This window comes from Myxococcus sp. CA005, assembly GCF_006518205.1.
In the GTDB taxonomy this organism is placed as follows: domain Bacteria; phylum Myxococcota; class Myxococcia; order Myxococcales; family Myxococcaceae; genus Myxococcus; species Myxococcus xanthus.
Map to the genome: position 1 here is coordinate 1 of NZ_SRLV01000010.1, position 52,862 is coordinate 52,862.

At 69.4% G+C, this 52,862-nt stretch carries 59 protein-coding genes and 1 pseudogene (1 of these 60 running past the window's edge); 31 read left to right on the forward strand and 29 right to left on the reverse strand.

Features of this window, described 5'->3' with window-relative positions:
• The coding region (locus FMQ63_RS06200; protein WP_141276569.1) for a hypothetical protein at window positions 1–398 on the forward strand (398 nt) is incomplete at its 5' end.
• 30 nt (window positions 399–428) lie between these two features.
• Here the strand turns inward: FMQ63_RS06200 and FMQ63_RS37300 are convergent.
• Window positions 429–578 (reverse strand): hypothetical protein, encoded by a 150-nt coding sequence (locus FMQ63_RS37300; RefSeq protein WP_011557018.1) that lies wholly within the window; start codon window positions 576–578, stop codon window positions 429–431.
• A 47-nt stretch (window positions 579–625) separates the two neighbouring features.
• A complete protein-coding gene (locus FMQ63_RS06205) occupies window positions 626–1,018 on the reverse strand; it encodes a hypothetical protein (protein ID WP_011557017.1) in 393 nt (130 codons plus the stop codon).
• Between the two features lie 163 nt (window positions 1,019–1,181).
• On the opposite strand from FMQ63_RS06205, the gene FMQ63_RS06210 reads away from it, so the two are divergent.
• Window positions 1,182–1,841: a hypothetical protein gene (locus FMQ63_RS06210; protein ID WP_225909622.1), complete on the forward strand. Its 660-nt coding sequence runs from the start codon at window positions 1,182–1,184 to the stop codon at window positions 1,839–1,841.
• A 60-nt stretch (window positions 1,842–1,901) separates the two neighbouring features.
• On the opposite strand, the gene FMQ63_RS06215 is transcribed toward FMQ63_RS06210, so the two are convergent.
• Window positions 1,902–2,201, reverse strand: coding sequence for a hypothetical protein (locus FMQ63_RS06215; RefSeq protein ID WP_225909621.1), 300 nt, complete (start codon window positions 2,199–2,201; stop codon window positions 1,902–1,904).
• Window positions 2,202–2,407: 206 nt separating this feature from the next.
• Here FMQ63_RS06215 and frmR point away from each other — a divergent pair, with 206 nt between their 5' ends.
• From frmR to fghA, 3 genes are all read left to right on the forward strand, one after another.
• Window positions 2,408–2,683: a formaldehyde-responsive transcriptional repressor FrmR gene (gene frmR / locus FMQ63_RS06220; protein WP_011557014.1), complete on the forward strand. Its 276-nt coding sequence runs from the start codon at window positions 2,408–2,410 to the stop codon at window positions 2,681–2,683.
• A gap of 43 nt (window positions 2,684–2,726) precedes the next feature.
• Window positions 2,727–3,836: an S-(hydroxymethyl)glutathione dehydrogenase/class III alcohol dehydrogenase gene (locus tag FMQ63_RS06225; protein WP_011557013.1), complete on the forward strand. Its 1,110-nt coding sequence runs from the start codon at window positions 2,727–2,729 to the stop codon at window positions 3,834–3,836.
• Window positions 3,837–3,931: 95 nt separating this feature from the next.
• Window positions 3,932–4,783, forward strand: coding sequence for an S-formylglutathione hydrolase (gene fghA, locus FMQ63_RS06230; protein ID WP_011557012.1), 852 nt, complete (start codon window positions 3,932–3,934; stop codon window positions 4,781–4,783).
• A 61-nt stretch (window positions 4,784–4,844) separates the two neighbouring features.
• On the opposite strand, the gene FMQ63_RS06235 is transcribed toward fghA, so the two are convergent.
• From FMQ63_RS06235 to FMQ63_RS06245, 3 genes are all read right to left on the reverse strand, one after another.
• Window positions 4,845–5,342 (reverse strand): hypothetical protein, encoded by a 498-nt coding sequence (locus FMQ63_RS06235; protein WP_011557011.1) that lies wholly within the window; start codon window positions 5,340–5,342, stop codon window positions 4,845–4,847.
• A 149-nt stretch (window positions 5,343–5,491) separates the two neighbouring features.
• A complete protein-coding gene (locus FMQ63_RS06240) occupies window positions 5,492–7,000 on the reverse strand; it encodes an HAD-IG family 5'-nucleotidase (protein ID WP_011557010.1) in 1,509 nt (502 codons plus the stop codon).
• 95 nt (window positions 7,001–7,095) lie between these two features.
• A complete protein-coding gene (locus FMQ63_RS06245; protein ID WP_011557009.1) occupies window positions 7,096–7,647 on the reverse strand; it encodes a glutathione peroxidase in 552 nt (183 codons plus the stop codon).
• A 133-nt stretch (window positions 7,648–7,780) separates the two neighbouring features.
• On the opposite strand from FMQ63_RS06245, the gene FMQ63_RS06250 reads away from it, so the two are divergent.
• The 9 genes from FMQ63_RS06250 (at window position 7,781) to FMQ63_RS06290 (ending at window position 16,067) form a co-directional block, all read left to right on the forward strand.
• Window positions 7,781–8,401, forward strand: coding sequence for a hypothetical protein (locus tag FMQ63_RS06250; protein ID WP_011557008.1), 621 nt, complete (start codon window positions 7,781–7,783; stop codon window positions 8,399–8,401).
• Window positions 8,398–8,637, forward strand: a complete 240-nt coding sequence (locus tag FMQ63_RS06255) for a hypothetical protein (RefSeq protein ID WP_011557007.1) — start codon at window positions 8,398–8,400, stop codon at window positions 8,635–8,637. Before FMQ63_RS06250 ends, FMQ63_RS06255 begins: the two co-directional genes overlap by 4 nt.
• 157 nt (window positions 8,638–8,794) lie before the next feature.
• A complete protein-coding gene (locus tag FMQ63_RS06260; protein WP_225909620.1) occupies window positions 8,795–9,442 on the forward strand; it encodes an START domain-containing protein in 648 nt (215 codons plus the stop codon).
• 122 nt (window positions 9,443–9,564) lie between these two features.
• A complete protein-coding gene (locus tag FMQ63_RS06265) occupies window positions 9,565–9,870 on the forward strand; it encodes a TraR/DksA C4-type zinc finger protein (protein WP_011557005.1) in 306 nt (101 codons plus the stop codon).
• A gap of 120 nt (window positions 9,871–9,990) precedes the next feature.
• On the forward strand, window positions 9,991–10,212 hold the full coding sequence (locus tag FMQ63_RS06270) for a hypothetical protein (protein WP_171410092.1): 222 nt from the start codon (window positions 9,991–9,993) through the stop codon (window positions 10,210–10,212).
• Window positions 10,209–11,204 (forward strand): type I methionyl aminopeptidase, encoded by a 996-nt coding sequence (map, locus tag FMQ63_RS06275; RefSeq protein ID WP_043612629.1) that lies wholly within the window; start codon window positions 10,209–10,211, stop codon window positions 11,202–11,204. The genes FMQ63_RS06270 and map overlap by 4 nt, the downstream gene beginning before the upstream one ends.
• 201 nt (window positions 11,205–11,405) lie before the next feature.
• A complete protein-coding gene (locus FMQ63_RS06280; protein WP_026114093.1) occupies window positions 11,406–12,311 on the forward strand; it encodes a transcriptional regulator in 906 nt (301 codons plus the stop codon).
• On the forward strand, window positions 12,308–15,373 hold the full coding sequence (locus FMQ63_RS06285) for a tetratricopeptide repeat protein (RefSeq protein WP_011557001.1): 3,066 nt from the start codon (window positions 12,308–12,310) through the stop codon (window positions 15,371–15,373). Before FMQ63_RS06280 ends, FMQ63_RS06285 begins: the two co-directional genes overlap by 4 nt.
• An 85-nt stretch (window positions 15,374–15,458) precedes the next feature.
• Window positions 15,459–16,067, forward strand: a complete 609-nt coding sequence (locus FMQ63_RS06290) for a hypothetical protein (protein ID WP_011557000.1) — start codon at window positions 15,459–15,461, stop codon at window positions 16,065–16,067.
• A 102-nt stretch (window positions 16,068–16,169) separates the two neighbouring features.
• Here FMQ63_RS06290 and FMQ63_RS06295 read toward each other — a convergent pair whose 3' ends face one another.
• The gene (locus tag FMQ63_RS06295) at window positions 16,170–16,886 is read right to left on the reverse strand and encodes a class I SAM-dependent methyltransferase (protein WP_026114092.1); all 717 of its coding nucleotides are present in this window, start codon (window positions 16,884–16,886) and stop codon (window positions 16,170–16,172) included.
• A gap of 226 nt (window positions 16,887–17,112) precedes the next feature.
• On the opposite strand from FMQ63_RS06295, the gene FMQ63_RS06300 reads away from it, so the two are divergent.
• Window positions 17,113–17,568, forward strand: coding sequence for a hypothetical protein (locus FMQ63_RS06300; protein WP_228556371.1), 456 nt, complete (start codon window positions 17,113–17,115; stop codon window positions 17,566–17,568).
• A 46-nt stretch (window positions 17,569–17,614) separates the two neighbouring features.
• Here FMQ63_RS06300 and FMQ63_RS06305 read toward each other — a convergent pair whose 3' ends face one another.
• The gene (locus FMQ63_RS06305) at window positions 17,615–18,490 is read right to left on the reverse strand and encodes an AraC family transcriptional regulator (RefSeq protein ID WP_011556997.1); all 876 of its coding nucleotides are present in this window, start codon (window positions 18,488–18,490) and stop codon (window positions 17,615–17,617) included.
• A gap of 57 nt (window positions 18,491–18,547) precedes the next feature.
• Between FMQ63_RS06305 and FMQ63_RS06310 the strand changes: the two genes are divergently transcribed.
• From FMQ63_RS06310 to FMQ63_RS06320, 3 genes are all read left to right on the forward strand, one after another.
• Window positions 18,548–19,537, forward strand: a complete 990-nt coding sequence (locus FMQ63_RS06310; RefSeq protein ID WP_011556996.1) for a PD40 domain-containing protein — start codon at window positions 18,548–18,550, stop codon at window positions 19,535–19,537.
• 102 nt (window positions 19,538–19,639) lie between these two features.
• On the forward strand, window positions 19,640–19,966 hold the full coding sequence (locus FMQ63_RS06315; RefSeq protein WP_020478079.1) for a hypothetical protein: 327 nt from the start codon (window positions 19,640–19,642) through the stop codon (window positions 19,964–19,966).
• The gene (locus tag FMQ63_RS06320) at window positions 19,963–20,409 is read left to right on the forward strand and encodes a hypothetical protein (protein WP_011556994.1); all 447 of its coding nucleotides are present in this window, start codon (window positions 19,963–19,965) and stop codon (window positions 20,407–20,409) included. Before FMQ63_RS06315 ends, FMQ63_RS06320 begins: the two co-directional genes overlap by 4 nt.
• Window positions 20,410–20,440: 31 nt before the next feature.
• Here FMQ63_RS06320 and FMQ63_RS06325 read toward each other — a convergent pair whose 3' ends face one another.
• Both FMQ63_RS06325 and FMQ63_RS06330 read right to left on the reverse strand, forming a co-directional pair.
• Complete coding sequence (locus FMQ63_RS06325) at window positions 20,441–21,040, reverse strand: hypothetical protein (protein WP_228556368.1); 600 nt, start codon at window positions 21,038–21,040, stop codon at window positions 20,441–20,443.
• Between the two features lie 212 nt (window positions 21,041–21,252).
• On the reverse strand, window positions 21,253–21,594 hold the full coding sequence (locus tag FMQ63_RS06330; protein ID WP_216608628.1) for a DUF2917 domain-containing protein: 342 nt from the start codon (window positions 21,592–21,594) through the stop codon (window positions 21,253–21,255).
• Window positions 21,595–21,790: 196 nt separating this feature from the next.
• On the opposite strand from FMQ63_RS06330, the gene FMQ63_RS06335 reads away from it, so the two are divergent.
• A complete protein-coding gene (locus FMQ63_RS06335; protein WP_026114091.1) occupies window positions 21,791–23,227 on the forward strand; it encodes a PLP-dependent aminotransferase family protein in 1,437 nt (478 codons plus the stop codon).
• Window positions 23,228–23,235: 8 nt separating this feature from the next.
• Here the strand turns inward: FMQ63_RS06335 and FMQ63_RS06340 are convergent, their stop codons facing one another.
• Window positions 23,236–23,952 carry a hypothetical protein gene (locus FMQ63_RS06340; RefSeq protein WP_011556990.1) on the reverse strand — a complete coding sequence of 239 codons (717 nt, stop codon included), beginning with the start codon at window positions 23,950–23,952 and terminating at the stop codon, window positions 23,236–23,238.
• A gap of 133 nt (window positions 23,953–24,085) precedes the next feature.
• Window positions 24,086–25,921, reverse strand: a complete 1,836-nt coding sequence (locus FMQ63_RS06345; RefSeq protein ID WP_011556989.1) for a metallophosphoesterase — start codon at window positions 25,919–25,921, stop codon at window positions 24,086–24,088.
• Between the two features lie 86 nt (window positions 25,922–26,007).
• Between FMQ63_RS06345 and FMQ63_RS06350 the strand changes: the two genes are divergently transcribed.
• Together FMQ63_RS06350 and FMQ63_RS06355 are read left to right on the forward strand one after the other, a co-directional pair.
• Window positions 26,008–26,571: a thioesterase family protein gene (locus FMQ63_RS06350; RefSeq protein WP_020478080.1), complete on the forward strand. Its 564-nt coding sequence runs from the start codon at window positions 26,008–26,010 to the stop codon at window positions 26,569–26,571.
• Window positions 26,572–26,603: 32 nt separating this feature from the next.
• Window positions 26,604–27,374 carry a bifunctional 2-polyprenyl-6-hydroxyphenol methylase/3-demethylubiquinol 3-O-methyltransferase UbiG gene (locus FMQ63_RS06355; protein ID WP_026114090.1) on the forward strand — a complete coding sequence of 257 codons (771 nt, stop codon included), beginning with the start codon at window positions 26,604–26,606 and terminating at the stop codon, window positions 27,372–27,374.
• Window positions 27,375–27,395: 21 nt separating this feature from the next.
• Here the strand turns inward: FMQ63_RS06355 and FMQ63_RS06360 are convergent, their stop codons facing one another.
• Window positions 27,396–27,998 (reverse strand): malonic semialdehyde reductase, encoded by a 603-nt coding sequence (locus FMQ63_RS06360; protein WP_011556986.1) that lies wholly within the window; start codon window positions 27,996–27,998, stop codon window positions 27,396–27,398.
• 171 nt (window positions 27,999–28,169) lie between these two features.
• Here FMQ63_RS06360 and FMQ63_RS06365 point away from each other — a divergent pair, with 171 nt between their 5' ends.
• Window positions 28,170–28,520 carry a helix-turn-helix domain-containing protein gene (locus FMQ63_RS06365; RefSeq protein WP_011556985.1) on the forward strand — a complete coding sequence of 117 codons (351 nt, stop codon included), beginning with the start codon at window positions 28,170–28,172 and terminating at the stop codon, window positions 28,518–28,520.
• 3 nt (window positions 28,521–28,523) lie between these two features.
• Here the strand turns inward: FMQ63_RS06365 and FMQ63_RS06370 are convergent, their stop codons facing one another.
• Entirely contained in the window at window positions 28,524–29,681 is a 1,158-nt protein-coding gene (locus FMQ63_RS06370; RefSeq protein WP_225909616.1) for a hypothetical protein, read from the reverse strand.
• Between the two features lie 181 nt (window positions 29,682–29,862).
• Between FMQ63_RS06370 and FMQ63_RS06375 the strand changes: the two genes are divergently transcribed.
• A complete protein-coding gene (locus FMQ63_RS06375) occupies window positions 29,863–30,246 on the forward strand; it encodes a DUF962 domain-containing protein (protein WP_011556983.1) in 384 nt (127 codons plus the stop codon).
• Here the strand turns inward: FMQ63_RS06375 and FMQ63_RS06380 are convergent.
• A complete protein-coding gene (locus FMQ63_RS06380; RefSeq protein ID WP_011556982.1) occupies window positions 30,243–30,575 on the reverse strand; it encodes a DUF4265 domain-containing protein in 333 nt (110 codons plus the stop codon). The two genes, FMQ63_RS06375 and FMQ63_RS06380, sit on opposite strands and share 4 nt — an antisense overlap.
• 112 nt (window positions 30,576–30,687) lie before the next feature.
• Window positions 30,688–30,804: pseudogene (locus FMQ63_RS38660) on the reverse strand (HNH endonuclease); the annotation flags it as partial.
• A 246-nt stretch (window positions 30,805–31,050) separates the two neighbouring features.
• On the opposite strand from FMQ63_RS38660, the gene FMQ63_RS06390 reads away from it, so the two are divergent.
• Window positions 31,051–31,773: a YebC/PmpR family DNA-binding transcriptional regulator gene (locus FMQ63_RS06390; RefSeq protein WP_011556981.1), complete on the forward strand. Its 723-nt coding sequence runs from the start codon at window positions 31,051–31,053 to the stop codon at window positions 31,771–31,773.
• Window positions 31,774–31,824: 51 nt separating this feature from the next.
• Here the strand turns inward: FMQ63_RS06390 and FMQ63_RS06395 are convergent, their stop codons facing one another.
• The 3 genes from FMQ63_RS06395 to FMQ63_RS06405 form a co-directional block, all read right to left on the reverse strand.
• Entirely contained in the window at window positions 31,825–32,628 is an 804-nt protein-coding gene (locus FMQ63_RS06395) for a hemagglutinin (RefSeq protein ID WP_011556980.1), read from the reverse strand.
• Window positions 32,629–32,997: 369 nt separating this feature from the next.
• A complete protein-coding gene (gene msrA / locus FMQ63_RS06400; protein ID WP_011556979.1) occupies window positions 32,998–33,654 on the reverse strand; it encodes a peptide-methionine (S)-S-oxide reductase MsrA in 657 nt (218 codons plus the stop codon).
• A 95-nt stretch (window positions 33,655–33,749) separates the two neighbouring features.
• A complete protein-coding gene (locus FMQ63_RS06405) occupies window positions 33,750–35,795 on the reverse strand; it encodes an ATP-binding protein (protein ID WP_216608629.1) in 2,046 nt (681 codons plus the stop codon).
• A gap of 232 nt (window positions 35,796–36,027) precedes the next feature.
• On the opposite strand from FMQ63_RS06405, the gene FMQ63_RS06410 reads away from it, so the two are divergent.
• Both FMQ63_RS06410 and FMQ63_RS06415 read left to right on the forward strand, forming a co-directional pair.
• Window positions 36,028–36,990, forward strand: a complete 963-nt coding sequence (locus tag FMQ63_RS06410; protein WP_011556977.1) for an ornithine cyclodeaminase family protein — start codon at window positions 36,028–36,030, stop codon at window positions 36,988–36,990.
• Window positions 36,987–38,375: an MFS transporter gene (locus FMQ63_RS06415; protein ID WP_216608630.1), complete on the forward strand. Its 1,389-nt coding sequence runs from the start codon at window positions 36,987–36,989 to the stop codon at window positions 38,373–38,375. Before FMQ63_RS06410 ends, FMQ63_RS06415 begins: the two co-directional genes overlap by 4 nt.
• A 4-nt stretch (window positions 38,376–38,379) precedes the next feature.
• Here FMQ63_RS06415 and FMQ63_RS06420 read toward each other — a convergent pair whose 3' ends face one another.
• Window positions 38,380–38,622, reverse strand: a complete 243-nt coding sequence (locus tag FMQ63_RS06420) for a DUF2171 domain-containing protein (protein ID WP_011556975.1) — start codon at window positions 38,620–38,622, stop codon at window positions 38,380–38,382.
• Between the two features lie 243 nt (window positions 38,623–38,865).
• On the opposite strand from FMQ63_RS06420, the gene FMQ63_RS06425 reads away from it, so the two are divergent.
• Window positions 38,866–39,159, forward strand: coding sequence for a DUF2892 domain-containing protein (locus tag FMQ63_RS06425; RefSeq protein WP_225909615.1), 294 nt, complete (start codon window positions 38,866–38,868; stop codon window positions 39,157–39,159).
• 30 nt (window positions 39,160–39,189) lie between these two features.
• On the opposite strand, the gene FMQ63_RS06430 is transcribed toward FMQ63_RS06425, so the two are convergent.
• Window positions 39,190–40,110: an NmrA/HSCARG family protein gene (locus FMQ63_RS06430; RefSeq protein ID WP_011556972.1), complete on the reverse strand. Its 921-nt coding sequence runs from the start codon at window positions 40,108–40,110 to the stop codon at window positions 39,190–39,192.
• Window positions 40,111–40,339: 229 nt separating this feature from the next.
• On the opposite strand from FMQ63_RS06430, the gene FMQ63_RS06435 reads away from it, so the two are divergent.
• Window positions 40,340–40,954, forward strand: coding sequence for a hypothetical protein (locus tag FMQ63_RS06435; protein WP_026114088.1), 615 nt, complete (start codon window positions 40,340–40,342; stop codon window positions 40,952–40,954).
• Here the strand turns inward: FMQ63_RS06435 and FMQ63_RS06440 are convergent.
• From FMQ63_RS06440 to FMQ63_RS06480, 8 genes are all read right to left on the reverse strand, one after another.
• On the reverse strand, window positions 40,947–41,423 hold the full coding sequence (locus FMQ63_RS06440; protein WP_011556970.1) for a DUF2203 domain-containing protein: 477 nt from the start codon (window positions 41,421–41,423) through the stop codon (window positions 40,947–40,949). The two genes, FMQ63_RS06435 and FMQ63_RS06440, sit on opposite strands and share 8 nt — an antisense overlap.
• 1,198 nt (window positions 41,424–42,621) lie before the next feature.
• Complete coding sequence (locus FMQ63_RS06450) at window positions 42,622–43,638, reverse strand: hypothetical protein (RefSeq protein ID WP_011556969.1); 1,017 nt, start codon at window positions 43,636–43,638, stop codon at window positions 42,622–42,624.
• Between the two features lie 118 nt (window positions 43,639–43,756).
• Window positions 43,757–44,251, reverse strand: coding sequence for an endonuclease V (locus FMQ63_RS06455; protein WP_011556968.1), 495 nt, complete (start codon window positions 44,249–44,251; stop codon window positions 43,757–43,759).
• A gap of 17 nt (window positions 44,252–44,268) precedes the next feature.
• Window positions 44,269–45,489: a DUF1444 family protein gene (locus FMQ63_RS06460; RefSeq protein WP_225909614.1), complete on the reverse strand. Its 1,221-nt coding sequence runs from the start codon at window positions 45,487–45,489 to the stop codon at window positions 44,269–44,271.
• A 157-nt stretch (window positions 45,490–45,646) separates the two neighbouring features.
• A complete protein-coding gene (locus FMQ63_RS06465) occupies window positions 45,647–46,366 on the reverse strand; it encodes a c-type cytochrome (protein WP_011556966.1) in 720 nt (239 codons plus the stop codon).
• Window positions 46,363–47,616 carry a YncE family protein gene (locus FMQ63_RS06470; RefSeq protein ID WP_011556965.1) on the reverse strand — a complete coding sequence of 418 codons (1,254 nt, stop codon included), beginning with the start codon at window positions 47,614–47,616 and terminating at the stop codon, window positions 46,363–46,365. The genes FMQ63_RS06465 and FMQ63_RS06470 overlap by 4 nt, the downstream gene beginning before the upstream one ends.
• Window positions 47,613–48,221, reverse strand: a complete 609-nt coding sequence (locus FMQ63_RS06475) for a hypothetical protein (protein WP_044277310.1) — start codon at window positions 48,219–48,221, stop codon at window positions 47,613–47,615. Before FMQ63_RS06475 ends, FMQ63_RS06470 begins: the two co-directional genes overlap by 4 nt.
• A gap of 7 nt (window positions 48,222–48,228) precedes the next feature.
• A complete protein-coding gene (locus tag FMQ63_RS06480; RefSeq protein ID WP_011556963.1) occupies window positions 48,229–49,563 on the reverse strand; it encodes a sialidase family protein in 1,335 nt (444 codons plus the stop codon).
• A gap of 142 nt (window positions 49,564–49,705) precedes the next feature.
• Here FMQ63_RS06480 and FMQ63_RS06485 point away from each other — a divergent pair, with 142 nt between their 5' ends.
• The 3 genes in view from FMQ63_RS06485 to FMQ63_RS06495 are tightly spaced (at most 24 nt apart) and all read left to right on the forward strand, a layout consistent with a single transcriptional unit that may run on beyond the window.
• Window positions 49,706–50,746 (forward strand): aldo/keto reductase, encoded by a 1,041-nt coding sequence (locus FMQ63_RS06485; protein ID WP_026114086.1) that lies wholly within the window; start codon window positions 49,706–49,708, stop codon window positions 50,744–50,746.
• A gap of 24 nt (window positions 50,747–50,770) precedes the next feature.
• Window positions 50,771–52,084 carry a cyclic nucleotide-binding domain-containing protein gene (locus tag FMQ63_RS06490; protein ID WP_011556961.1) on the forward strand — a complete coding sequence of 438 codons (1,314 nt, stop codon included), beginning with the start codon at window positions 50,771–50,773 and terminating at the stop codon, window positions 52,082–52,084.
• 14 nt (window positions 52,085–52,098) lie between these two features.
• A protein-coding gene (locus FMQ63_RS06495) for a cyclic nucleotide-binding domain-containing protein (protein ID WP_011556960.1) crosses the window boundary here: on the forward strand, window positions 52,099–52,862 show its 5' portion. Its footprint extends 454 nt past the window's final position; only the first 764 of its 1,218 coding nucleotides appear in the window; it begins with the start codon at window positions 52,099–52,101; the stop codon falls past the right edge of the window.

A 52,862-nucleotide genomic window follows, 5' to 3' on the forward strand; every position in this document is an offset into this window, starting at 1 on the left:
CCCGTGTGGTGCCGGTGACGGCCCCCGAGGTGGCGCCGCCCGCCCCCGTGCCTCGGCAAGAGGCGCCCCAGGTCACGGTGGCCCGGATGGCGCCCGAGCCCGTGGTGCCCTCGCCAGAGGAGTCCTTTCCTCCGCCTGAGGACAACGACGACATCGAGCCCGAGCTGCCACAAACAGCCCAGTGGGAGCTGGAGAAGACGGCGCGGCTGGCGGCGCTGGTGGAGCGAGACGTGGTGCGGCTGGCGCGCGAGCGTGAGGACGCCGTGGCACAAGGCGACGTGCAGCGGGGCGAGCAGATTGACGCGCTCCTTCAGCGCAACCTGGGACAGTTGCGCGAGCTGCACGACGAGGTCCGCAGGCTGGCCGAGGAGGTGAACGGCGTCGTCCCCGAGGAATGAGCGCGAGGGGGAACGGACGCCGCGGGTGTCCTACACCGCTCGCGCTGAGGTCCGGCCGCAGGCTTGTGAACGGGCGGGTTTTTTCTCGCTGGCGAGCTGCACGAGTCCCGCCTCGAAGTCCGCGAGCGAGCGGGCCTCGTAGGCGATGCGGTGGGTGCTGGCCGCGTCGTCGCCTTCCACGGCCTGGAGTCATGACTCATCGCGCATGGCTCCAGGCTGGAAGGGCCTCAGGCGCGGATGCTCGTCTTCCGTGCACCCGCGCGCTTGTAGACCTTGCCCGCCTTCAGCGGCGTCGTATCTGTCGTCTTCTTGGGGCGGCCCTCCTTGCGGTAGGCCACTGCGGCCGCGGACGGCAGTGTCTTGCGCCGCGAGGTGCTGCTCTGGCCTGGCTCCGGTTCGGGCAGCTTGCGGCTTTTCGCCGTGAGGCCCCTTCCTGGCGCGTGGCGGGGACTGACGCTGCGGTCCGCGAAGGTCCGTTTCCCCAGGGTCCGCCGGCCGCTCTTCTTCGCATGGTGCGTGCTGTCCGCGCTGGCGAGATGCACGTCGGTGGGCTTGAGCTCCAACGTCGTTCCCTGCCGCTTCGCGCGCTTCACGCGCTCCGTCTGACTCTTCTCTGGCATTCGACCTCCAGCGACACAGGTAGGAATGCCGGGTGGGAGATGCCAGGGGGCAGTGGAGCAGCCGGGCCCTGGTGCCCAGGTCTGGTGGTGTCGTGGAACGTCCGTCATGGCATTCCGGGACGGGTTGCGGCGGCGCGGGGGGAGGTGCTCCGATGGTGGGGCCATGCGCCGCGCTCGAATCTCCTTGGACGCGCCGTACCTCTCGCCGGAGTCGGGCGAGTTCCGCATCGTCTGTCCTGGCTGTGGGCATGCCGTCACGGTGGGCGCCGAGGCACGCTGCATGAAATGCGGCGCGAGCCTGGAGGCGGCCTTGAGCGCCGCGCGAGGTCCGCCGCCTCCGTTGCCACCGCGCCGGTTGACCCGGGCACAGCGCGCGGCCGTCTCGCGGCCCAAGCTGCACAAGCACTACGTCCTGGGAACGCTGGCCCTGTGGGCGGGGGTGATGCTGCTCCCGGTGGGACTGTTCTTCCTGCGGCCCCTGCTCCTGCAGTCCGCCATCTTCATCGGGATGGGGCTGTTGTTCCGGCGCACGAGCTGGCCGGTGTCGCTGCGGCGCGAGCAGCAGCGTCAGTTGAAGGCATGGGTCTGGGGCTTGCCGGCCGCGGCTGAACTCACGCGGGTGGAGCGTCAGGTGGCGCCCACGCTGCATGCCGGACGCGTGGTGCAACTCGATTACGTCTTCACGGTGCATGGCCAGCGCGTCGAAGGGAGCGTGCCTTCACCGCATGCGTCGGACCTGCTGCGGCGCCCGGGAGAGCGCGTGTGGGCCGTCTACGTGGCGGAGGACCCGGGCGCCAGCGCGCTGTGGCCACCGGGCCCTTGAAACGGGCACGGCCCCCGCCCGGAGGTCGCGGGGCGCGGGCCGCGTCACGACGTGTACATGCTAGCCGCCGTGAAGGGGCAGGCGCTTCTTCGGCCCGCCGAGGTGCTTCACGTTCATCTCGCTGGGGGCCTTCTTGCGGCCCTTGAGGGGGGTTGCGCGTCGCCGATGACTCTTGGGCTCATGTGCCTCGGCGGCGGGGCCCAGCGTCACGCGCTCCAGCGTCTTCTGCCGCCGCAGCGCGGCCGCGTCGTCGTGGGGCATCGTCTTGCGCCCCTTGCTGGCCTGTACGCTCGGCTGGGCCCCGTGCGCGCCGACCCGCCGCCTGTTCTTGATGCCTGCCACTATCGTCCGAACGGCCATGTTGCCTCCCTGCGGGTGAGGTAAGGACGGCGCCACGGCTTTTCCATCCCCCTCCATGGGACGGCGGAGGTCATTGCTCCCCTGCCTGCCGGGAGGAAGGGATGCCGCGCGCTGTCAGGACGCCTTCATTCCTTCCTTGTCGAATACCCCCCGGGGGTATATATCCGCCGCGGCAGGATACTCCCACCCAGTATGTCGTCACCGCCATGCCTCACTCGCCGGAAGAGAAGAAGAAGGCGCTGCTCCGCGTCCGCCGCATCCGCGGTCAGACCGAAGCCCTGGAGCGTGCGTTGGAGTCCGGAGCCGAATGCGGAACGGTCCTCCAGCAACTGGCTGCCATCCGGGGCGCCATCAACGGACTGATGTCCGAGGTGCTGGAGTCACACATCCGGGAGGAGTTCGGCCCGGCGTCCGACGAGGATCCGCGCCACGCCCAGCGGGTGCGGGACATGACGACGCTGGTCCGCACCTATCTCAAGTGAGCGGGAGTCCCTGCCTTCATCCCCTAGCCCCAGGAGCATCCTCATGAAGTCCCGTGCCGCTGTTGCCTTCGAAGCCGGAAAGCCCTTGAGCATCGTCGAACTCGACGTCGCGCCTCCGCAGAAGGGCGAGGTCCTGGTCCGCATCACCCACACGGGCGTCTGTCACACCGACGCGTTCACCCTCTCCGGGGATGATCCGGAAGGTCTCTTCCCTGTGGTGCTCGGCCACGAGGGGGCCGGCGTGGTGGAGGCGGTGGGCGAGGGCGTGACGTCCGTGAAGCCCGGCGACCACGTCATTCCGCTCTACACCGCGGAGTGCGGCCAGTGTCTGTTCTGTAAGTCCGGCAAGACCAACCTGTGCGTGGCGGTGCGTGCCACCCAGGGCAAGGGTGTGATGCCAGACGGCACCACGCGCTTCTCGTACAACGGCAAGCCCGTCTACCACTACATGGGGTGCTCCACCTTCAGCGAGTACACCGTGGTGGCGGAGGTGTCGCTGGCTCGCATCAACCCGAACGCCAACCCCGAGCAGGTCTGCCTGCTGGGCTGCGGCGTGACGACGGGCCTGGGCGCGGTGAAGAACACGGCCCGCGTGCAGGAAGGGGATTCGGTGGCGGTGTTCGGCCTGGGCGGCATCGGCCTGGCGGTCATCCAGGGCGCCCAGATGGCGAAGGCGGGTCGCATCATCGCCATCGATACGAACCCCGCCAAGTTCGAGCTGGCGAAGGCCTTCGGCGCCACCGACTTCGTCAACCCCAAGGACCATGACCGTCCCATCCAGCAGGTCATCGTCGAGATGACGGGCTGGGGCGTGGACCACTCCTTCGAGTGCATCGGCAACGTGGGCGTGATGCGCGCTGCGATCGAGTGCTCGCACCGCGGCTGGGGCCAGTCCATCATCATCGGCGTGGCCGGCGCGGGACAGGAGATCTCCACCCGTCCGTTCCAACTCGTCACGGGCCGGACCTGGAAGGGCACCGCCTTTGGTGGCGTGAAGGGCCGCTCGGAGCTCCCCGGCATGGTGGAGGACGCGATGGCCGGGAAGATTCAGCTCGCGCCGTTCGTGACCCACACGCGTTCGCTGACCGACATCAACGAGGCCTTCGACCTCATGCACGAGGGCAAGTCCATCCGCACCGTCGTCCGCTACTGAGTCAACCGCCAACCCCTTCCCCGAGGCGCAGGGCATGCGCGTATCGGCCACGCACAGCGCCAAGTCGAAGGGCACCTTCCGGGAGGACTGAGAACATGGAACGCATCGAACACCACGCGAGTTTTGGCGGCCGGCAGGAGGTGTGGAAGCACACTTCCTCCGCGCTGGGCGGCGAGACGCGGTTCGGCATCTACCTGCCGGAGGCCGCGCTGCGCGGCGAGCGCTGCCCAGTGCTGTACTGGCTCTCCGGCCTGACCTGCACCGAGCAGAACTTCATCACCAAGGCGGGCGCGCAGGAGCACGCGGCGCGCCACGGATTCATCGTCGTCGCGCCGGACACCAGTCCTCGTGGCGACGCGGTTGCCAATGACGCTGCCTATGATTTGGGGCAGGGGGCGGGCTTCTACCTCGACGCCACGCAGGCTCCCTGGGCGCCGCATTTCCGCATGCAGGACTACGTGGCCCGGGAACTCCCCGCGCTGGTGGAGCAGCACTTCCCGGCCACGGACGCGCGAGGCATCTTCGGCCATTCGATGGGCGGTCATGGCGCGCTCGTCACCGCCCTGCGCCACCCGGGCCGCTACCGCAGCGTGTCCGCCTTCTCCCCCATCGTCGCCCCCTCACAGGTGCCGTGGGGCCAGAAGGCCTTCACCGCCTACCTGGGCGACAACCGCGCCGCGTGGGCGGCCTGGGACGCCGTCGAGTTGGTGAAGACGGCGAAGGAGCGCCTGACGCTCCTGGTGGACCAGGGCGAGGCCGACGAGTTCCTCGCCACCCAATTGCGCCCGGAGTTGCTGGCCGCCGCCTGCGAGGCCACGGGCCATCCGCTCACGCTGCGGCGGCACGCGGGGTACGACCACAGCTACTACTTCATCGCCACGTTCCTCGCGGACCACTTCGCACACCACGCGAAGGCCCTCGTCGGTTCGGAGAAGGCGCGTTCGTAGTCGCGACGGTCATCCCGGGTTCCGGTCAGCCCCGACGTGACATGTCGGGGCTGGCCGTGTCTCAGCGGGACTGAGTCGACGACCCTTTGCCACGCCGGGGCGGGCGGGTGCTGGTGGTGCTCTCGGGCGGGAACAGCCAGCCGTCCGCGCCGCGCGGGGCGGTGTTGCTGGTCCGCGCCGTCTCCGTGGGCTCCAGGTGCAGGCCACGGCAGCCGCGGCACCAGGACTGGGGCCGGCGCTCGCCGCGCATGGTGCGGTAGCCGAAGTCCTGCGCCGTGGGGCCCATGTGGCCGCAGCGCGGGCAGCGGCTCAGGGACGTGACGCCCGTCTCCTTCGCCTTCTGCTTGCCATGCTCCACCACCAGCGCCAGCGCCGCGGCGAACCCCACCCGTCGCTCCGAGGCGACGTGGAAGCGCCGAGCGCGCTTGCGGCCCTTGCCGCCCAGCACCGGTAGCAGGTCCATGCCCCCAAGCAGGTTGCGCTGCTCGAGGACGCGCGTCGAAGAGCTGTTCGTGGTCGAGTGGCTCACAAGAGCACTCATACCGGGGCGGTCTGACATGCCCTGTGGAGGGGGATGCCTGCCTGCCCGCTCCTCGGAGGGATACTGAGCGAAAGTTCAATGAATCCGAGGATCTACACATCCACCCCGATTGGTAGGACGCCGGCGGCACAGGGAGGCCCCATGCCGCCGAGTCCCAAGGGGGGCGGTTACTCCCCGCCGTCCGTGCCGGACATGCCGCCGCCGGCCTCGCTGGCGCCGAAGACGGGCGTGCCGCCGGGCAGGCTTGGGTCATGCGGGAGGCTGCCGCGCGGGCTGCGCAGGTAGACGAAGGGCGTGGCGAACAGGAAGTTGGACACGCGCGACGTGTAGATGTCCGCGTACCGTTCCACCTGCCGGGCCAGGTGGCTCTTGTCATTGCCCGCGCGCGTCAGCAGGCCCCAAATGGGGTTGGACAGCTCGGTGGCCGCGCGTGCCAGGGGCCCCAGCTCCGCGTCCAGCGCCTCCAGCTCCGTGCGCAGCGTGGCCAGCCGCGCCACCAGCTCCGTCTCCGACGGCGTGTCCGTGCGCGGGCCGTACTGGAAGCGCCGCCGCTGGAGCTCCAGGCGAATCTGGCAGCTCTCCGCCTCCAGCCGCTCCTTCACCACCATGCGCTCGGCCAGCCGGGTCTCCGTGGCGCGGAACGAGGCGATGGAGCGCACCTCGTCCTCCAGCTCGCGCAGGATGAGCGCCGTGCGCCAGCGCAGCACATTCTTCGTCACGTGCACGTCGCCGAACATGTGGTCGCCCACGTAGAGAATCTGGTCACCGCTCATGCCCAGGTGGCGCTCCAGCTCCACCGCGCTGCCGCCGAAGTACGGCGTGCCCGGCTTGAAGGGGCCCGTGTGCGGACGCAGCAGCGCCTCGCCGCTGGACTCCACCACCTCGAAGAGCGACGAGCGCGTGGTGAAGAACTCCGGCTTGCGCGCGGAGACAATCACCACGTCGAAGAGCTGCCGCCACGTCATGCCTTCCGGCAGGTGCCGGTCGAAGGCGAAGTGCATCATGGGCTCGGTGTAGGCCCACTCGCTGTTGGTGATGAGCAGCAGCTTCTTGCCGGCGTTGCGCTGGTCCAGCAGCGCCAGCGGCGTCTCCGGGTCGTCGATGACGTAGCGCTCCGGGTCGGCGATGATTTCCGCCTTCAGCCGCCCCTGCATGTGCGTGGCGTCCAGGTTCTTCCGCACGTGCTCGTAGAGGTCCGAATAGCCCATGGGGCCCGGGAGCTGGCCGGCGTCCAGCCGGTCCACGAGCTGTGCGTAGATGCACGCCTCCGACAGCGAGAAGAGCGTGTTGAGGAACACCCAGCGCTGCTCATGCAGGTCGATGATGGTGCGCGCGTATTCGTCGCGCTGGGCCTCGAAGCTCATGGCCTGCGTGCCGTGCAGCGCCTTCTTCACGAAGCCGAAGCGGTTGGCCTTGAGGAGGTTGCCCTTCTCCGTGTCGATGATGAGGCCGCGCATCGACAGCTCGGGGTCGAACGACAAGTCCGCCACCGGCCAGCCCTGCTCGACGAGCCGGTCGCGGATGTGCTCGTAGGCGCGGCGCTCCCACGCCTCCACATGGTAGTGGATGAGCGTGTAATCCATGTCGTAACCCACCGCCTTGATGGCGCGCAGGTTGAGGGTGCGGTTGCAGAACAGTCCGCGCTCGGGCGGGGGACCAGGAATGAACGTGCTCATGGCACCCCTGGCTTGCCCCGGAGCGCGCGAAAAGTCACTGCTTTCGTCAGGGCCCGTCCGCTGGACGGCAGAAGTCCAGCGGCACCCCGGCCGGGTCAAGCCTGCTTCGCGAGCTCCGCGTCGATGGCGGACAGCAGACGCGCATCATCCGCGGCGACGTCCGGCGCGAAACGCGCGGCGACGCGGCCGTCACGCCCGACGAGGAACTTCTCGAAGTTCCACTGCACTTCCGGCACGGGGTTGGCGGTGATGCCGTAGCCCTGGAGCCGGCTGCGCATGGGGCCTTCGCCCACGGCGTCCGGGATGGCGCCCGTCAGCGCGTGGTAGAGCGGGTGCTTGTCCGCGCCCACCACCGAAATCTTGGAGAACAGCGGGAACTTCACGTCGTAGGTCAGCGTGCAGAACGCCTTGATTTCCGACTCGCTGCCCGGCTCCTGGCCCAGGAAGTTGTTGGCCGGGAAGCCCAGCACCTCGAAGCCCTCGGCGCGCTTGCGCTCGTAGAGCTTCTCCAGGCCTTCGTACTGCGGCGTCAGTCCGCACTTGGAGGCCACGTTGACCACCAGCAGGACCTTGCCCTTGAACTGGCCGAGCGACTGCGGGGCACCATCGATGGACTTGAGGGGAATGTCGTAGAGGTTCTGGCTCATGCCTCACCCTATAACCGCTCGGAGGGGGGCAGGCCGGGGAGATTATAAAATCCAGAAATGACAACTATCCATGGGCCGACAGGAGGTAGGTTCCGCCACCTCTTTCACTCCTTCCCTATTTGGAGAACTGCCCATGACGTGGACGATTCGGAGCCTGCTCCTCGGTGTCTTCCTGCTGTCCGGCTGCAAGCACACGGGTGGCGGCAGCGTCACCCCCACCCCGACGCAGCCGCAGGCTTGTGATGCGCAGCAGGCGCAAATCTCCCGCGAGGCCGATGAGCGCGCCAGCCCGTGGAGCGTGGAGCAGCACCTGGCGAAGAACTTCCCTGGCAAGAAGGTGTCGTGGCTGATGACGGACGCCGCGTACCAGAACTTCGTGGTGAAGCCGAACGCGCAGAACTTTGGCCGCTGCAATGACAGCGTTTGCTATCTGTTCGCCGCGCCGTCGGAGACCATCCAGGCCGCCGTCGAGAAGTCGATGGTGAACGGCGCGCATGACCCGGCGGTGATTGGCCAGGCGCTGGGCCTGCCGGCGAAGAACTTCGAAGGCCCGCTGCGGATGATGACGCTGGACCTGGCGGCCACCGGCGTGTGCGTGCGCCTGCCCGTGGACAGCGACCCGGGCGTCTGGAAGTGCACCAGCGAGGAGGACACGGACTGCTTCAAGTTCGGTGGCTACACCTCTGGCGGCGTGCCGGAGCTGATGGTCATCGACGCGCCCGTCTCCCACGCGGTGGTGACGGAGATTCCGTGAGCGAGGAGCAGGTCCTCATCCAGAGCCCCCTCATGTACCGGCTGGTGCGCTCGGCGGAGGGGGCGCTCTTCCTTGACGTGGTGGTGGGGGGCATCGCCCAGTTCACGGTGCGCGTGGTCCTCACCGAGCAGGAAGCCGAGGCCTACGGCCGGCTGGGCCGCCCCTATGCGGACCGTCTGGCAATGGATGTCATGGCCAGCCCGGCGTTCGGCGGGCGGGCCGTCCGCGTGCCGTAGGGCGCGGCGTGGGGGGGCCGCCCCGGGCCACCTTCGGAAGGTGGCTCGGGGACGGTGCTTGCGTGGGCCCGTTGCGCATTCGTGAATGCGCCGCCGCGCCTGGGTGTCGGATGCTGACGTGTCGTCACATCCGGCCCGAGCCGCGAAGGATGCTTGCATGAAGATGTCGTGGAGTGGTGCGGTCCTGTCCGCCTGTGTGCTGGGGCTCACCGCCGGAGCAGCCCGCGCGGAAGAGGCGTGGAAGACGGTGGCGGAGAAGCCTTACGTGGTGAAGGTCCGCGCGCGCCCGGGCTCCGAGGCCAAGGACGTGTGGGCGGAGGGCGAGCTGGCCGCGAGCGCCGCGGATGTCCAGTCGGTGCTGCGGGACGTGGACGCCTACCGGCACTGGATGCCGTATGTGAAGGAGTCTCGCATCCTGAAGGACCTGCCGGACGAGGGGCAGCTCACGTACACGAAGCTGGACCTGCCGGTGGTGTCCTCGCGCGACTACATCTGCAGCGTGGTGTTGGAGTCCAGGCTGGCGGAGGACGGCTCGGGTGTGTTCGCGCAGCGCTGGCAGGCGACGCCGGACGCCATTCCCCAGCGGCGCGGCACCGTTCGCATCCGGCTCAACGAGGGAAGCTGGCGCGTGGAGCCTCGAGGCGAAGGAAAGTCCCATGCCGTGTACCGCTTCACCGTGGACCCGGCCGGCTCCATTCCTGGCTTCCTGGCGCGCATGGGGCAGAAGGACGCCGTGGAGGACACGTTCCGCGCGGTGGAGAAGCGTGCCCGGGAACACGCCGCATCCCGGGCACGAGCGGAATGACGCCGGTGCGCCGCAACCGATGCAGGGCCCTGGCCGGGGTGCGCAAGCCTTGCGCGTTTTCAGGGCTGTAGCGCCGCGCACCGCAAGGCACGCTTCCTGAAAGCATAATCTCCTGCTGGGCCGTGGGTCCGGAGTGGCCGGGGTGGCCGCAGTGGGAGACGAACATGGAGCTGCTGGCTCGGGAGGCCCAGGAAGCATTGCGGCAGCGCAGCCATCGGCTGCGCGCTCGGGCCTCGTTGGGGGTGGGGGGCCTGTCCTTCACCCAGGCGGAGGCGCAGGAGCTGCGGGACATCGAGGAGGCGCTGACGCGCATCGCTCATGGTGAGTTCGGCCGGTGCGCGCGCTGCGGCGGGGCCATTGGCCGGCACCGGCTGCGCGCTGTTCCAGAGGCCCGGCATTGCCTGACGTGTGCCGCCCTGGCGCGCTGAAGGCCCGCTCCCTGTCCGGGCGGGCGGCGTCGCCTGGCGAGCAGTGCCGCCGTCCCGTCTGGGAAAGAAGCCGTGCATGGGTGCATGTCTAGGGGTATAGACACGCCCGAAATGTGTCCCATGGTGAAGACCGAAGACCTGATTGACGCTCAGGCGGTGGCCGGGTTGCTGCGCCTGCGCCACGCCAACAGCGTCAGCACCTACCTGCGCCGCTATCCCGACATGCCCCGGCCCGTCCTGGACCTGGGCACGGGGCGGCCCCGGCTTTGGCTTCGTCCCCAGGTGGTGCGCTGGATGCGCGCCCGTAAGCCCGAGCAGCTCCGCGCTGGAGGTGAGTCATGACTACCGCTGTTCCCCGTTCCCCGCCCGCCGTGCTTCCGGGCCCCAACGACACCTGCTGGTGTGGCAGTGGCACCAAGTACAAGAAGTGCCACCGCGGCGCGGATGCCGCCGAGGCGCGCAAGAAGGGCCCGGAGGTGCTTCGCAAGGGCATCCGCCCGGGCGTCATCAGCCCGCGCCGCGAGGTGCCGCTCCACATCCCCCGTCCGGACTACGCGCTGACGGGCCGCCCGTCGCGCAAGGACGCGGGCTCCGACATCAAGACGCCGGACGTCATCGCCCGCATGCGCAAGGCGTGCAAGGCCGCCGCCGAGGTGCTGCAAGAGGTGGCCTCCCACGTGCGTCCGGGCATCACCACGGACGAGCTGGATGCGATTACCCACGAGGCGTACATCAAGCGGGGCGGGTACCCCAGCACGCTCAACTACCACCGCTACCCGAAGTCGCTCTGCACGTCCGTCAACGAGGTCATCTGCCACGGCATCCCGGACAGCCGGGCGCTGGAGGACGGCGATATCGTCAACCTGGACGTCACCATCTACCTGGATGGTGTGCACGGTGACTGCTCGGCGACGTACTTCGTGGGCAACGTGGATGAGGAGAGCCAGCGGCTGGTGCGCGTGACGCGCGAGTGCCTGGAGCAGGGCATCGCCGCGGTGAAGCCGGGCCGGCCCATCAGCGACATCGGCCGCGCGATTGAGACGCATGCCACCCAGCACGGCATGAGCGTGGTGCGCGCCTACTGCGGCCACGGCATCGGCGAGACGTTCCACACCTCGCTCCAGGTGCCGCACTACTACGAGGCCGAGGCCGACACCGTCATGCAGCCCGGCATGATTTTCACCGTCGAGCCGATGATCAACCTGGGCGGCTGGGGTCACCGCACTTGGGATGACGAGTGGACCGCCGTCACCGCCGACGGCACCCGCAGCGCCCAGTTCGAGCACACCCTGCTCGTCACCGAGCAGGGCGCGGAAATCCTCACCGTGGCGTGAGCCCGTGGACGCGCGCGGCCGGACTCCTCCGGCCGTGCGCTCCGGCTCCCCCGGCGGTCGCTGTCGGGGGTGTAGCCCGTCGGGAGAGAGCGGCCCCGCGCAGGGGTGCGCCGCTCAGAGGACCGGGAGTCCGCTCGGGCATTCGTGCTAGAGATTCCGGGGAGGGGATGTGGCCTCATCGCCACGGGAACTCACCATCTCATGCGTACGGACAGCGCTCTTCCCGAGGAGATTCTCGAGACGGTTCTTCGTTCGATGGACACCGCCGCCGCGGGCCGCTTGCGCTCCGCGCCGGAGGCGCCGCGGGCGCTCGCCCTGGCCCTGCGTGAGGCGGCCTCCCTTCAGTGCGCGGCGCCCGAGCCCCTGGTGTTCGCGCGGCACCTGGGCGAACGGCTCTCCGAGGCGGAGGACCCCGTCGTCGCGCTGGAACGTTTGCACGCAAGGGACCTCGCCCTCGCGCTCGCCTGCGCTCAAGGGACGCCGGGGGCGGCGGACCTCTTCGAAGCGCAGGTCCTGCGCAAGCTGCATGGCTCGCTCGCACGGTTTCATTCCTCGCCCACGTTCGTGGATGAAGTGCTTCAGGCGCTCCGGGGAAATCTGCTGATGCCTCGGCCCGACTCGCCGCCCCGGCTCCTTGGCTATGCGGGCGTGGGTTCGTTGTTGCACTGGGTCAACATCTCCGCGGTGCGCCTCGCGCTCCGGATGCGAAAGGCCCAGGGGCAGGAGGCACGGGTGGACGCGGAGATGCTGGCCGCGGACCCCGCGCAAGGCGGGCTGGAGCTGGGGCTGGTTCGCGAGGAGGCCCGCTCGCACGTGCGCGCCGCCTTCGTCCAGGCGGTGGCCTCCCTGGATGACGAGGACCGGGAGTTGCTGCGTCTCCACTTCGTCGAGCATCTGTCGCTGGCTCGCATGGGGGAACTCTACGGCGTGCACAAGTCCACCCTGTCCCGGCGGCTGTCCGGGGTGAAGGCGCTGCTGGAGACGCGCACGCACGAGGGGCTGACGGAGCGGCTGTCGCTCTCCCAGGAGGAACTGGACAGCATGATGCGGGCCGTTCATGGCCGCCTCGACGTGAGCCTGTCCGGACTCCTGGCGGCGAAGGAATGAGCTGCCCGGACGAGAACGACCTCGCGCGCCACCTGGAAGGCCAGCTCTCCTCCGAGCGTGCGCAACAGGTGCGTGCCCACGTCGCCGGCTGCGCCGAGTGCCGGAGCGTGCTCGCCGCGCTGAGCTCGAATGAGGCGCGGACCTCCTTCGCGGGGGTGGGGCCGCTCGCCCCGGGCACGCGGGTGGGGCGCTACGTGGTGCTGGGGCTGCTAGGCGAGGGCGGCATGGGCCGGGTTCATGTCGCGTATGACCCCGAGCTGGACCGCAAGGTGGCGCTGAAGCTGCTCAAGCCGGAGCGTTTCCATGAGGACTCGCTGGCCCTGGCGCGGCAACGCCTGGAGCGCGAGGCCCGCACCATGGCGAAGCTGTCCCACCCGCACATCGCCAGCCTTCATGACGTGGGCGAGTATCAGGGACAGCTCTTCCTGGTGATGGAGTTCCTGGAGGGCGGCACGCTGCGGCGCTGGCTGACGGAGCAACCGCGCCCGCTCCGGGAGGTGCTCGAGCGCTTCCGGCAGGCAGCGGATGGACTCGCCGCGTCGCACGCGCTGGGCATCGTCCACCGGGACTTCAAGCCGGACAATGTCTTGCTGACGAAGGGGGGCCTCGTCCGCATCACCGACTTTGGCCTGGCCAACGCGACCCTGGTGCCTGGAACGGCGGCTCCCGGCACGGTGTCTCCGGCATCCCTCACCGTCACGGGGACCTTGCTGGGCACGCTGGCCTATGGGGCGCCCGAGCAACTCCGCGGCGAGCACGGTGATGCCCGTTCGGACCAGTTCTCATTCTGTGTCGCGCTCTACGAGGCGCTCAACGGCCAGCGTCCCTTCGAGGGAAAGACGCGTGAGGCCTTGCTGGAGCAGGTGGCGCGGAAGGCCGTGCGTCCGGAACGCGCCGGTGTCCCCGCGTGGCTGCGGGCCGTCGTCCGGCGCGGGCTCTCCGCCGACCCCGCGGAGCGGTTCTCCTCCATGGAGGTGCTGCGTGCGCGGTTGTCCCGGGACCCCGGGGCGCGCTGGCGCACGGTGGCCCTGGTGATGCTGGGCGCGGTCCTGACGGGGCTGGCTGTGTTCGGGCTGCTCTCCAGGCAGGCGCCTCAAGCGCTGTGTCAGGGCAGTGAGCGGCACTTCGCGGGCGTCTGGGATGCGGAGACGCGGGAGGCCACCCGGCGGGCCTTCCTGGCCACGGGCGCCCTGGACGCGGAAGCGTCCTTCTCCGCGGTGGCGGCGGCGCTGGAGCGCTGGAAGCTGGACTGGACGCGCGCGCACCAGGAGGCCTGCGAGGCCACGCGGGTCTGGGGCGAGCAGCCAGAGCAGGTCCTGGGCCTGCGCATGGCCTGCCTCGACGAGCGGCTGGAAGAGGTGACCCGCGTGGTGGCGGCGCTCCAGGGCGCGGATGCGCGCACCGTGGCGCGCGGCTTCGGGCTGGGGGGCTCGCTGGCGAGCCTGCGGCGCTGCTCGGACGCGAGGACGTTGCTGGAGGCCGTGGCGCCTCCGGAGGACCCGGCCGTGCTGTTGGAGGTGACGGCGGTCCGGGCGGAGTTGGCCCGGGCGAACGCGGGGCTGTTCGCGGGCCATACGCCGGAGGCGTTGAAGGTGGCGCTGGCGGCACGGGAGCGGGCCGTGCGCACGCGCTACCGCCCGCTGGAGGCGGAGGCCCACCTGCTGTGCGCCACGCTCCAGGAAGACGCCAGTGCGTTCGAGGATGCGCGAGCCTCGCTGGTCCAGGCCGGCCTCGCCGCGGAGGCGGGGCGCCATCATGCCGTGCTGGCCCGGGTGCTCTATGCCCAGGCGTGGTTGAGTGGCCATGACTTGGAACGGACCCAGGAGGCCTGGGCCTATCTGAACCGCGCTCAGGCGGTGGCTGAGCCGCTGCGCGACCCCGAGTTCGACGCGCTGTTGAACTATGTCCGCGCCGAGTTGTTCGAACAGGAGGGACGTTTCTCCGAGGCGGAGCCGCTGCTGCGCGAGGCGCTGGACCGTGTCACGGCGAAGGGCGTCTCCCATGCCGCTGCCCGCGCGGAGCTCAACGGACGTCTGGGCTTGCTGGCCCGTCATCAGGGCCGGCTCCTGGAAGCGAAGCGCTGGCAGGAAGAGGCGCTGCGGCTTCAGGAGGACTTGCATGGCCCCGACCACCGCGACACCGCCCGGGCCCTGGTGAACCTGGGCGGCACGCTGGCCCACGCGGGGGAGCTGGCCCGCGCGGAGGCCGTCGTGCAGCGGGCGCTGGCCAACCTCCGCCGCAGCCTGGGCGAGGAACACCTCGTGGTGGCGCGCACGTTGTCCAACCTGGCCGTCATCTATTTCGAGTGGGGGCGGGGGCCGGAGGCGCTGCGCGCGGCGGAGCAGAGCCTCGCGGTCGCTCGCAAGAGCGTGCCGCCGGAAGGCGCGGACGCGGTGCTCATGGGCATGACGTCGAACCGGACGGGGGTGCTGGGTGAGCTGGGCGCGCGCGAGGCTGAGCTGGAGCAGGCCCGGCGCAGCCTGGCCCACCGTGAGCGCGTGTACGGCGCCACGCATCCGGAGGTCGCGCTGGACCTGCACGAGGTGGGGCGGCTGTTGCGATTGCTGGGGCGCGCGAAGGAGGCCCGGGGTTTCCACGCGCGCGGCGTCGCGCTCCAGGAGTCGTTGGTGGCGCGCGGCGAGCTGGAGGGGGAGGGGCTGCGCTGGCTCGCGGATGCCCTGCTGTTCCTGGGGCGCGTCGAGGAGGCTCGGGGCCACGCGGAGCGGGCGCTCGCGAGGCTGGAGCGGGACTGGGGGCCGGTGGCGCCGGAGCGCATCAAGGCGCTGGTGCTGATGGGCGACATCCATCTGGCGAGGCGCGCGCCAGCGGAGGCGGTGGCGCCCTTGAGGACGGCGCTGGCGGCGCTCGCGAGCGAACAGGTGGCGTCCGCGCGGGTTCCCCTGGCGCGGCGGCGGCTCGCCCAAGCCTTGCGTCAGTCCGGGGCGTCCGACGAGGCGTGTCAGGAGGCGCGCAGGGCGTGGCTGGAGTGGGAGCCCTGGCGCAAGGCCTACCCCGGTGAAGTCGCCGAGGCTCGCGCCGAAAAGGACCGCTGTCCGCGCTAGCCGTCCGATTTCGACGCAACGATGGCACCCGGGATGTCTCTTTGTGGGGGGCAAATCCCCATGAACCTTTTTCCGGGAAGTTCCGATGAAGAACCTGACGCGTGCGTTGGTGCTGTCGCTCTCACTCCTCGCTGTGTCGTGTGGTGACTCCAAGGAAGACGACAAAGACGGTGAGGGAGGAGGCGGCGGTGGAGGAGGCGGCAACGCGCTCCAGTGCTCCGCGGTGGGGTGGTGCACGACGTGGAGCGCGGACCCCAACGAGGTGACGAACGCACCGCCGCTGACGGGGGGCACCCTCCGGGAGGGCACCTACCGCGTCGAGCAGGGCAATGGCTACGACGCGGCGATGGTCCTCCGTGGCAGCTCCGTCATCCTCCTGGGGGGAAGCTGGAACAACTACCTGGGCACCTGGAAGGTGAGCAACGGGAAGCTGGAGCTGACCCGGGCTTCCTCGTGCGACGACTACAGTGAGGGGCCGCTGGACAACCTCGTCACCGAGGTCCATGCCTTCGCGGTCCGGGGCGACGAACTCTTCACCCAGGACCAGGACGACTCGCGGGGGACCATCCTCCGCTGGAAGCGGGTGAGTGACCTGTGTGAGGAGAGCGCCTCGTTCAAGTGCCGGGGTGGCCTCTGCTCCTGCGCCACGACGACGAACAGGCCCATGACGGGGCAGCAGAGCTGCAGCGGGTGAGCGCCGGGGCTCACTCGTAAGAACTCCTCCTCCGTGGCGTGAGTCCATGGACGCGCGCGGCCGGACTCCTCCGGCTGCGCGCTCCGGGGGCGGCGGTCGCTCTCAGGGCGCGTATCGCGCCAGGAACACCTTGAACTGAAGCGATACGAAGATCGGCTTCGGCGCGACCAGTCCTGCATTGGCGAGCATCGCGAACAGGGCGGCATCGGACTCGATGGGCCGTAGCGTCATGAAGCGCTCGCGCCGGCGCTCCAGTTCCTCTCGTGGGGTGCCATAGGCCCGCCATCGCCGGAGCTCCACGTTCAACAGCTCGGGGTCCATGCCGATGCGGCAGCCCACGACGAGAGGGGCTCCGGGCTTGAGCCGACGGGCGACTTCCCGGAGCAAATCGAGGCGGGCTGCTTCACCCTCCACGTGGTGGAGGACGCCCATCATCTGCGCGCCATCAAAGGGGGGGCCGGACGGGAGCGTGTGGAGCTCGCCGTGGTGCAGGTGCGTGCGCGAGAGGAGGCCCTCCGCCTCCAGGCGCTTTTGCGCGACGCCGAGCATGGCGTCGGAGGGGTCCACGCCCGTGAACCGCCAGCCGGGGACGTCGAAGCGGGTGTAGGGCATCAACTCCGCACCCGTGCCCACTCCCACGAAGAGCAGCGAGGCCGCGTCCTGGCCGTCGAGCTGGGCCGTCAGCGTGCTGACGCCGAGTTCATACAGGGCGTGGGTGCCCGCGAGCGCGACGGACGCCTGGGCGTCGTAGTGCGCGGCGCGGTCCGCGCCAAATCCTGGAACGATGTGGTGGGCGGGATGGTGGTGGTCGTGAGCCATGAGAGGTCCTCGGAAAGTCGTAGTCGGCTTCGAGAATGCGTTCCGGCTCGGGTGAATGGGAGGGCGGGGATTCAGGTGGGATCGGCGGAAGCACAGGTCCGTCCCACGGCTGCTATCCAAGCGAGTGAGGTCGGCGGCGCGTTTCACTTCGCAAGGGGTTCCCCCACGGTGAACGCGAGCCGCGCCAATTCGTAGCGGCTGTTCAGCTCCGGTAGGCTCACCCGTGATGGGGCAAGGATTGAAAGTCGCGTTCTCATGTAGAGGCCAGGGGTGGCTGGAGCTCTCGTTCGAGGTGCAGGGACGGCACGTCTCCTCGACCTTCTCCGATGTGCCGTTCGACTCGCTTCGGCACCTGGCGGAATCGCTTCTCGGCTTCTACGAGAACGGGCTCCCGGGCACGACGCAGTTGAATGGGGAACCGGAAGTAGACGAACTGCGCCTGGAGCCTGGTCCTGGCCTTCAGGCGGCCCTGCGGCTCGTGCGCTTGCCGGACCGGACGCGCATGCAGGACACCGAAGCGGAACGCTTCAGGATGGAAGCCCCGGCGCGAGACATCGTTCTTTCATTCTGGCGCGCGCTCCGCCGGCTCGAAGGGGAGTTCGCGGCGAACGGCACCACCATCTGGCGCTTCGAGTTCCCGCATCGTGCGGTATCCCGCCTTGGCGATGCCCTGAGGCAGTGACTCTGGCGTTCGATGGCGGAAACGCGAGCCGCGCCTGCCACCGCGGTCAGGCGTGTTGGCGCGCGCGAGCGCGGTAGGCGCGAGGTGAGAGACCGAACGCTCGCGTGAAGCTCGTCGTGAAGTGGGACAGGTCACCGAAGCCGGCATCCAGGGCGACATCGGTGATTCGCGCACGGCTGCCGCGCAGCGCCGAGGCCGCCATGCCCAGTCGCGTAGCGATGACGAGCTGGCGGGGCGTCTGTCCTGTCACTGCTCGGAACATGCGCAGGAAGTGAAAGCTCGTGAGCCCCGCGATATCCGCGAGCGTGTCCAGCGAGCAGTCCTCCATGAACTTTGATTCGAGATACCGCAGGACCCGGGCCACTCTGCGCGCCTGAAGGTCCGAGACCTCCACCCGTGTCTCCGTCGGGTTGCTTCCCAGCGTCACCCCCGCGTCCACCACCGCCAGTGCCGCTTCTCGCAGGTCCTCCACCTGGCCACTCTCGAGTGCTTGTCGCGCCAGGAGGACGGCGTTCACCGACGTGAGCGACGCCGGTGCGCAGACGCGCGCGAAGGGGCGCGTTCCCCGATTGGAACGCCCCAGCGAGCGGAGGGCATCGTCCAGCAGCGCGTCGGAGCACTCGATGACGAGCGAGCGGTCTCCTCCATCATCGACGTGCCGGAACTCATAGGGCGCCGACCGGTTCCCGAGCAGCAGCGCGCCCGGTCCCACCACCGCGGCCCCCTCGGGGCTCCGGACATGGAACACACCGGACAGCACGACACTGATGCAGACCTGTGCGTGCTCGCCGCCGAAGATGGGGCTGCGGGTGCCTGCTCGACAGACACAGTCACTGATGTCGAAGGCCTCGCCCGCGCTGAGCGCGTGATAGCCGGGGGCCCGCTCGGGAAGCACCGCAACATTCCCAAAGTTTCGCCTCATGGGCCGATGCTATCCCGACCGCCGTGGTGCTGAAGCAATGTCCAGGAGGAGCCGTACATGGCGGGGATGTCGTCGATGCGAGGCGTGCTCTTGATGATGACGCTCTGGGAGCTGGGTTGTGGCGCACACGGTGGACGGCCCGCGACGGCACTGGAGAATCACGGGGGCACCTGCACGCCCGAACTCTACGGCGCGGGGCTCTTCACCACCGGGGCCTGGGACTTCTTCATGGCCTTCTCTCCAGATCAGCGACGCGTGCTCTTTGGAAGGGCAGATGACCGTTTCCAACAATATACGCTCTACGAAACGCAGTTGACCGAAGAAGGGCACTGGTCCCGTCCGGTGCTCCCGCGCTTCGCCACCGAGTGGAGCAACGCGGACCCACACTTCTCGCCCGACGGGCGCACGGTGTACTTCATCTCCAACCGTCCCGAGCTTGGGGAGCAAGGCCCCCGAAGCTCGTATGACATCTGGGCCGCGTCGCTGGACGCCGACGGAGCATGGGAGGACGCGCGACGCCTTCCGGCCCCCGTCAACGACAAGCACCGCGACGAGTGGTCACCGGCCGTGGCCGCCAATGGCAATCTCTACTTCGGGGGTGAGCGAGACGGCACACTGGGTGGCAGCGACCTCTGGGTCTCCCGCTGGGTCGACGGCGCCTACCAGCCGCCAGAGAACCTGGGGCCCGGCATCAACTCGTCGGTCCATGAGCTCGAGCCGTGGATTGCTCCTGATGAGAGCTACCTCATCTTCAGTGCACTGCGGCGGGAAGATGGCCTGGGCGGATACGACTTGTTCCTCAGCCGAAAGGTGGATGGCGCATGGACGCCTGCACGCCGGCTCTGCGAGGGCATCAACACGCCCGCGAGCGACTACAACCACAGCGTCTCCCCCGACGGAAAGTGGCTCTACTTCAGCAGCACCCGCCCTTTCACGGGCGATGTGGGGGCACGTTTCGATGCGCCACGGGATGACAGCGCCGTCCAGGGCATTGGCCGCGGCACGGGGGACATGTACCGCATCCCCATGAGCGCGCTGGGGTTGTGAATCCGGCAGCGGAGGACGTCCTGGCCGACTGCGCGCGTGGCTTGGGCCGTTGAGCCGGTGCTTCCGTTGACCCCTCGTCAGCCTCATGCGAGAGGGGGGCGCATGTCCGACTGGAAGCGCCTACAGAAGCTCAACGGCGGCGACGCCATCTGGTACTCGGAGCCCCAGCTCGATGTGAAGGATGAGGTCTGGCTCTACTCGGCGGGAGGCGAGCTGCGAGTCTGGAGCGCGGGGACCCTCTACAAGCCGGAGCCCAAGACGCTGAAGGTGTCCGCTCCCGTGAAGGAGCGCTTCACGCTCTTCAAGTTGCTGTCCCAGCTCTTCGTCGACGTGGAGGTGCGCGGAGAGAAGGCCGTGGTCCGTCGAGGCACCCTGAACGGCGCCCACCTCATCTCCCTCTGCGACGCATCGGACGTTGGAATGGCGTGAAGGCGCTCAAGCCCAGGAAGACAGAGTCGAGCTGGGATTACTGCCTGCGTGTGTACGGCTCCATCACCTGGATTGTGGACAACGTGGTCGACAATGGCCTGCCCACGTTCCCGTGCGGAAACGTTTCGGGCGGGGGCTGGTGCTGCCTGGAGATCGCCGACGACGTCTATGACCTCGACGGCCTCGTCGCAGCGACTGGAAACGCGGATTTGGAGCGCCTCTCCGTGTTCCACGGCGGCTGGCACACCGGCAGGTCCTTCGCCTTTGACCTGCGCACGAAGACCCCGACGCGCGAACACGCCGTGGTCGGCTTCGATGAGAGCATCCAGAAGCTGCCCAGGATGACGAAGCCCGAGCGCATCCAGCCCTTCGGGTTCTGGCTCCACAAACGCGTGACGCAGTTGACGCGCATCGTGGAGGGCAACCTGCGCGAAGTGCTCTGAGTGAGCCGGCGAGGAGGGGCCGGCCTGGGGCTCACCCCTCCTTCACCCAGGCGCGGAGCTTCGGGCAGGGAATGGTCGTGGCGAGCGACTCTTCCATGCTGAGCTCATAAATCGAGATGGCGCCTGGCACGTCGTGGCCCGCGATGTCTCCGACCGCCTGCATGGCAGTGCCGATGCGTGGGTCGACGCGCGCGCCGTGCTCGGCGAGGAATCGTTTGATGGTGGCGCGCCACTCCACGCCTGCCTGAGGCTGCTGGGTGACTTTCAATGCGGAAAGGGCCTTGCAGAAGTCGCCGTAGAATTCACGCAACCGGGTGGCTGCCGCCGTCCGTTCCGCCTCCGTGGTCCGGAACCGCGCCCACAGTTCCACCTGCACCCGCTCGTCATGGTTCCCTGGAAAGGTTGGGAAGGACCAGGTCTTCACCCGCTCTTCCACGCAGCCTGTGTCGAGGAACAGCGACCGCACGCCCCATGCATCCGTATTCCTTTCTTCTTTCTGGACCTTGCCGTCTGGCGCCAGGGTGAATCGCACCCGAATGCGATCATCCGTGTCGGGTCCGGCCTTCCAGGGAACGAACTCAAACGAATGAGGGGCCTTGTCCTTTCCGCGCTGGATGGAGACCAGGCGCATGCAGGACGTGAGCGTCTGGCGTTGACTGTCGAAGGCGCGTCGCACGGCATCCGGTGACAGGCCCGGCGAGGTCTCCACCCGTTCCGCCGGGGAGACCTCCGCGGCCTGCGCGGTGAGGAGCGAAGACACGAGCGTGAGGAGCGAGGCGAGGCGGCGACAGTCAGGGAGGCTGGGCATGGCGCGGACGATAGCAAGGCGGGGCATGGCACCGACTATCGGACAGGCGCCTCATGCTTCCTCGCCGGAGGCGTGCACGGCGTATGGACCGGAGTGCGCTGCATCAGGCAGAAGCGCGAGGGCTTCAGCGCCTGCACCACCACGTGCCCGGAGCGCTCCATGCGCAGCGTGTCGCCGGGGTGCAGCACGTAGTCTTTCGCATCGCCCTCGCAGGTGAGCCACAGCATGCCTTCGCGACACGTCAGCGTTAGGGGATGGCCGCTCCGGGGGCGCTCGCTCCACAAGGCGCCCTGGGCCAGGTGCACCAAGCCCACGTTCCGCGCTGGCGCTGCTTCGAACCGCAGCCCGCTCACCACCGTCCTCATCCAGTCCCACATCACCGCGTCCTCCAGGGCGCCAACATGCGCCCCCGGGCGGTTGCGGAACAGATTCAGTCCGGCGAGATTGTGACCAGTACAGTTCTGTTCCACTAAACTGTGCCGGTCGCCGTCGACGGGAGCTGTATCTGGGCAATGGGCCTGTTCTCGTCTCCGATACCGGCCGTGGTGGATGCGGCTCACCTTGGGAGGAGCCATGGGCGCGGTGGCACACAAAGCAAAGCTCTACGAGCAGGTGGCCGAGCGGCTCGCGGATGCCATCTCCGCGGGCACCTTGCAGCCTGGAGACAGACTGCCGTCCGTGCGGCAGCTCAGCCTGCGCGAGCGGGTGAGCATCTCCACGGTCCTCCAGGCCTACCTGCACCTGGAGTCCCTGGGGCTCATCGAGACGCGCCCCCAGTCCGGCCACTACGTGCGCCGCCGTGAGCGGCCCCGGCTGGCGGAGCCCCAGGTGTCCCGGCCCGCGTCCAGCGCCACCGCTGTCACCGTCAGCGGGCTCGTCGCGAGCGTCTACCGGTCCATGGGGGATGCCCGCATGGTCAAGCTGGGCGCCGCCTCGCCCGCGCCGGAGCTGCTGCCCGTCCGCAGGCTGTACCGCGAGCTGAACGCGCTCAGCCGCGAATCGCGCGACCGGAGCATCCAGTACGACGCGCTGCCCGGGTGTCCGGAGCTGCGCCAGCAGCTCGCGCGCCGCTCCATGGACTGGGGCTGCTCGCTGGCCGCGGACGACTTCATCACCACCTTCGGCGCGTCCGAGGCCATCCACCTGTGCCTGCTCGCGGTGGCCCGCCCGGGAGACACCATCGCCATCGAGTCCCCCGCGTACTACGGAACGCTGCAGTCCATCGAAGCGCTGGGCCTGCGCGCGCTGGAGATTCCCTGCTGCCCGCGCAACGGCATGCAGATGGAGGCGCTGGAGGCGGCGCTGACGCGGCGGCGCATCGCCGCGGTGCTGGCGGTGCCCAGCTTCAGCAACCCGGTGGGGAGCTGCATGCCCGACGTGCGGCGCCAGCGCCTGGTGAACCTGCTGGATGCTCACGACGTGCCGCTCATCGAGGACGACATCTACGGCGACCTGCACTTCGGCGCCGAGCGTCCGCGCTCATGCAAGGCATTCGACACGCGCGGCAACGTGCTGCTGTGCAGCTCGTTCTCGAAGACGCTCGCGCCGGGCTTCCGCGTGGGCTACGTGGCGCCGGGCCGCTTCCGGGAGCGGGTGGAGTTGCTCAAGTTCTCCACGTCCGTGACGACCGCCACGGTGCCCCAGTATGCGATTGCGCGCTTCCTTCAGAATGGAGGCTATGACAGGCACCTGCGCTCCTTGCGCCGCCGGCTCGCCGCGCAGGTGGAGCGCATGGCCGAGGCCGTGGCGGAGTTCTTCCCCGAAGGCACGCGCGTGACGCGGCCCTCGGGCGGCGCGCTGCTCTGGGTGGAGCTGCCGCGGCAGGTGGACTCGCTGGCGTTGAGTGCGAAGGCCCTGGAGGCGGGCATCAGCATCGCCCCGGGGCCCATCTTCTCCGCGCGGATGGATTCCTATCGCCACTGCTTTCGGCTGAACTGTGGCCACCCGTGGACGCCGCGCATCGAGGCGGCCATGTCCACGCTGGGGGCGCTGGCGCGCAGCCTGACCTGACGTCGGGCTCAGCGCGCGAACAGCAGCCCCGCGCCTTCTCGGGCCGCCCGGTCCACGGCGCGGGAGATGGCCTCAATCGCCGGGGCGGGGGCTGCTGCCCGTCCGGTCCGTGTCAGCTTCAGGCGGAGCGACGTCATGAAGCGGGCCCAGTTGTTCATGGGCATGTAGTCAGGGGCCCCGCTCAGGTGCTGGCGCAGGTCGTCGCGCACGTGCCGGACCTCCGCGGCCGTCCAGTAGCCCATGGAGGGGAAGTTGCGTCGCAGGCCAATGCCCTCCGCCACGGTCCGGTCCGGCGCCCGGCCCCAGACGAGGTGACGCCACAGCTCGAACGTCCGCTTGGGACAGTTCTCTCCGATGACGACGTCCGAGGCGCGGACTTGCTTGTCGGTAGGCTTGAGGTCCGTCGCCAGCTCCATGCCCTCTGGAATGCCCAGTTCCTCGCGGGTGAAGTAGTCGGACAGCTCATCGAGCAGGTCCAGCATCGCGTCCGCGTGGCGGGTGGGGGGCTTGCTCAGGGACTCGGCGCCCTGCTGGAGCAGGTGGTCCACGAGGCCGAGGAGGGCCATCAGCTCCTCGTCCGACTCAATGTCGGCCAGGTCCTCCGCGTTCAGGTGCTCTGTGTTCTCCCGCCAGAGCCAGTCGCGGAAGGCCGCGAGCCGCGCCGGCGTCAGCAGGGGGACGAGTCCGTCGGGCGGGGTCAGGTAGATGAAGACAGGGGCGCTCATGAGCCCTGTCTACTCCGATGAGCCACCCCATTACATCGGAGCACAGCGCAATCCGTTCTCGGAGAGGGGCCAGTGGGGCCTGCTTTGCTTCTATCCGTCCTGTTGGGACGGCGGTGTCCGGCGGTGGCACGCCTCACACGCGGATGGGGGGTTCGATGAGTACGGGCGCGGTGGCCTTCGGGTCATTCGGGTCGAACGCGGGCGCGTAGGGACCGGCGTGGGTCTCCTTCCACTTGCGGGGCACTCGCTCGATGCCCACCGGGAAGACGGTGAGCCGTCCGTCTTCACCAATGCGCATGCGGAGGAAGTTCTTCCAGTCCGGAAGCGCCAGCGAGATGAAGGCCTCGTTGGAGTGCGCGCCGAAGCGATTTACGCTCAGCCACAGGTACAGGCCCATGACGAAGGGCCCCACCAGGAAGCCGCCCAGGAAGGTGAAGCCCGAGGACAGCAGGAACTTGCCCGCCAGGTGCCACCAGCCCGCCTCGCAGTGGATGCCGTCCGCGGCGAGCTCGGGGCACACACCCAGGCCGCTCACCGTGAAGTAGGTGGCGCCCCAGGCCACGAAGAAGGCCGCGGCGATGTGTCCGAGCCCATGGAGCGTGCCCGCGAGCGTGCGCCACTTGCCGAAGGCCGAGTCCGCCAGCCCGATGAGCCCGCCGATGGTGGCCATGCCCAGCACCAGCGTCCACGGCCGGGCCACCATGCTGTTGGCCACCGCCAGGATGACGTCTGAAAGCTGCGATATTCCGAACGAGCCCACCTCCGCGTAGGCCGCCAGTGCCAGCAGCAGGTACAGCATGCCGGTCATCAATCCGAACAGAGGACTGTGGCGAATGAGGAGCAGGTTCTGCCGGGCCAGCTTCCGGGACGTCCGTTCGTCCGGGAAGCTCTTCTGCAATGTGTAGCCGTCCCGCAGGACGTGGGCGGAGGGCGCGTGCGTGGGGTGGAGGAAGGCCCCGCCACCGCCCGCGGTGATTTTCTGCCGCCCGCCGGCGTCCTCGTGCCGCCGGTAGTGGTGCAGGTCCCCGGCGAGGAAGACGTTGATGCGCCGGCCGAACACCTTCTCCTGGAGGTACTCCAGGTTGTTCTCCAGGTAGCTGCCCTTGCGCCGCTCGGTGGCGGCCAGAATCCACGCGGGCTCCGCGTTGCAGAGGATGATGCGGTCGTCGGGGCCCATGTGGCTGGCCACTTCGCGGAAGTACTCCACCTGCGGCACGTCGATGTCGCTGTTGAGCTGCACGTCCGTGCCGATGAGCCACCAGCGCTGGGGCAGCTTCAGCGCGAAGTAGCTGCGGCTCTGCCGCGTGCGCCGGCCAGCAATCCACCGGTTCGCGCAGAACAGCCGCAGGAAGGCGCCGAGCCCGTCGTACCAGTCATGGTTGCCCGGAATGACGAACAGGTCCGGGCTGGGCGCATGCGAGCGCCGCATGGCCGCCTCATAGGGCTGGACGAGCCGCTCGTCGTACACCTCGCGGCTGGCGCCGGGGTACACGCCGTCACCGCCATGGACGAGCAGCCGTCCTCGCTGTGTGGCGTGGGAGTCCGCGTGGGGCTGGCCCTGCACGGACAGCGTCAGCTCCGGCAGCGCCAGCAGCCGCGCCACCGCGTAGGTGGAGTTCCAGCCGTCGCCGGTGTCCGACACATAGTCCAGCCAGAAGCCGCCCTCCGGCATCGGCTCCTGCGAGTAGTCGAAGTAGGGCACCTGCGGCCGCACCACCGCTTCGATGAGCCGTTGGTCCGCGCGCGCGCCGAAGACGGCCGCAACCACCGCGTCCAGGCCCGTGCGCAGCAACTGCGCGGGATGAAGCCAGCGCACCATGTCCGCCTGCTTCCGGGGATGCGCCGCCATGCTCTGGTCCGACACCGGCAGGCCCTCGCGCGGGGACAAAGCGTAGGGACGCAGGTCCTCGGCGGGGGTGTCCTCTCGTGGCGGCTTCAGCGGCTCCAGCGGCTCACGCTCAGCGGCCATGAGCGGGCTGCTCCAGGAAGAGGCCGGAAAGGACGGTGAAGCCGAGCCCGGGGGCCGCGGGCGAGGACGTGTGGAATCGTGAACGCATGGCAGTCCTGGATTACCACGGCCGTGGCCCTCGCCTGGAGGCCAGGCGGGCGCGGTTCGCGGTTCCCTGGGGCCGCCGGGTGGGGCACCCTGAGGACATGCCGGACTCGCCGCTCAAGGATTTCCCGGTGGTCGTCTCCTTCCCCCTCCACTGGGGGGAGATGGACGCCTTCGGCCACGCCAACAACACGCGCACGTTCACCTGGTTCGAGACCGCCCGCATCCACTACTTCGCGCGCATCGGTCTGACAGGGCCGTCCGGCGCGGGGGACGAGCGGACGAACCGCGACGGCGTGGGGCCCATCCTGAAGGCCACCAACGCGGAGTACCTGCGTCCCATCCTCTTCCCCACGCGCCTGGTGGCGGGTTGCCGCGCCACCCGCATCGGAACGTCGTCCTTCACCCTGGAGCACGCGGTGGCCGGAGAGGACGACGGCGTCCTCTACACCCGGGGTAGCTGCGTCATCGTCACCCTGCGCTACGCCACCCACGAGAAGGTCCCCGTGCCGGCGGAGCTCCGCGCGGCGATTGAGGCGCTCGAGGGGCGCTCCTTCAGCTCGTGAGTGAACGGCGGTTTTCGCACGGCGCGCCGTCCATGAGCGACCTGGCGCTGGGGTTCTACGAGGGCATGGCGGAGGAATACCACCTGCTCTTCGCCAATTGGCCGCAGGTGGTGGAGCGGCAGGGCGCCATGCTGGACGCGCTGCTGCGCCGCTGCGAGGCGCCGCCGCCCCGGCGTGTGCTGGACTGCGCGTGTGGCATCGGCACCCAGGCGCTGGGACTGGCGGGTCGTGGCTACACCGTCCATGCCACCGATTTGAGCCCGGCCGCCGTGGCACGTGCCGAGCGCGAGGCTCGCGCGATGAACGTGCACCTCACCACGGGCGTGGCGGACATGCGCACGCTGGACGCGCAGGTGGAGGGCACCTTCCCGGTGGTGCTGGCGCTGGACAACGCGGTGACGCATCTGCTGACGGACGAGGACCTGGACGCGGCGGCGCGCGCCATGGCGTCGAAGCTGGCTTCCGGTGGGCTGGTGGCGCTGAGCGTGCGCGACGCCGACGCGCTGGTGCAGAGCCAGCCCCGCTTCACCTCGGAGCGGCTCTTGGATGCGCCCGAGGGCCGCCGCATCCTCTTTCAAATCTGGGACTGGGCCGCGGACGGACGGACGTACACGGTGCACCAGTTCATCCTCCGCCCCGAGGGCAAGGGCTGGCACACCACCGAGCACACGGGCGTGTACCGCGCGCTTCAGCGCGTGGACCTGGAGCGGGCGCTCACGCGCGCGGGGCTGATGGATACGCGCTGGCACACGCCGGAGGAGACGGGCTTCCATCAGCCCATCCTCACGGCGCGGCGGGCCTGAGTTTCGGGTGAGGGCGGGCCCCTACTCGATGCGGCACGCCTCGCTGAAGTCCAGGCGCGGGTTGCGCGGGAAGAGCTTCTCCGCGTCGCCGTAGCCGAGGTTGATGAGGAAGTTGGACTTCCACTTCCCCTCCGGGAAGAACGCCGCGTCCACCTTCGCGTTGTCGAAGCCCGCCATGGGGCCGCAGTCCAGGCCCAGCGCCCGCGCGGCGAGGATGAAGTAGCCCCCCTGCAGCGAGCTGTTCATGTAGGCCGTCTTCTCGCGGGCCTCCGCGGGCATGGCGAGGAAGCCCGCCTTCATGTCGCGCAAGGGGAAGAGCTGGGGAAACTTTTCGTAGAACGCGGTGTCGTACGCGATGATGGCCGTCACCGGCGCGTTCATCGTCTTGTCCACGTTGCCAGGGGACAGGGTGGGCTTGAGCCGCTCCTTCGCCTCGCGGCTCTTCACGAAGACGATGCGCACCGGCTGCGAGTTGGCCGCCGTGGGCGCCATCCGGGTGAGCGCGTAGAGCTGCTGGAGGACGTCGTCCGCCACCGGCTTGTCGAGCCACGCGTTGTGGGTGCGGGCGTCGAGAAAGAGCTGGTTGAGGGCGTTGGCGTCGAGGCCTGCCTGCTGCGTTGCCATGGGCGAGTCCCTTCCTGGAGTGATTCGGCGCGTGAGCTTCATGGGCCACCGCCACGGTTCTTCAGGTAATGGGCTCGCTTTTAATCTGCAAGTGACTTCCAAAAAGTAAGTAGCTTGGGACTTCCGTGCCGGTGGCGGGGCGGCTCGCTATATTCGAGGGAGGAGGCGCCAATGGAGCATCCGCTGACACGGTGTGCGCGGTTCGAGAAGGCCAGTGAGCTGATGGGGAAGCGCTGGACGGGCCTCATCCTGCGCATCCTTCTCGCGGGGCCCCGGCGCTTCGGCGAGCTGACGGACGCGATTGGCAGCATCAGCGAGCGCGTCCTGTCGGAGCGGCTCAAGGAACTGGAGGCGGAGGGCGTGGTGTCGCGTCACGTGGACGCGGGGCCTCCCATCCGCGTGGCGTACCAGCTCACGGAGAAGGGACAGGCGCTGTGGAAGGTCGTGGATGAGCTGGCGCGGTGGGCGGAGCGCTGGGTGGACATGAAGCCCTCCGCCGCTCGCAAGCGCAAGTCCGCGTGAGGTTCAGGCGCCGCCGCGCTTCGCGTCCGCTGGGGCGTTGGGGTGGCGGGCCAGCAGCATGCGCAGTTGGGGCTGACGCCGCACCGCTTCCTGCTTCAGCAAGTGCGCGATGAGGGCCGGCGGGGCCGCGCTCCAGCGGGCGATGTTCTGGATGAGCATGGGCGAACGGTAGGTGCGTCCGCACAGCAGCGACGCTGTCTTCCCATCCACCGGCAGGCCGATGAGCGCCGCCAGGGCACGGCCTTCCGTGTTGAGGATGAGCTCCACCTTCTCCTCCGCGGGGCCGCTGGCGAAGCGCTGGCGGAGCACCTCGCGCGCCGCGCGCCGCGTGGATTCCGGCACGTCGCGGTCATTGCCCACCTTGTGCAGCTCCATGAGCCGGCGTGCGCTCCACAGCCGCCGGAAGAGGCTGGCGGGGAGCTGCGGGTTGCGCACGAGCCAGCGCCGCACCCCTGTGTCCACCGCGAAGGCCGCCCGGGCGCACAGTGCCTCCAGGCCGACGGGGTTGCGGTGGTAGCGCGCCACGAGCCGCGCATGGGGCAGACCCGTGCGCGCGTTCTCCAGCACGGCCTTGATGACGGCGGGCACCGGGTCGAAGCATAGCGCGGAGAGGATGGGGTCCTCCGCCGCGTGGGCATGGGCGATGCGCTGGTCCTCGGGGAGCGGGTGCAGCCGCAGTTCGAAGAGCTGGCGGTAGTTGCCCAGGGCGGCTTCGGGCTCGTCTTCGGAGGACGGCTCGGCGTCCTGCGCGGTGTCGGGGGCGGGCGCGGCCTCCAGCGGTGTCAGGTCGAGCACGGGGAGGTCTGCTTCGGGCGCGGCGTCCAGCGGCGTCAGGTCGAGCACGGGGAGGTCTGCTTCGGGCTCGGGGGCCGCGGGGGACGTCCGTCGCTGGGGCTCGAAGGCCACTGGCGGAGCGGCGACAGGTGCCGCCGGGCTCGCGGTGGGCGTGGGCAGCAGCGCGCCCTGGGTGATGAGCCGGGAGAGGATGGTCCGCAGCCGCTCGGGGGGCAGGCCCGTCAGCGCGGGCAGGTTCCGGGCCGAGGTGGCGCCGTCCAGGCGGGAGAGCACGAAGCCCTCCTCTGGGCTGAGGGCCAGCGTCCGCAGGTCGACCGCGGGGTTCGGCTTGGGCATCCACTCCGTCATGGCTCCAGAGTCTTTCATGACCTGGAGGCGTCCGGCAGGCCCGCGCCGAGGAGGTGGCACCGGGCTGGAAAACATGACGGATGCTGGACGGCCTGCCCGGCTGGTAGGCGTGCGGGGGGTACCCTTGCCTGTCCATGCCTACACGCTCTGCGTCGAGCCGGGTTGACGGGAGGGCGCCCAGGGGCCCTAACTTCCCACCATGTCCGACCGCATCGAGACCTATGCCGAGTTCTGGCCGTTCTACCTGCGGGAGCACGCGCTGCCGTCCACGCGCTGGCTTCACTTCACGGGCACCTCCCTGGGACTGGGGCTGGGCGTGACGGCCGTCGCCACGGGCCGCGGCGCGCTGGTGCCGGCCGCGCTCGTCGCCGCCTACGGCTTCGCGTGGTTCAGCCACTTCGTCATCGAGCGGAACAAGCCGGCGTCGTTCAAGTACCCGTTCTGGTCGTTCATCTCCGATTTCCGCATGGCGGGGCTGATGGCCATTGGGCGGCTGGCTCCGCACCTGGAGCGTGCCCGGGCGGGCGGCGTGGGCTCGGGTGAAGTGGCCCGCGCGGTGCCCGCGACGCAGCAGGTCCGCTAGGGCAGACACGCCTCCTCGTAGCCCCAACGCTCCTCGTCTTCACCTTCGTCGAGGAGCGGCTTCAAGGAGTCGAGTGGGACCGTGGGCGGCACGTCCACGGAGATGAGCCCGGGGACATGGCTCCGCTCGACAGCGCAGCCGTGCTTCTCCAGGAGCTCCTTGACGGAGGGCACATCCTCCTCGTCGTGGACGATGAGGCGCAGGGTGGCATGGCCCGAAGGACGGACGACCTTCTGGAACCGAAGCTCTCCATCCACGTCCTTGGCCGAGACGACGTCTTCGCAGGCAACGCCCTTCGCGAAGAAGGGGACGTTGTCGAGTTGGAACAACCCCTTCCCCAGGGGAAGCGCCCAGAGTCCCTCGGAGTCCGCGGGGGGGAGTCGTCCTCGTCCTTCTCCAACTCGAAGATGACCTTGACCCGGTCATCACGCTTCGCGGTGCTCATTTCGATTTCCCGTCGCAAGAGTGCTTGTTGCCCTTCTTGAGGTTGCGCTTCCGGCAGAGAAGCTGTCCATTGTCCACATCGCCTGCGCCGCCCTTCGACTTGGCGAGCTTGTGGTCGACATGGGCCTCGTTCGACGGCGGGACTTCAGTCTCGCGTCTTCCACTTCGAGAACATCATGGACCTGCACCCGACCTGCTACACGCACTTCGGGCTGGTGCTGGAGAAGCCCGCGAAGGTGTGACGTGCGGGGCGCTGGGGGTTGCCCCCGGCGACCGTGCGGCCTGTCCTGGTCAACATCCGCGCTCCGGGGGCTACAGGGAGTAGCCACGCGGAACGTGGCCGACCTATACATCCCAGCCATGGGACGCATTTTCGAGACACGCAAGGCCACGATGATGGCCCGCTGGAACAAGATGGCGAAGGTGTTCACGCGGATCAGCAAGGACATCGCCATCGCGGTGAAGGCGGGTGGGCCCAATCCCGATTCGAACTCCACGCTGCGCCGGGTGCTCCAGAACGCCCGCGCCGCGAACATGCCGAAGGACAAGGTCGACGCGGCCATCAAGCGCGCGAGCGGCCAGTCTGCGACCGACTACGAAATCGTACTCTACGAAGGCTACGCGCCCCATGGCATCGCGCTGCTGGTGGAGACGGCGACGGACAACGTCGTGCGCACCGTGGCCAACGTGCGCATGCACTTCAACAAGCACAGCGGGAACCTGGGCACCGCGGGCAGCGTGGCCTTCATGTTCCAGCGGATGGGCGTGTTCCGGTTGAACCCGGAGGGCTTGGACCTGGACTCGCTGGAGCTGGAGCTCATCGACCACGGCCTCCAGGAGATGGGTGAGGGCGTGGGAGAGAAGGGCGAGAAGCAGATCATCATCCGCTCCGCCTTCGCCGACTTCGGCCAGCTCCAGGCCGCCATCGAGGCCAAGGGCCTGGTGCCCGTCTCGGCGGACTCCGAATACGTGGCGCTGAACCCCATCGAGCTGCCCGAGGACAAGGCCACCGAGGTGCTGGAGCTCGTGGACGCGCTGGAGCAGGACGACGACGTCCAGCGCGTGTTCCACAACCTGGCGTAAGGCAGGTGGCCGGGCCGGCCCTCGAATCAGGGCCGGTCCAGCCGGCGAGCGTCAGCCGAGTCTGGCGCGGAAGCCGATGGGGCCCTCGCCGTTGTAGATCATGGTGCCAGCCAGCGTCTTGCCGCCGTCGCTGGACGCGACGTTGAGGGCGACGACGTTCTGGCCGTTGCGGGCGCCAATCATCCAGAAGCCACCCGGGTTCCAGGGCGCGGTGCTGCCGCCCCACTGGTTCTCCACGGTGTAGGTGTCCGGCGAGGTCAACGTGCCCCGGAAGCCAATGGGGCCCTCGCCGTTGTACGTCATGGTGCCCGAGAGCGTCTTGCCTCCGTCGTTGGACTTTGCGTCGACGTTGATGACGTTCTGTTTGCCGCGAGTGCCCAGCACCCAGACCCCGCCAGAATGCCAGGGCGCGGCGCTGCCGCCCCACTGGTTCTCCACCGAGTAGGTGTCGCCATCAGTCACCTCGCTCTTGAATCCGATGGGGCCCTCTCCGTTGTAGGTCGTGGTGCCGGTGAGTGTCTTGCCTCCGTCGTTGGACTTGATGCTGACGGCCACGATGTTCTGCTTGTCCCGGGCGCCGAGCACCCACACGCCGCCGGGCTGCCAGGGCGCGGAGGTGCCACCCCACTGGTTCTCCACCGTGTAGTTGTTGGCACTGGACAGCGTGCCGCGGAAGCCAATGGGGCCTTCGCCGTTGTACGTCATGGTGCCCTTCAGGGTCTTACCGCCGTCGTCGGACTTGATGTCGAGGGCCACCACGTTCTGCTTGTCCCGGGCACCGATGAGCCAGAGCCCACCCGGGTTCCAGGTCGCTTGCGAACCACCCCACTGATTCTGAACGAGATACGCAGCCATTCGTGACGTCCTTTGAGTCGAGGTTGGACTGACGCAACTGCGGGCTGGAGCCTGGACGGGGGTCGGCGGCTCCGCGCAGCCGCGAAGCAGATGGCGTGCCATTCGTCGTGAGAGGGACTTCCTCCTCTGTGAGGTGCTTGCGGGGTTGATGTGTTTGTCTTTGTTTGCGTCCAGCGCAGACGCAGACGCGTTGGGTAGGACGCGGACTGTGTATGGATTGGCTGCTAGGACTCTTGGGCGATGCCCCGCAGGGCTGGGTGGCCACCGCCCGTGTCATGGGGGCCTCCGGGGTGTCCTCTGACTACCTGGTGAGCCGGAAGGCGGGCGCATGGAGTCCCGACACGCGCCCGCGCACGTCGGCGTCTGGCTTCAGGCGTTGACGCCCACACCCACCGGGCAGCTCACGCCGGTGCCGCCCAGTCCGCAGTAACCACCCGGGTTCTTCTCCAGGTACTGCTGGTGGTAGTCCTCGGCGAAATAGAAGGGCGGAGCAGGGAGCAGCTCGGTGGTGATGGCGTCGAAGCCCCGGGCCGCCAGCGCCTTCTGGTACGCGTCACGGCTCGCCACGGCGGCGCGCTGCTGGGCCTCGCTGGTGAAGTAGATGCCGGAGCGGTACTGCGTGCCCACGTCGTTGCCCTGGCGCATGCCCTGCGTCGGGTCATGGCTCTCCCAGAAGACGCGCAGGAGCTGCTCGAAGGACACCTTCTTCGGGTCGAAGACGACGCGGACGACCTCGTTGTGCCCGGTGAGACCGCTGCACACCTCGCGGTAGGTGGGGTTGGGCGTCGGGCCTCCGGCGTATCCCACCGCCGTGCTGTACACGCCAGGCGTCTGGTAGAACTTCCGCTCCGCGCCCCAGAAGCATCCCAGGCCGAAGTAGACCTCCTCCAGGCCTTCCGGCACGGGGCCCTTGATGGGCGTGCCCAGCACCTCGTGCTTCTCCGGGACGGGCATCACATCCGAGCGGCCCGGCAGTGCTTCCTCCGGGGTCGGAATCCTCAGCTTCTTGGTCGGATTGAAGAACATGCCCTACGCATAGCGGCCTGGCGTGCGCGATTCACCCCCAGAAAGGGCAGGCGTGCGGGCAGAGGGTGGCAGGCCGTCCCGCCTGCCGCGCTGCTTCATGCGTCCCCGAGCGTCGTGAGGGTGCGGGGCCAGTGGACGGTGAAGGTGGTGCCCTGGTCCCGGTTGGAGCGGACCTCCACGTGCCCCCCGTGTGCGCCGACAATCTGGCTGACGATGTAGAGGCCCAGGCCCAGGCTGCGTTTCTTCCTCGCGACGTCCTGCGGTGGCGCGGCTGCGGGCATGTTCTTGAACGGGTCGAACAGGCGCGGCATCAGCTCGGCCGCAATCGGCTCGCCGGTGTTGTGGACCTTCAGCACCACCTCATCCGCCTCTCCGCGCACCGTGACACACACCGGTCTGTCTTCCTGGCCATGCTGGATGGCGTTGGCCACCAGGTTGCCCAGCACCTGTGACACGCGGTCCGGGTCCCAGTTCCCTCGGGTGTCTCCGCTCGCCTCGAACACCAGCGAGCGCTCCGGGGCGCTGACCCGGAGCTCCTCCAGCGTCGCCTGGCATACCTCCACGAAGTCCATGGGCTGGCGGGCCACGGGAAGCCCCCCGCCCAGGCGGGTGCGGGCGAAGTCGAGGATGTCCGTAATCATGCGCCCCATGCGCGCGGTGGCCTTGCGGATGCGGTCCACGGCGCGACGCTCGGGGGGTGTCAGGTCCTCGGACCGCGTCAGTTGGAAGGCCGAGGCGTTGATGGCGTTGAGCGGGTTGCGCAGGTCGTGTCCCAACACCGCCATGAGTTGTTCCCGGAAGTCCACCGCCCGCTGGAGCACGGCCTCGGCCTGCTTGTGGTGGGAGACATCCACCACCGTGCAGCTCAAGCCCAGCACCCCTTGGTCGGGCGTGCGGATCGGGTGGAAGCTGGCCTGGAAGGTCCGGGCATCTCCAGGGATGGTGAACTCGACGGCGTCCACGGGTTCACCTGTCTCAATCGTGCGGCGGAACATGGGCTCGAACGTGCCCACGGCCGTCACGGGGGCCATCTCCCGGAAGCGGCGGCCCAGGTGGGCTTCCGGCGAGTGGCCATCGATGTCCGCCAAGGCCTGGTTGATGCGCACGAAGCGCAACTCCCGGTCCAGTTGGGCGATGCCCAGAGGTGTGGAGGCCAGCAGCGCGTCCAGTTGCGCCAGCGAGCGCTGGGCGTCCGCGTGGGCCTGGCGCTCGCGGGCCCGGAGCCGGGCCTGCACCAGGTGCGCGGTGGCTCGCTGCGCCATGGTCCGGAACAAGAGGGCGTCCGGCTCGGAGAAGACGAAGGCGGTGCGCGAGCACATGTACGCCACGCCCAGGAGTTGGTCGCCATCCAGCAGGGGCACGCCGTACACGGCGCGCAGTCCTTCCTGCTTCAGCGTGGGCAGCGCCACGCGAGGGTCCGTGGACGCTGAGCGCAGCGTCAGGGGCTGACGCTGGCGGAGCACCTCGCCCACGAAGCCTTGCCCACGCTCCAGCGACACGCCGAGCGCCTCGTCCGCGCCCAGGCCCACCGCGGCGCGCACCACCAGCGCGTCGCCTTCCACCAGCACGAACGCCGCCGAGTCGACCGAGAGCGCGGACTCCGCCAGGACGGTGAGCAGCCGCGAGGGGAGGCTGGCCATGGAAGGGCTGTCCAGCGTGGCCTGCGTCATCCGGTCCAGGGCCTGGAGGATGCGCTGCCGTCCCTGGGAGAAGGACGTCACCGTCCGGGTGACAATCCGGTCCAGCGCGTCCTCCATCCGCTCCAACTCGCCCGGCGCGGGGTAGGCCGCTTCGGCGTCCATCCTGCGGAGGATGCACTTGCGCAGGAGCGCGTACTCGGACGCCACCTGGCCCAGGTCGAAGCCGGCGTCCAGCCGGGACATCGCGTGCTCGTCCGGCACCGTGGTGAGGATTTCGTCCGGGCCGTGGTCGATGAGGTCCGCGAGCATGTCGAGCAACTGGGGCATGTGGTCCAGCAGCCACGAAGGCTGCGCCGCGTGTCCCACGTGAAGCGTCCGCATGGCCCGCTGCCAGTCCTCCAGCACCTCCTCCTGGTGGGCGCGCAGGAACGCCGCCGTCTTGAGCGTCCGAGCCCCGGAGGCCTCCTTGTCGCCCGCTGTGCGTGGCTCTGTCTCCAGCATCACCGGCCTCCCGAGGCCCTGGGGCCGCCCACCCCGCCGTTCACTTCCATTCTGGGGACGATGGCGCCTGCGTGCCTCGTCCCACCGTCGCTGGATGCGGGCCCGGTGGATGCCACCCCGGGCGGCACGGCGGCGCACTGTCCGCTCGGACGTCCAACTTCGGGCGCTTGCCACCGTGTCCGTGTGCTGGGGAGCTGTGGGCCCGCACGGGCTCGGTTAGGGTGTCTGCAAGATGCGCACGCTCCTGCTGACCCGCTCCGACGTCTCCCGCAACCTGCAGGCTCCTCTCTTGCTGGAGGACATGCGAGAGGCCTTCCGCACCGACGCCCTGGCACGCACCGTGGCACCGCAGCGCGCCCGGGCCCCCCTCCATGCCGAGGGCACCGCCCTGGTGCTGTTCCCTGGCAGCCTGCCCTCCATCCCCGCCTACTCCGTGAAGGTGCACGCGAAGTTCCCTGGCCAGTCGCCGGCGATTCGAGGCGTGGTGCACCTGCACGACGTCGCTACCGGCGAGGTGATGGCGGTGATGGACGCCGGCCACCTGACGGCGGTGCGCACGGGCGTGGTGGGCGCGCTGTCGGCGGACGTGCTGGCGCGGCCGGACGCGAGCCGGGTGGCGCTCATCGGCGCGGGCCGGCAGGCGGTGCTGCAGCTCAAGTCGTTGCGGCTGGTGCGCTCGCTGACGCACGTGCGGGTGTTCGACACGGCGCCGGAGCGCTCGCTCGCCTTCGCCACGCGCATGTACCAGGAGTTGAACCTGCCGGTGCGGATGGCGGAGTCCCTGGAGGAGGCCGTCTCCGACGCGGACATCATCGTGACGGCGACGTGGAGCCGTCACCCCTTCCTGCACCCCGGCATGGTGCGGCCGGGCACGCACATCATCGCGCTGGGCGCGGACGAGCCGGGCAAGGCCGAGCTGTCCGCGGAGCTGCTCCGTCAGTCCCGGTTCGTCGTCGACCACCGGGGCCTGGCGGTGTCCACCGGCGCCGCGGGCGCGGTGGGTCTGGGTGAGGAGTCCATCCACGCGGAGCTGGGCGAGGTGCTGGCCGGACTGAAGTCCGGGCGCACGTCCGAGGAGGACGTCACCGTCTTCGCGGCGGTGGGGCTGCCCTTCCAGGACCTGGCGGCGGCCTGGCACGTCTACCAGTCGGCCCAGGGCGACGATGCCGTGAGTGGGGTGGACTTCGACGCATGAGGCACAGGGTGCGGGGGCTCCTGTCGCGCATCGGCCTGACGCGGCCCGCGCTGCGCGCGTGGGCGATGTACGACTGGGCGAACTCGGCCTTCATCACCACCGTCGTCACGGTGGTGTTCCCGCTCTACTACGCCTCCGTGGCGGCGGAGGGGCTTCCGCGCGAGGTGGCCACCAGCCGCTTCGCCACCGCCACTGCGGTGGCGCTGAGCGTGGTAGCGGTGTTGTCACCGGTCCTGGGCGCGCTGAGCGACCGGGCCGGACGCATCAAGCACATGCTGGGTATCTTCGCGGGCCTGGGCATGGTGTCCACGCTGGCGCTGGCCACGGTGGGGCCGGGTGATTGGGCATGGGGCCTGCTGCTCTTCGGTCTGGGCAACGTGGGCGTGACGGGCAGCATCGTGTTCTCGGACGCGCTCTTGCGGCACATCGCCAGGGACGACGAATTGGATCGTGTGTCCACTGCGGGCTACGCGCTGGGCTACCTGGGCGGCGGTCTGCTGCTGGCCGCGCAGTTGGTGCTGCTGATGAAGCCCCAGTGGTTCGGACTGGCGGACGCGGGGGCCGCCTCGCGCGTGGCCTTCGCCTCCGTGGCGGTGTGGTGGGCCCTCTTCTCGGTGCCCCTCTTCCGGCGCATCCCCGAGCCGAAACCGGACGTGTCCATCCAACGTCCCCCGCTGTCCCTGCGCGGCATCTTCACGCAGTTGGCGGGCACGCTGGGCGGGCTGCGCCAGCACCGTCAGGCCTTCCTGTTGCTGGTGGCCTATCTGCTCTACAGCGACGGCATCGGCACCATCATCCGCTTGTCCACGCTGTACGGGACGGAGCTGGGCATTGGCCGGGGCGCGCTGATTGGTGCGTTGCTGCTGACGCAGGTGGTGGGCGTGCCGTGCGCGGTGTTGTTCGGCCGGGCCGCGGGGCGGGTGGGGGTGAAGCGCGCGCTGATGTTCGCCCTGTCGGTGTACGTGGGGGTGACGTTCCTGGGCTACTTCATGCGCACGCCGGTGCACTTCTTCGCGCTCGCGTTGCTGGTGGGCATGGTGCAGGGCGGCAGTCAGGCCTTGAGCCGTTCACTCTTCGCGCAGATGGTGCCCCGGGACAGGGCGGCGGAGTTCTTTGGCCTCTTCAGCGTCTTCGAAAAGGTCACCGCGGTGGCGGGCCCGCTGGTGTTCGCGGCCACGGTGGAGCTGACGGGCTCCAGCCGGCAGGCGGTGCTGTCCCTGCTCTTCTTTTTCGTGTCGGGCGCGGCGGTGCTGTCCCGGGTGGACGTGGCCGCGGGGCGACGCGCGGCCCGTGAGGCGGAGGCGCGTGCCGGATGGCGCGGCGACGGTGCACCGGAGGCCACCGCTGCCCCGGAGGGCGCGCCGGACGCGAGCCGCGGCGTCTGAGCCGTCAGTGCTTCGTGGGCGGGACTTCCCGGGGCGCGGAGAAGAGGCTGTCCCGTCCGTGGTTGAGCAGGACTTCTCCGCCCACGACTTCACGCACGTCCGCCAGGGACACCGCGAAGTCATGCCGGCGGATGAGGCCCTTCTCCACGATGAGTTCATCCCCCGTCATCTTGATGATGCGTCCGAGAACGTGCCCGTCGTTGCCGCGCACCTTCATCCCCTTGTGGATTTCCGAACGACTGAACATGGTTGCCTCCCCCAGGGCGGTCCGTGGAGCCCCGTGCGCGAAAGCTGGCTTTCACCCCGCAAGCTGGCAGCGGACAGGCGGGGCGCCGCACCGGTGAAGCCCGCGTGAGACGCACGGCGAGCAGGCGCTCGGTCAGGGCGCCCGTGGGCGGCTGCCTGGTTGCCCGGCGTTCCACCCGTGCGGGGCTCTGGCCTGGGTGGCCGCCCGCCAGGACGTGTCCATCTTCGCCCCTGGGAGGTGCATATGGTCGTTGGTTTCTTGGCGTCGCGGCCGGGGCGGTGGCTCCGCATCGTGACGGGCGCTGGGATGGTGGTGGGCGGACTGGCGTCGGGGACGTCGCGAGGCGCGGCGGTGGCGCTCGTGGGCCTGGGGCCCCTGGTGGCTGCGGCCCTGGACTGGGTGCCCATGGCGGCGCTCTTCGGTCTGCCCATGGACGGCCCGACGCTGCGGCGCGAGTTGGGTGTGTCCGACGAGGCGTCGTTGTTGGAGGGCTTCCCTCGCGCGTCCATGCGGGACGTCTCGCCGACGCTTCACTGAGCAAAGGCCCGCGGTGCCGGCCTTGGGGGCTCATGGGGATACGGGCTCCGCGGCGGCATGGGGCCACGCGGGAGAAGTCAGGGCGCTCCAGTCCTGTCCACGCGCCCAGTCCTCGAAGGTGTGCCAGCGGACCTCCGGGAAGCGGTGCCGCAGCGTGAGGACGTCCGCCTGGTAGCCCTTGCGGTCCAGCCACTCGTACATGGCGGCCAGGTCCTCGCTGCGCTCGCGGATGTAGTCCAGGGGAAGTTGCTCGTAGTGGATGCGGTGGCCGCTCACCATGGACAGCAGCCCGGCGGCCTGCTGGCCCGTCACCTCGTCGGAGGCCACCTCGATGCGTTGTTCCTCGAAGCGCTCCGGCTCCTCCATGATGCGGACGGAGAATGCCGCGAGGTCCTCCAGGGCCACCATCTGCAGGCCGCGCGTGGGCCACAGTCCCATGGCGAGCACGCCCGCCTTCAGCCCCTCTTCGAACATGCCGCTGGTGAAGTTCTCCATGAAGAAGGTGGGCCCGAGGATGGTGTAGGGCAGGCCGCTGCCGCGCACGTGCATCTCGATGCGGTGTTTGCTGTCGAAGTGGGGGATGCCCGTCAGGCGGTCCGCTCCGGCCACCGACGAGTAGACGTAGTGCTGTACGCGCGCGAGCCGGGCCGCGTCCGCCAGGTTCTTCCCGTGGCGGACCTCCGCCTGCACGCCGCCCGGGCCAAAGGGCGTGGCGGTGGCGAACATGGTGTCCATGTCCTGGGCCGCGTGGGCGATGGAGTCCAGGTCGTCGTAGTCCCCGACGACCAGCTCGGCGCCGAGCGACTCGAGCTCGCGGGCCGTGGGGGAGTCCGGGTGGTGGATGAAGGCGGTGACGCGGTGGCCGCGCTGCAAGAGCTTCCGTGTGACGGCACCCCCCTGCTGGCCAGTAGCGCCGGTAACGAGCACGGAGCGTGAGAAACCCATGGGCATGTGTGCACCTCGTGACGTCAGATGTCCGGAAGTTGGGGATGACGGACGCCGCTGGCGAGCACACCGTGGGCGCATCGAGCCTCACGGCCAGGGGTTGCCGGGCCAGCAGGCGACCTGGGGTGCCTGCTTCCCTGGCGCGCTACCACGTCGTTCCGAAGACGCTTGGGGGCACTCGGTGCCTGCTTGGGTGCGGCGCCTTCTCTTGGGAAATGCCATGGTCCCGCCCACGATGAGCAAGCGTGACAAGCTTCAGGACTCCGAGCTGGTGGTTGCCGCCCGGGCACTCGACGCGGAGTTGGCGCGCTTCGAATCCCAGGCCGAGCAGCTCGAGAAGGCGCCACTTCAATCCGAGAAGCACCTGGAGCGCGCGTCGGCGATGCTGCAGGGGCTGGCGGACCTGGACGAGCAGCTCCGGGGGCGGGTGACGGCGCTGGTGGGGGCCATCTCGAAGGTGAGAGATCGGCAGCAGGCGCAGGCCGAGGCCATCCACCTGCGTGCGCAGGAGCTCCAGCGGCGCACCGAGGTCTTCAAGGACCTGCTCGTGCGTTATGGCGCCCTGGGACAGAACGCGGGCGAGCTGAACGTGCAGATGCAGCAGTTCGCGCAGCAGCGGCAGGCGGCGAAGACACCGGAGGAGAACGCCGCGCTGGCGGGGACCTTCCAGGCGCTCCAGGAGCGGATGTCCCTGGTCGCGGACGAGGCCCATTCGCTGGCGCAGGCCGCGGAGGAACAGGCGTTCCTCGACGTGGCCCGGCAGGCGGACTCCCTGCGTCAGCAACTGTTGTCGGCGCGGAACAAGATGTCGCTGTTGCAGAAGAGCTTCGGCGGCGGGGCGGCTAGCTGAGGTACGTGGGGGCGAAGTCGTCCGGGCTTTCGATGGGGCGCCGTCCCGAGAAGCCGTCGAGCAGAGCGTGCCAGTGGGAGACGGCGGGGTCTCCGAAGCGCCAGCACAGGTAGACCTGCTCACCGCCCCGGTGGGCTCGGAAGTCAACGAGGCCGTCGGCGCCCTTGATTTCGAGGCCCATCTCTTGGAGCTGGAGGAGCTCGCCGCGGATGCGCTCGAGGAGGGTGTCGCGCTCGTCGCGCAGGGAGGCCAGGCTCGGGTCGTTGGGCTTGGGCGCGGCGCCCAGTTCATCCGCGAGCTGCTGGGCACGCTCCACCCACGGGCGGACCCGCTCGAAGGTGCGCGTCAGCAGCGGCACCAGCCGATTGGCTTCTTCCACGCTGAAGTAGCGCATTCCCTCGAGCATGCATCGGTATGGCCCATCGCCGCTACTGTCCTGGCGCGGGGGGGACGTCTGCCTGTCGCCCATTCAGCGCTGGGCTGTGTCACGGGGGGAATGGGATATAAGCGGCTATCAGTCACTTCAAGTCAGCCTTTGCTGCTTGAATCCGCCTCACATGGAGGACTCATTGTCTGTGAGACTTGCGGCGGCGTTCGTGCTGTGCTCGCTCGGATGTTCGAGTGCTTCGCTCCAAACGGAGGCGTCCGACGACTACGGGTTCGAGCCTGGGGGGCGGCACGTATGGGTACGTGGCCCTTGGACGGACATCGAACCGTCCAGTGACGTGGACGCGGTTATCGACCAGCTATGCCCTGCGGTGATGCGACTTCCTCGCGCAAGGGAACGAGATTATGGCCAGGAATACTGTGGCCTTATCTACTCCTTGGGCGACGGAGTCTTCTATGCCAGCAAGGGCTCGCCCTTGGGGGAAACGCAGTTGGTGGGAGCCTCCAGGCGAAAGTCGTGTTTTTCGCCTCGTCGTGTAGTCGATGGGCGTGGACGAACTGTTCCCTTGGCGGATTTCCATAGCCATCCCTGGTCACCTTCGCCCATGTCCCCCAAGGACCGACAGGGTGGCAATCAGCGATGGTTCATCAGGATCCAGTTCGATACGTCATGTCACCTCCAAAAGCTGATACCCCATATTGGCGAGACGCGACCAGGTGAGGTCTATGAGCGTGTGGACAGACGATGGAAACTCGTGGGGATCATCAAGCCCGAGAACAAGGCAGTTGGCCGCATCACCGCGATTGAGAACGTGCGAGACTAAGATGCGCAAGGGTTTGCTCGTTCCGCTCTGCTTGGCGTTGCTTCCAGGCTGCGCGTTGTTTCGGCCCGCGCCTCGGCCCGCGAAGGCGCCTCCCGACGAAGCGGCTCGCTACCGATTTCCCGTTGTGCTTCCCACCGATGGGCAGCACGTCCTGCCAGGCGCGATTGCCGCTGCCATCGCATTCGCAATGGAGGACTTTCTTCCGTTGGGGGCGAAGCCGCGTCGAGGCGCTACTCCCACGGAGGTTTGTGCCTCCCAGCGCCAGTCCTACGACGTGACGGCTGTTCCTGGGGCGAATGCCGTGGTCTTCGTCAGCTTCTTGGCCCGGCCGGACGCATGCCGCGACATGGAAGGGCCACCTCTCTCGGACGTTCCCATCGTGTACGCCGTGGATACGGCTACGTGGGTCATTCTCTCCGTGCAGAAGTAGCGCGGCCCGCGCCAGCCGCCTCCTCGCTATCGGCCGCGCAGCAGGGATGCGTGATTGTCGCCCAGCCAGCGCTGGGCTGTGTCACGCAGCGGGAACAGGGCTTCGCGCTCGCGAAAGGCCGACGTGTGCTCGGGTGCGCAGCGGCCCTCGTTGCCCGTTCCGTCGTCGAGGTCCGCGTGCAGCATCGCGTGGAAGACGAGGTAGTCCACCACGAAGGCGGGCACATGCGGCCGGTCCAGCGCCGGGTGGATTCGAATCTCGCGTAGCCGCGCGTCATAGCCGCCCACGTGGATGCTGCGACGCTTCGTGCCCGCCGGCTTGCGCGCCCAGCCCACGTCCACCTGCACCCGGCCGTCGAACCAGCTCGCGTTGAGCCGCGTGAAGATGGCCTGCAGGTCGAAGCAGCGGCCCCGCGTGCGCAGCGGCTTTCCCGGCCGACGCTCCCTGCGGACTCGCTCGTTGTGCGCGTGCGCGTAGGACTCCAGCACCTCGCCCGCCTGCGCATCCGCCCGGCCCGCATAGGCCGCCATGGCCTGCACCACTGCGTCCGGTGCTCCCAGGAAGAGGTGATGGATGCGCAGCCGCAGCCCCTCCTCACCCCGGCGGAAGCTCACCAGAGTGGCCCGGTTGTCCGTGAGCCGTAGGTGAACCGGCAAGCCAAGAATCGAAGACAACCGCCGTGCCAGGTCCGCCGCCAGCGGCAGGGCTTCCTCGCGCGCGGGGAGTCGGCTTTCCGGCACGCTGCTCGCGCGCTGCTCCGTCGCCAGTGGCAACGCTTCATCACGCTCATGCACGGGACGCCGGTCCTCCGCGCTGGTGCCCGCGCGCTGCTCCGTTGCCAGAGGCAACACTTCCTCACCCGAGGGATGTCGGCGCTGCACGCCAGTGCTTACAGGCCGCTCCGCCGCCAGTGGCCGCGCTTCCTCACGCGCCGGAAGCCTGCGCTGCACGCTGGTGCTCGCGCGCGGCTCCGCCTCCACGTCCGCGCACTCAGTCGCCGCCGTGTCGAACAAGCCCAGCTGTGAGGTCGGGTGCGAGGACATCCACCTTCAAAGGTAAGCCTCCTGGCGCAAGGATTCCAGGAGGATGGTTGCTCCCCGGGCGGAGAGGCGGCAGTCGCTGTTCGGAAATGTCGGGGGTTTTGCTTCGTCGCCGCCTTGCTCAGGACGTGCGGCAGAGCCGGTCCACCCGGTTCAGCATCGTGGGCGTACGAGACGCCCCATGCATCCGCCGGATGTGCTCCGCCGCAGTGGCCGCGTCCATACCCGCCGCTCCGACGAACAACGGCCGCAGGCTCTTCCCCCGCAGCACGGGCACCGAGGGCCCCGTGGTGACGTAGGCGGTCTTCGCCACGCCAATGACGGGCACCTCCCGGTTGAGCGCTTCGTACAGGTGCGCCCCCAGCCCGGGCCGGTCCTCGCCGAGCCACGCGTAGCCATCCACGATGATGGCCTCCAAGGGCACTTCCACCCGCGCCAGCACCCGGAGCAGGTGCGGCAGCTCGCGGCGGTAGAACTGCCCGGGCTCGTACGGCGCGGCGGGAGGCCCATGCTCCACCAGGTGCGAGACCTCGTGCCCATCCGTCCAGTTCCGGAACAGCACGCACCCGGCCACGGTGAGTTCGGGGCGGTAGTCCACGTCCACGCAGGCGAGCATCGTGCCGTCCTCCTGTCTCAGGGCGCCTGGAAGTTCTCGAAGGTGACCTGCGCGGCGCGAAGTTGCTTCACCATCTCCAGGGACGGTGTTTCCGTGGTGCGGTAGCGCGGGGGCCACAGCTCCGGCACCGGCGTGAGACAACGGCCCGCGATGCGCTGCACCTCCCGCCACGGCACGGTGAAGAACTCATCACCTTCCGCCGCGGGACGCACGGCGACCATGTCCGCCTCCGGCAGCAGGGCGTCCACGTCGTGCGACCAGACACACCAGGAGATGGGGAACTCGTCCCGCTTGCGCGCCGTCGCGCTGTAGCTGGCGACGAACAGGTCCACCTCCTGTTCCGCATGGAGCGCGTCGAGCTCCTCCTTCTGGGCGCTGTACTCCGCCAGCGCCAGGCGGACGTGGGCCAGCCGCACCCGGTTCGCCAGCACGTCCTGACCGGGATGCACGTAGGGCACCACGCGTCCCGCGTCGTCCACTGTGTACAGGGCGGGCGTCAGGCATCGGGACGCGGCCGCGTACTCCCGCTCTGCGCTCTCGGTCAGCCGTGCCACCAGCTCCGGACGCGCGTCGCCACCGATGAGCAGGGTGGAGCGCTCCGGGAGGATGGCGATGGGTCGGCCCTCCACGCGACTGGCGAAGGACGCGAGGAACCCCGGGCGCAGCAGCCGGGACGTCTCGTAGGTATCGCGCGTCTCCACCGTCCACAGCGGGCCGTGCTCCTCGTCGTAGAGCTCCACGCCTTCGTCCGGGAGCCGGGCCAGGTTCGCGTGGGCCGCCGTGAAGGCTTCGTCCTCGGTGACGCCCCAGGTCTCCAGGTGCCGGCGCTGGACGAACATGGCGGACTCCGGCAGGTCCATCACCAGCAGCTCGCGCAGGAAGGGCAGTGTCCGCCGTCCCACCATCTCCCGGTCCGCCTCCGCCGGCTTCTGCAGCGACATGCCGAAGGTGGACGCGCGCAGCACGGGCAGGAGCAACTCGCGGGCCTGCTCCCAGTGAAGCGAATCCGGCGACTCCTGCCACAGCGCGCGCAGGTAGCGCTGGATGAGCTGGACGCGTTGCTCGGGCGGCAGCTCGCGCGTGTCCGCGAAGAGGTTGTCCAGGAAGAAGGTGCCGTCACTTCCGGCACGGGTGATGTCCAGGCCGTAGTCCTGCGTGCGCCGCTCCACCTTCTCTACCGCCGGGTCGGCGCGCAGCAGCGCCTCCACCTGCCGCATCAGCGCTTCGCGCGGCTCCACCGCCCAGGCCTTGGAGGGGCCGGGAGGAACCTCGCCGGCCGCTGGTGTCTTCCTCCCGAAAAGCCTGCCCCAGAACCCCATTCTCGCTCCCACGTGTGTGTCCGCGGCGAGGTTATGTCCGGTGGCCCGTGGGCTCCACCGGAACACGCAGGTCCCGTCACAAAGCCAGGAATGCCAGTAATGCGCCCAAGTCCTCGTCAGACAGGGACTCCAGGCTGTAGAGCGGCATGTTGCCCCCGACACCGAAGAACTGGCCGTGCCTCACCTTCTCGATGACGACCAGTGACTTGGGCACGCCGGGGAACAGCGTGTCGTAGTCGTTCGTCACCTCCGGCAGAATCGACGCCAGCTCGGTCAGCCGGCCCGCGCCGGTGTGGGGCTCGCCGTGGCAGCTCTGGCATGCCTCCACGTAGACCTGCTGTCCGCGCGTCACGTCACCGCGCGTGACTTCGACGATGTCCTTCACCACCGTGAAGGGACGGGCCGGAGCGGACGGGCTCGGGCTGATGCTCACCAGGTATTCGTACAGCGCCCGGCTCTGCGGCGAGTCCTTCGGCAGCGGCGTCACACCCCGCATGAAGTTGACGTAGCAGAAGTTCACCGCGTCCAGCAGGCGGGTCTCGAAGCCGCCCCACCAGCTCTCCCGGAACGCCGAGTCATACAGCGTGTAGCCGGAGTCCATCCGCCCCGCGGGCGCGGTGGGCGTCGTCGCGTGGCATGTCGCGCACGAGAAGCTGTTGAAGCCGCTCTCCGACAGCCGCGAGTCGTTGAACAGCACCTCGCCGTACTCCGCCGCCGGCACGCGGCCATCGCCGCTGTCGTCGCAGCCGGTCAGCGCCAGGGCCAGCGCCACCACACCCCATGCCGCGCGCTTCATGGCTGCCCCCGCAGGATGCTCACCGAGTCCGGGAAGATGCCCACCTCCACCGTGCCCACCACCGTGCCTTCCGTCAGGTCCACCGCGTGCAACGTGCCCGGCCCCACGTGGTCGCCTTCGCAGACGACCAGGCCGATGCGCTCGTCGGGCGTCAGCGTGACTTGATGCACGTTGAGACAGCCGGCGTCCGCCAGTTGCACCTCGCGCAGCACGGTGCCCGTCTCCGGGTCGATGACGGCCAGCGCGTCCACCAACTGGTAGGGCATGTACAGCGTGCGCCCGTCCGCGGTGAACGCGCCGAACATCGGCGGCCCGCGCAGCGGCACGGCGCGCTCATGCATCATGGTGCGCGTCTGGGGATTGAGCACGTGCACCTGCCGGCTGGCCATGGAGCTGACCCAGACCTCGCCCGTGGTGGGGGATAGGGTCAGCGCGTAGGGCTGGTGCCGGGGTGCCACCGCACCGCCCGAGCCCGCTGCCACCACCTTCACCCGCGCCACCGTGGGTTTCGCCTCCGCGAGGTCGACGATGGCCACCTCGTCCGACCAGCAGGCGATGTAGGCCGTGCGCTCGTCGGCGGACAGGCGCACCGCGTGCGGCGCGGGGCACACCTCCACCATGGCCTTCCGGGTCATCGTCCGCGCGTCGATGATGGCCAGGTTCGCGTTCATGTCCGACTCGGGGCGGCCCTGGCGCGCCATCTCCGAAATCTTGAGCGTGTCGAAGTGCGTCTGGTACAGCGTGCTCCCATCCGCGCTGATGATGACGTCGCCGGGATTGGGATTCACACGCACCGAGCCCACGAGCCGGTTGTTGCGCGCGTCCAGCTTCAGGCAGTAGCCGTCATCCGCGCCCGTGCCGTGGGCACCATGCGGCCCCGAGCCACCCCCTGGCACGTAGTTGGAGATGCCGACGTAATAGAAGTCCCCCGCGGGCGACACGGCGGTGTGGTGCGGCCCCTCCAGCTCCACCGGGTTGAGTCCCACCGGCACGCGCGCCAGCTCGCGGAAGTCCGGCGTGCCCACGGTGGCCAGCTCCACCAGGCTGAGGGTGTCATCCAGGCTGTTGGTGACCAGGATGCGTCCGCCGGGGCCCGGCGGTGGAATGAACGTTCCTTCCCGCCAGGGCTCCTCGTGCGCGTAGTCCAGCCCGTCCGGTGGCGTCACGCCCACCACCCGCGCCGAGTTCTCATCACAGCCGGCCATCAGCAGCGCCAGCGCGGGCATCCACCACGGTGTCCGGTGGCTCATCGCGAATCCTCCACGCGGATGGTGCGTGGTGACTCCAGGCGGTACGGACCTTCACGCAGCCGGTTCTGGACCAGGTAGGCGCTGGTCACCTGGACGCGGAGGTCCTGACCCGAGGCGGCACGGAGCGTGTCCCAGGTCGCCGCGTCGAGCTGCCACTCCATGTTCGATGTCAGCAGCTCCACCGGACATCGCCGCCCGGGCACGGTGACCTGCACCCAGTAGAAGTCGCCGGTGACGGGCGGCAGATGCGCCTGGGCGGACGGCAGCAGCAGGTTGCCCAGCCACGCCATCATGGAGTGGGGCGTCTCGCGCGAAGGAAGCCGGGAGGCCAGCGGAGACGTCCAACGCCAAATGGGCGGCGCCGCATCCATCGCATAGGTCTGGCCCGGGACGGGGGACTCCAGCGTCACCGCCTGGGAGCTGTCAGTGGGCCGGCCTTGCGCGTCGACGAAGGTGCGCCACGCCTCGTCGGTGGCATCGCCGCCGTAGAGGGGTTCGCCGCACGCTTCGTCCCGTGGCGCGTCCTCGCCGTCGCAGGCGGTGCCCAACACCAGAAGCACGGCCGCGCAGGGGGCCCACAGCCGCTTTCGAATCGGAAGTGTCATCAGAAGCCTATCGATGTGGACGCCGTGGGCCACGGCGCCTCGGGAGGAGAGAGGACAGCAGCAACAGCAGGGGCAGGGCGGGGCCCGCCGCGGCGGCGCAGCCACCGGACTTCGGCTCGGGTGGGCGCTGCTCGGGCGGCTGTTGCCCCGCGTCGGGCGTGCCCGCGTCTGGGGTCCCCGCATCCGGCGGCGGCGGCTCCTCCACGCCACCATCCGGGTAGAGCGGAGCGCCCAGTTGCTCCGCGAGCTGCGGCCAGCGGGCCGGGCAGAGGTCCCGCACGGGGGTTCCACGTGGGCATAGCTGCGTGCCCTGGATTTCGTACAACGCGAAGATGTGCTCCCACGTGCGCCCCTGGTCCGTACTGCGCGCCAGAGCCCAGTCGTGCAGCCAGGTGGAGCCGCAGCCGTAGAGCGTCTCGCCGTCGCGCAGCACGCACGCGTTGCCGGTAGGCAGGGGCTGCTTCTCCAGCGGGCCGGTGCTCGAGCCCATGAAGAAGTAGTTGAGGGTGCCCACCCAGGCGGTGCCGCCGTCGGAGGACAGGTCCATGTTGATGAACGTGTCATCCAACACGGTCACCGGCGTCAGCGTGCGGCCCCCGTCATCGCTGCGCAGCAGGTGCGTGTAGCCCTGCGCGGAGACGCGCACCCACACCACGTCCACGGCGACGGGGTCCACCGCCACCACGGTCAGCGCGTAGGGCCGCAGCAGCTCTGGGAGCGCATGGGGGAACTCCTGCCAGGTGTCGCCCGCGTCGTCGCTGCGCAGCACCACCATCTGGTTGTTGGAGACGCCCGATACGTAGAGGCGGCGGGGGTCCACCGGGGACACGCGGACCGCGTTCAGCTCCAGCCCCGTGCGCAGCAGCGGCGAGGCGGTCCACGTCTCTCCGCCGTCGTCGGAGCGGTACAGGCCGTTGGCGATGCCGGGCCGTCCGGTGACGGCATGGAAGACGCGGTCATCGGTGGGGTGGGCCGCCAGCCCCGTCACCCAGGTCGACTTGAAGAAGGGATGCGTGCGCCAGGAGCAGCCCTCATCCGGGGAGTGCAGCAGGGCGCTGCCGGTGGCGGCGAGGATGTCGCCGGTCTCCCGCCACAGGTAGGCCTCCGGGCGCCATCCGCCATACCCCATGGCATCCGGACACACCCAGCGCCAGGTCTTGCCGCTGTCGCGGGAGATGACCGCGCCGAACGTCGTCCCGGAGAAGAAGTCCTGGGGGTGGCCTCGGCGGAGGGTGACGTTGGATGTCTCCGGGAGGCCGGCGTGGGCATGCGCCGCCGTTCCAGGCAGCACGGCCAGGAGGGACGCGACGGTGCTCCAGGCAACCGTGATGCGCGACTTCATGCCAATGGACTCCGGGAGAACGTGCCGGCCCCCACGTTAACGTTCGCCCCGCCGGAGCATAGCGGGGGGAATTGCTGCCCGGGTCGCGCATTCCGATTGAGCACCTGGGGCTCGCCCGTTACCAGGAGGCCCCTCTATGGGAATGGAATATCGGCAGCTCGGCGGCTCTGGCTTCAAGGTCCCGGTGTTGACGCTCGGGACGGGAACCTTTGGAGGCCAGGGGGACTTCTTCAAGGTGTGGGGCAGCAGCGGGGTCGAGGAGGCCACGCGTCTGGTGGACATCAGTCTGGAGGCCGGGCTGAACATGTTCGACAGCGCGGACAACTACTCGCGCGGCCTGGCGGAGGAGATTCTCGGCAAGGCCATCTCCGGCCGCCGGGAGAAGGTCATCCTCTCCACGAAGGGCACCTTCCGCTCGGGTGAGGGACCGAACGACGTGGGCTCCTCGCGCTTCCACATCACCCGCGCGGTGGAGGCCAGCCTGAAGCGGCTGGGCACCGACTACATCGACCTCTACCAACTGCACGCCTTCGACGCGCTCACGCCCGTCGAGGAGGCACTGCGGGCGCTCGACGACCTCGTGCGCGCCGGGAAGATTCGCTACATCGGCGCGTCGAACTTCTCCGGCTGGCACCTGATGAAGTCGCTCGCCACCTCGGAGAAGTACGGCCTCGCGCGGCACGTGGCGCACCAGGCCTACTACTCGCTGGTGAGCCGGGAGTTCGAGTGGGAGCTGATGCCCCTCGCCCTGGACCAGAAGGTGGGCACCGTCGTGTGGAGCCCGCTCGGCTGGGCACGGCTGACGGGAAAGATTCGCCGGGGACAGCCCCGGCCCGAGGGCTCCCGCATGCAGTCCTCGCTCAACGCCCAGGGGGCGCCGCCTCTCTCCGAGGAGTACCTCTTCCGCGTGGTGGACGCGCTCGATGCCGTCGCAGCGGAGACGGGGAAGACGGTGCCACAGGTCGCCATCAACTGGCTGCTCCAGCGCCCCTCCGTGTCCACCATCGTCATCGGCGCGCGCAACGAGGAGCAGCTCCGACAGAACCTGGGCGCGGTGGGGTGGAACCTCACCCCTGACCAGGTGGCCCGGCTCGACGCGGCCAGCGCGGTGACGCCCACCTACCCGTACTGGCACCAGCTCGGCTTCGCCGAGCGCAACCCATTCCCGACGAAGGTGGACTGAACGCGGCCCTGGGCGGCGTCTTCCATGTGGAAGACGCCTGCCTCGCGAGGACGCTCGCCTCCCTTCATGGGGTCTGCTACGCACGGCGCCTGGTCCGGCACGTGGAGAGCCCAGGGGGTGGGCCCAGGGGTGCCTGGGGGAGTTCACGGCATGGCGCGTTCCACGGTGGAGCCGGGGCACGGTGACGAGCTGCCCGCCAGCACGGGCACGCGGCCCTTCTGGGAGGCGGTGGCGCAGGGGACGGTGGACGTGGCCGTCCGCATCTACGAGGCCCTGGCGGCGTCGCAGCGGGACGTCGTGCTGGAGGAATCCTCGCGTGCGTCCGCGTTCGCTCGCGCCACGCTGGTGTCGGTGCTGCGGCGGGCGCGTGACTTCGCTGGCGCCGCGCGGGTGCTGGAGGTGGATGGCGCCGCGGCCGACGTCGCACAGCTCCACGAGCAGGCGGGCGCGCTGCTCCTGGCCGCGGAGGCGTGGCTGCGCGCGGGTGAACCGGCCCGGGCGGCGGCGGCCTTCGAGCGCGGCGGTGCGCTGGAGCGGGCGCTGTCGCTGTACGAGTCGCTGCAGGCGCGCGAGGCCATGGCCCGCTGTCTCACCCGGCTGCGCCGTCCCATGGAGGCCGCCGCGGTGTACCGCGAGCTGGGCAACCCGCACGCAGAGCTGGAGTCCCTGCGTGCTGTGTCTCCGGACATCGCGGTGGCGCGGCGTGAGGCGGTGCTGCGGATGAGCGCGCTGCTCGACGCGCAGGGGGAGTCGTGGCGGGCGTTGGTGCTGCTGGCGGATGCGCTCCAGGCGCCGGAGCTTCGGGGTGACATCGCGCTCCAGGCGGAACACTCGCGGCTGCTGCGCCACCTGAACCTGAATGGCGGTCCGTCGGTGGAGCCCGCCCGCGCGCCGCCACTGCCGCCGCCGCCGCCGGACGGCTACGAATACCTCAAGGCCATTCCTCTCTTCGGCGAGTTGTCCCTGGTGGACATGAAGGACCTCTACCAACTGGCGCGGCCGTTGCAGTTCGCGCAGGGGGCCACGGTGCTGGAGAAGGGCGCGCCCGGCTCGGGGCTGCTGGTGCTGTTGGAGGGGACGGTGGACGTGCTCGCCGGTCCGGAGCCCGGTGCCCGGTTGCTCAACACGCTGGGGCCTGGAGCCTTCATCGGCGAAGTCTCCCTCATCCTGGACGGAGACACGTCCGCGCAGGTGTGTGCGCGCACGGACGTGCGGGCCTTGCGGGTGACGCGCGTGGACTTCCAGCACTACCTGGACACGCACGAGGCGGCCGCGCTGCGCATCCTCCGCCTCTTCACGGAAAAGCTCGCGGAGCGCGTGCGCGCGCTCAGCGCGTAGCAGGGGAGACGGCCATGGCGCACGTGCACGGCGCGGACAGGCAGCGGGCCGTCCAGCTCGCCAGCGAGGGCAGGTTGGAGGAGGCCCTGGCGGAATACCAGGGCGTGGTGAAGGACGGGCCGGACGACGCGGAGGTGCGTCAGAAGGTGGCGGAGCTGCTGGAGTGGCTCGGCCGTTCCGCGGATGCTGTCGCCGCGTACCAGGAGGCCGCGCTGGCTTGGACGAAGGCGGGTCAGCCCTTGCGCGCGGTGGCCGCGTGCGTGGCCTTGCCCCGGCTGGGCGCGCCCCAGGCCGCGCTCGTGCGCACCGCGCGCGTGCTGGCGGAGCGCTTCGCCCTGCCGCCGGGCGCTGCGGTGCCCGTGGAGGCCACCCGGGCGCATGTCGCGGAGGATGGCGCCACCGGGCTGCCCATCCTCTCGCAGGTGAGCCGGGAGACCTTCGTCGCGCTGCTCGAGGTGCTCCAGGTGCGCGCCTTCTTTCCGGGGCAGACGGTGGTGGAGGAGGGGACGCCGGGCGCCTCCATGTTCGCCCTGGTGGAGGGCCGCGCGGACGTGGTGCGCGCGCTGGAGGACGGCCAACGGCGGAGCGTGGGCACCGTGACGCCCGGGGACTTCTTCGGGGAGCTGGCGCTCATCTCCGAGGGGCCCAGGCTCGCCACCGTGGTGGCCACCGAGCGCGCGGTGCTGTTGGAGCTCACGCGCCAGCACATGGAGGCGGTGGCGGCGCGGCACCCGGACGTGACGGCGGTGGTGGACGCCTTCTACCGGCGGCGGATGGT

What these genes read in the sequence shown, in the direction of transcription:
- FMQ63_RS06205 (WP_011557017.1), bottom strand. Translation starts at nt 1,018, where the DNA reads ATGCCAGAGAAGAGTCAGACGGAGCGCGTGAAGCGCGCGAAGCGGCAG.
- FMQ63_RS06210 (WP_225909622.1), top strand. Translation starts at nt 1,182, where the DNA reads ATGCGCCGCGCTCGAATCTCCTTGGACGCGCCGTACCTCTCGCCGGAG.
- FMQ63_RS06215 (WP_225909621.1), bottom strand. Translation starts at nt 2,201, where the DNA reads ATGGCCGTTCGGACGATAGTGGCAGGCATCAAGAACAGGCGGCGGGTC.
- frmR (WP_011557014.1), top strand. Translation starts at nt 2,408, where the DNA reads ATGCCTCACTCGCCGGAAGAGAAGAAGAAGGCGCTGCTCCGCGTCCGC.
- FMQ63_RS06225 (WP_011557013.1), top strand. Translation starts at nt 2,727, where the DNA reads ATGAAGTCCCGTGCCGCTGTTGCCTTCGAAGCCGGAAAGCCCTTGAGC.
- fghA (WP_011557012.1), top strand. Translation starts at nt 3,932, where the DNA reads ATGGAACGCATCGAACACCACGCGAGTTTTGGCGGCCGGCAGGAGGTG.
- FMQ63_RS06235 (WP_011557011.1), bottom strand. Translation starts at nt 5,342, where the DNA reads ATGTCAGACCGCCCCGGTATGAGTGCTCTTGTGAGCCACTCGACCACG.
- FMQ63_RS06240 (WP_011557010.1), bottom strand. Translation starts at nt 7,000, where the DNA reads ATGAGCACGTTCATTCCTGGTCCCCCGCCCGAGCGCGGACTGTTCTGC.
- FMQ63_RS06245 (WP_011557009.1), bottom strand. Translation starts at nt 7,647, where the DNA reads ATGAGCCAGAACCTCTACGACATTCCCCTCAAGTCCATCGATGGTGCC.
- FMQ63_RS06250 (WP_011557008.1), top strand. Translation starts at nt 7,781, where the DNA reads ATGACGTGGACGATTCGGAGCCTGCTCCTCGGTGTCTTCCTGCTGTCC.
- FMQ63_RS06260 (WP_225909620.1), top strand. Translation starts at nt 8,795, where the DNA reads ATGAAGATGTCGTGGAGTGGTGCGGTCCTGTCCGCCTGTGTGCTGGGG.
- FMQ63_RS06270 (WP_171410092.1), top strand. Translation starts at nt 9,991, where the DNA reads ATGGTGAAGACCGAAGACCTGATTGACGCTCAGGCGGTGGCCGGGTTG.
- map (WP_043612629.1), top strand. Translation starts at nt 10,209, where the DNA reads ATGACTACCGCTGTTCCCCGTTCCCCGCCCGCCGTGCTTCCGGGCCCC.
- FMQ63_RS06280 (WP_026114093.1), top strand. Translation starts at nt 11,406, where the DNA reads ATGCGTACGGACAGCGCTCTTCCCGAGGAGATTCTCGAGACGGTTCTT.
- FMQ63_RS06285 (WP_011557001.1), top strand. Translation starts at nt 12,308, where the DNA reads ATGAGCTGCCCGGACGAGAACGACCTCGCGCGCCACCTGGAAGGCCAG.
- FMQ63_RS06290 (WP_011557000.1), top strand. Translation starts at nt 15,459, where the DNA reads ATGAAGAACCTGACGCGTGCGTTGGTGCTGTCGCTCTCACTCCTCGCT.
- FMQ63_RS06295 (WP_026114092.1), bottom strand. Translation starts at nt 16,886, where the DNA reads ATGGCTCACGACCACCACCATCCCGCCCACCACATCGTTCCAGGATTT.
- FMQ63_RS06300 (WP_228556371.1), top strand. Translation starts at nt 17,113, where the DNA reads ATGGGGCAAGGATTGAAAGTCGCGTTCTCATGTAGAGGCCAGGGGTGG.
- FMQ63_RS06305 (WP_011556997.1), bottom strand. Translation starts at nt 18,490, where the DNA reads ATGAGGCGAAACTTTGGGAATGTTGCGGTGCTTCCCGAGCGGGCCCCC.
- FMQ63_RS06310 (WP_011556996.1), top strand. Translation starts at nt 18,548, where the DNA reads ATGGCGGGGATGTCGTCGATGCGAGGCGTGCTCTTGATGATGACGCTC.
- FMQ63_RS06315 (WP_020478079.1), top strand. Translation starts at nt 19,640, where the DNA reads ATGTCCGACTGGAAGCGCCTACAGAAGCTCAACGGCGGCGACGCCATC.
- FMQ63_RS06325 (WP_228556368.1), bottom strand. Translation starts at nt 21,040, where the DNA reads ATGCGCCTGGTCTCCATCCAGCGCGGAAAGGACAAGGCCCCTCATTCG.
- FMQ63_RS06330 (WP_216608628.1), bottom strand. Translation starts at nt 21,594, where the DNA reads ATGTGGGACTGGATGAGGACGGTGGTGAGCGGGCTGCGGTTCGAAGCA.
- FMQ63_RS06335 (WP_026114091.1), top strand. Translation starts at nt 21,791, where the DNA reads ATGGGCGCGGTGGCACACAAAGCAAAGCTCTACGAGCAGGTGGCCGAG.
- FMQ63_RS06340 (WP_011556990.1), bottom strand. Translation starts at nt 23,952, where the DNA reads ATGAGCGCCCCTGTCTTCATCTACCTGACCCCGCCCGACGGACTCGTC.
- FMQ63_RS06345 (WP_011556989.1), bottom strand. Translation starts at nt 25,921, where the DNA reads ATGGCCGCTGAGCGTGAGCCGCTGGAGCCGCTGAAGCCGCCACGAGAG.
- FMQ63_RS06350 (WP_020478080.1), top strand. Translation starts at nt 26,008, where the DNA reads ATGGCAGTCCTGGATTACCACGGCCGTGGCCCTCGCCTGGAGGCCAGG.
- FMQ63_RS06355 (WP_026114090.1), top strand. Translation starts at nt 26,604, where the DNA reads ATGAGCGACCTGGCGCTGGGGTTCTACGAGGGCATGGCGGAGGAATAC.
- FMQ63_RS06360 (WP_011556986.1), bottom strand. Translation starts at nt 27,998, where the DNA reads ATGGCAACGCAGCAGGCAGGCCTCGACGCCAACGCCCTCAACCAGCTC.
- FMQ63_RS06365 (WP_011556985.1), top strand. Translation starts at nt 28,170, where the DNA reads ATGGAGCATCCGCTGACACGGTGTGCGCGGTTCGAGAAGGCCAGTGAG.
- FMQ63_RS06370 (WP_225909616.1), bottom strand. Translation starts at nt 29,681, where the DNA reads ATGAAAGACTCTGGAGCCATGACGGAGTGGATGCCCAAGCCGAACCCC.
- FMQ63_RS06375 (WP_011556983.1), top strand. Translation starts at nt 29,863, where the DNA reads ATGTCCGACCGCATCGAGACCTATGCCGAGTTCTGGCCGTTCTACCTG.
- FMQ63_RS06390 (WP_011556981.1), top strand. Translation starts at nt 31,051, where the DNA reads ATGGGACGCATTTTCGAGACACGCAAGGCCACGATGATGGCCCGCTGG.
- FMQ63_RS06395 (WP_011556980.1), bottom strand. Translation starts at nt 32,628, where the DNA reads ATGGCTGCGTATCTCGTTCAGAATCAGTGGGGTGGTTCGCAAGCGACC.
- msrA (WP_011556979.1), bottom strand. Translation starts at nt 33,654, where the DNA reads ATGTTCTTCAATCCGACCAAGAAGCTGAGGATTCCGACCCCGGAGGAA.
- FMQ63_RS06405 (WP_216608629.1), bottom strand. Translation starts at nt 35,795, where the DNA reads ATGCTGGAGACAGAGCCACGCACAGCGGGCGACAAGGAGGCCTCCGGG.
- FMQ63_RS06410 (WP_011556977.1), top strand. Translation starts at nt 36,028, where the DNA reads ATGCGCACGCTCCTGCTGACCCGCTCCGACGTCTCCCGCAACCTGCAG.
- FMQ63_RS06415 (WP_216608630.1), top strand. Translation starts at nt 36,987, where the DNA reads ATGAGGCACAGGGTGCGGGGGCTCCTGTCGCGCATCGGCCTGACGCGG.
- FMQ63_RS06420 (WP_011556975.1), bottom strand. Translation starts at nt 38,622, where the DNA reads ATGTTCAGTCGTTCGGAAATCCACAAGGGGATGAAGGTGCGCGGCAAC.
- FMQ63_RS06425 (WP_225909615.1), top strand. Translation starts at nt 38,866, where the DNA reads ATGGTCGTTGGTTTCTTGGCGTCGCGGCCGGGGCGGTGGCTCCGCATC.
- FMQ63_RS06430 (WP_011556972.1), bottom strand. Translation starts at nt 40,110, where the DNA reads ATGCCCATGGGTTTCTCACGCTCCGTGCTCGTTACCGGCGCTACTGGC.
- FMQ63_RS06435 (WP_026114088.1), top strand. Translation starts at nt 40,340, where the DNA reads ATGAGCAAGCGTGACAAGCTTCAGGACTCCGAGCTGGTGGTTGCCGCC.
- FMQ63_RS06440 (WP_011556970.1), bottom strand. Translation starts at nt 41,423, where the DNA reads ATGGGCGACAGGCAGACGTCCCCCCCGCGCCAGGACAGTAGCGGCGAT.
- FMQ63_RS06450 (WP_011556969.1), bottom strand. Translation starts at nt 43,638, where the DNA reads ATGTCCTCGCACCCGACCTCACAGCTGGGCTTGTTCGACACGGCGGCG.
- FMQ63_RS06455 (WP_011556968.1), bottom strand. Translation starts at nt 44,251, where the DNA reads ATGCTCGCCTGCGTGGACGTGGACTACCGCCCCGAACTCACCGTGGCC.
- FMQ63_RS06465 (WP_011556966.1), bottom strand. Translation starts at nt 46,366, where the DNA reads ATGAAGCGCGCGGCATGGGGTGTGGTGGCGCTGGCCCTGGCGCTGACC.
- FMQ63_RS06470 (WP_011556965.1), bottom strand. Translation starts at nt 47,616, where the DNA reads ATGAGCCACCGGACACCGTGGTGGATGCCCGCGCTGGCGCTGCTGATG.
- FMQ63_RS06475 (WP_044277310.1), bottom strand. Translation starts at nt 48,221, where the DNA reads ATGACACTTCCGATTCGAAAGCGGCTGTGGGCCCCCTGCGCGGCCGTG.
- FMQ63_RS06480 (WP_011556963.1), bottom strand. Translation starts at nt 49,563, where the DNA reads ATGAAGTCGCGCATCACGGTTGCCTGGAGCACCGTCGCGTCCCTCCTG.
- FMQ63_RS06485 (WP_026114086.1), top strand. Translation starts at nt 49,706, where the DNA reads ATGGAATATCGGCAGCTCGGCGGCTCTGGCTTCAAGGTCCCGGTGTTG.
- FMQ63_RS06490 (WP_011556961.1), top strand. Translation starts at nt 50,771, where the DNA reads ATGTGGAAGACGCCTGCCTCGCGAGGACGCTCGCCTCCCTTCATGGGG.